This is a genomic window from Flavisolibacter nicotianae (assembly GCF_003628535.1).
GTDB classification, from domain to species: Bacteria; Bacteroidota; Bacteroidia; order Chitinophagales; family Chitinophagaceae; genus Flavisolibacter; species Flavisolibacter nicotianae.
Window position 1 is genome coordinate 686,949 of record NZ_RBCI01000002.1, and the last position, 57,671, is coordinate 744,619.

The following is a 57,671-nucleotide window of genomic DNA, read 5'->3' on the forward strand; positions in this document are numbered from 1 at the left end:
TCCGGCGAATGCGCACAACATCAACGGCGTGGTACTGGCCGAAGACAACAAGGGAAACTTTCTTCCCCTGTCCGGTGCCAGCATCCTCTGGGCCGGTACGCTGAAGGGAACAAAGACAGACATGCACGGCGTGTTTTCCCTTCCGCACGAAGAACCGGGAAGTAAACTGGTAGTGAGTTATGCGGGTTACCGCGCCGATACCATTGTGGTGGAAAACAAGCGTGACCTGCAGATCGTGCTGGCGGCAAACGGCCAGCTGAACGAAGTGAAAGTGACCTCGCGGCGAAAGGGGGTTTACGTGGATCTGTACAACCCGTTCCGCATTGCCACCATCACGCCGAAGGAATTGCTGAAGGCTGCCTGTTGCAACCTGAGTGAAAGTTTCGAAACCAATCCGTCGGTGGATGTTTCGTACAACGACGCGGTGACGGGCTCCAAGCAAATCCAGCTTCTCGGCCTGTCCGGCATTTACACGCAACTGACGGTGGAAAATTTGCCCGGTCCCCGCGGCCTGGCCACACCGCTTGGGCTCAACAGCATTGCCGGGCCCTGGGTGGAAGGCATTCAGCTGAGCAAGGGCACCGGCTCCGTGGTGAACGGCTTTGAAAGCATTGCAGGCCAGATCAACGTGGAGCTGAAAAAGCCCGAAACGGCCGAGAAGCTTTATGCCAACGGCTACGTCAACAGCATGGGCACAACAGACCTGAACCTGAACCTGGCGCAAAAGCTTGGCGACAAATGGTCGATGGGGCTTTTGCTGCACGATGATTTTTTGTACAACAAAACCGATTTCAACAACGACGGCTTTCGCGACCTGCCAACCGGGAACCAGTTCAGCGCTGTTGGCCGCTGGAAATTCGACAACCAGAAAGGCTTTATGCTGCAATTTGGCGCAAAGGCGCTGCTGGACGACAAGACCGGTGGTGAACGGGCTTACAACAAAGAGCACCAGCCTTCATCACCGTTGTATGGTCTGGGTATTAAAACCGATCGCTATGAAGGATTTGCCAAGATCGGTTATGTCTTTCCCGAAAAAAAATACAAGAGCATCGGCTTGCAACTGTCGGCGTTCAGTCACCAGCAGGATGCCTACTTCGGCCAAACGCCGTACAATGCAGAACAAAAAACAGTGTATTCAAACCTGATCTACCAAAACATCATCGGTACAACGGATCACAAGTTCAGAACAGGGTTGAGTTTATCTGCCGACCGGTACAACGAGTTGTACAAAACGCAGGCCTTCAGGCGCAGGGAAGTGGTGCCGGGCGCTTTTTTTGAATACACGTTCACACACGGTGACCGGTTCAGCGCCGTTGCCGGTCTCCGGGCGGATCACAACAGCCTGTTTGGTTTTTTTGCCACCCCGCGACTGAACCTTCGTTACGAGCCGGTGAAAGGAACAACGGTGCGTCTCAATGCAGGACGCGGGCAACGCACCGCCAATATTTTTGCCGAAAACATCGGTGTGCTGGTCAGTGCAAGAACGGTGAACATCGCTACCAGTACCGGCGGCAAAGCCTATGGCCTTGATCCCGAAGTGGCCTGGAACAAAGGCATCAGTGTGGACCAGAAGCTGAAGCTTTTCAAGCGGGATGCCTTGCTGAGCGTTGATTTCTACCGTAATGATTTTACCAACCAGGTGATCGTTGACCTGGAAGATGCACGGCAGGTGAAGTTTTACAACCTCGACGGCAAGTCTTACTCCAACAGCCTGCAGGCCGAGTTCAACCTGGTGCCCACAAAAAATCTTGATGTTCGCCTGGCTTATCGCTGGTTTGATGTAAAAACAACCTACGGCGACAAGCTGTTGCAAAAACCGCTGACCGCTGAAAACAGGGCCTTCGCCAACCTGGCCTACGAACTGAAAGGATGGAAGCTGGATTATACGGCCAATTTTGTCGGAAGCAAACGCATTCCGTCTACGGACGCCAATCCGGAAATCTACCGCATGCCGGCGTACTCGCCCAGTTACGTGACCATGAATGCGCAGGTGAGCAAGACGGTGGGTAAAAGCAAAGCGTTTGAATGGTACGTTGGTGGCGAAAACCTGACCGACTATATTCAGCAGAAAGCCATCCTTGCTGCAGACCAGCCGTTTGGCAACTATTTCGATGCCTCGTTGATCTGGGGGCCTGTCATCGGCCGTATGCTGTACACGGGTTTCCGTTACAAGATCAAATAAGCGCAAGCGTTTTTTACAAAGAACCTGGCACAACTGCCGGGCTCTTTGTCTTTCCGGTAAACTATGCAGCAGTTCCAAAAGGATGTAACGATCACGGCAAGCTTGTGGCGGAGATTTGCAGACAATAAATGCAATGAAAATCTATCAATTCAAGACGAATATCAATTGCAGCGGCTGCATCAGCAACGTGACACCCTATCTGAATGCCAACAATCCGATCAAAAGCTGGAAGGTAGGCGCCGCCAGTCCCAGCAAGGTTTTAACCATTGAAACCGCTACACTTTCTTCCAAACGATCGAAGCGATCGTGAAGGGCGCCGGCTATGAAGCAGAGCCCCTTTCGCAGGGATAACGGTTTTGCCGTTTGTAGCTGGTGCAATGTTTGTAACCGCTAATGGAAAGCAGGCAGACTGCTTTCTGTAATGTCCTTTTGGGTCATGAAGAAACTGGTAGCTATCATAATGCTTCTTGTTTATTTTACTGCGACAACCGGTGCCACAGTAACCATGCACTATTGCATGGGCGAACTTCGGTCCTGGAAGTTGTGGCCTGCAGGCGGGAAGAAAGAAGTTTGTTCTATCTGTGGCATGGAGAAAAAAGGTGGCTGTTGCGAGGACAGGGTTATGATGGTCAGGCTGGATAAAAAACACCAGCTTCCTGCGACTCTTCAGAAGGATCTTCCCAGCTCTCCCGTTACTGTTATTCCCGGCTATGCGAAGTCTATTTTTGCTACTGTAAATGGGCTGACATGCAAAAAGCGACCGGCAACGTCGCCGCCCTTTTTTGATCCCATACCTCTCTTTGTCTCATACTGTGTTTACCGCATTTGATGGAATTGCAGCGCCTGCCAACGACGCGGCACATTCTGTACAAAATATTACGAGACCTAATCGAGCAAAAATGAAACGAATGATTTTGGTTGCCGCCGGCAGCGCCTTCCTAACCGTTACTGCGCTGGCACAACACGAACACCATCATCCTGCCCCCGCAAAGGATACGGCGGCAGGAATGAAAATGGAAATGAAGAAAGACACCGTCCCGCAACAGGCGCCGATGCACGACCATCATATGGAAAGCGGACAGCCAGGACATGACCACGCCGAAATGGAAGGCCACGACATGCACAGCATGCATATGTCGCATGCGTTCTCCCGCAACCTGCCCATGACCCGCAACGGTTCCGGTACAGCCTGGCTGCCGGACAACTCGCCGATGTATGGCTACATGTTTCACGCCGGCAAATGGATGTACATGCTGCACGGCGATGTGTATCTCCGCTACAACAAGCAGGACCTGCTGAACAAAGGCCAGCGCGGCGACAGCAAGTTTGATGCGCCCAACATGGTGATGCTGATGGGACAGCGGGCTGTGGGAAAGAAAGGCCTGTTTCATTTCAATACCATGTTGTCCCTCGATCCCCTGACGGTGGGCAACGGCGGCTATCCGCTCCTGTTCCAGACGGGTGAGAGCTACAAAGGCCAGCCGCTGGTCGACCGGCAGCACCCGCACGATGTTTTTGCCGAATTGTCGATGAGCTATGCACATGCCTTGTCGACCAAGTCGGATGTTTTTGTCTATGTGGGTTATCCCGGCGAACCGGCATTGGGGCCGGTGGCTTATGTACACCGTCCTTCCGGTTTCTTCAATCCCGATGCACCGCTTACGCACCACTGGGTTGATGCGACGCACATCACGTTCGGCGTGGCCACGCTGGGCTTCCGCTATGCCAACTGGAAGATTGAAGGATCGACCTTCACCGGCCGCGAACCCAACGAGAACCGCTACAATTTCGACAAGCCGCGGTTTGACAGCTGGAGCGGACGGTTATCGTTTAACCCGGGTGAGAAATGGGCCCTGCAGGCATCGCACGGCTTTATCAAACAACCGGAAGAACTGCATCCTGGCGAAGACGTGAATCGCACCACGGCGTCGGCTACATACAGCATCCGGGGCTTTGGCGAAACGTTCACCAACATCACGGCGCTATGGGGAATGAACAAGACAGCCGGCCATGATGCGGAACACGGCGTGCTGGTGGAAGGCTCCCGCTCGGTAAAGCGGAAAACCGTTTATGGTCGTTACGAGTGGGTACAGAAATCCCTCGAAGAATTGAATCTTAGCGAAGCCGAATTCGGTCACGATGCCATATTCCCGGTGCATGCGTTTACGGCCGGTGCGTCGTATGATCTTTTCAACATCGGCCAGACAAAAATTGCCCTCGGCGGCCAGTTGAGTTTTTACGATCCCGACAGGCGTCTCAGCAAACTCTATGGCGACAACCCGTTGGCCGGCCAGGTATACCTGCGCATTTATCCAAGGGCCATGGGAACAAAAGCAGGACCTTTTTACCTGCCTTACTAATTGATTTTTTATACAAAAACAGATCGGAATGAGTTATCGAAAATTTGCTGCAATGCTGGTGATTTCCTTTGTGGTGATGTACGGTGTCATGTTTTTGAATATGGACAGCCTTGCACACTATCATACCAGCACGACACGGATTTACATGGCCTTGCTCATGGTAGCCCCAATGGCGGTCATCATGCTGCTGCTAATGGGCAAGATGTATCCCAATAAACGGCTGAACGGCGTTATCATGGTATTGAGCGTGGTGTTGTTCGGCGTTGTTCTGGCCGCGTTGCGCACACAGACGCCCATCTCGGATGTGCAGTACATGAAAGCGATGATCCCGCACCATTCTTCTGCCATCATGGTGAGCAAACAGGCCAATCTCAAAGACCCGGAAGTAAAAAAGTTGTCGGAAGGAATTATTCAAAGCCAGGAAAAAGAGATCGCGGAAATGGAAGCGATGCTGCAACGGCTGGATAATTAAACAACCATTTTTTAACCAATAAAACCAGAATTTATGAAAGGGTACCACACGTACAGGGATTGCATCGAAACCTGTCTTCGCTGCGCCGCCATTTGCAACCATTGCGCTTCTTCGTGCACGCAGGAAGCGGATGTAAAAATGATGGCCCGTTGCATCCAGCTCGATATGGAATGTGCGGCCATTTGTTATGCGGCCGCACAGTTAATGAGCCTGGGAAGTGAAAGGGCCATGGAGGTTTGCCGGATCTGTGCCCAGCTCTGCGAAGAGTGCGGCAACGAATGTGCAAAGCACAAAACAGAGCATTGCCAGGAATGTGCCGAGATGTGTCACCGTTGTGCAGAAGAGTGCAGGCGGATGGCCGGTGTCGCCGCATAGAAGTTACAAGGCTCCTGCTCAGCAGGAGCCTTACCGTTTTATTTCCAGCAAAAGAAGGATGCCTTCATTGGACAGGGCTTTCAGTTCGATGCGGTCGGTGTTTCAGATTGCCAGTCCGCCGCGGGATTCGAGCAGCCGGTTCTCTACTTCAAACACACCGTGAATGACAAAGACCATCGCGGCGTCACACGTCGATGCCCAGGGCGGCCATAAAACCATTTTTCAAAAAGTCTTTTCGTTCCATAACTAATTTTTTTGCTGTTCGCGTTTTTGTTCTGGCGAAGAACGAAAATGTTCCTTTGCGTTTAGTGACCGTTTTCTTAATCTAGACGAACCAATCCGTTGTCTGGATGAACAGGGGCGCCGCCTAACCGGTGCGAAGCCAGCCGTGCGATCCATCCATTCTTTCGCAATGATGACCGAGACAAGGCTATTAAAGTCACACCCGATGGCGTACTTTGCCTCTATGAGTCGCAAGGTCAAAACAATCGGTTTGCATTTGCTGGGTTGGCTGCTTTTTGTCAGCCTCGTGATCGGGTTTGTGGAATCGTCGCCGGAGGCAGACCCGCTGGGCCGCGTTAGCGAACCGGCCTTCCTGCTTTTTGTTTTTATCTATGTGTCGCTCTTTTATCTCAACGGTTATGTGTTGATGCCGCGGCTCTACCTCAAACAGAAAACAGCACTTTACCTGATGCTCGCATTTGTTTTACTGGCTGTTGTTTTTTGGCTGAAGCCATACGATCACCTGGTGCGGATGCACATGCATCATTTTGGTGAGGACCGGCCGCCGCGGCCCGATCGCCTGCCTCCACCGCTGCATGACGAGCCGCTGTTTCAGGAGGGGCCGGGCATACGGGATCATGGCCCTGAGCGCCGTGGCCGGATGATGGACATCGTATCGGTTGTTCTTTTCCTGGCGGTATGGTCGGTGAGCATGGCCATGCAACTCTTTCGGCAATGGCGCAGTACGGAACGCCGCGCCTTGCAGGCGGAGGCCGACAGGGTGAACGCGGAACTATCGTTTCTAAAAGCGCAGATCAACCCGCATTTTCTTTTTAATACACTCAACAACATCTACTCGCTGGCCATTACCAACAGCGCTCAAACGCCCAGTGCCATCCTGAAGCTTTCGGAGATCCTGCACTACGTCACCGATGAAGTCGGAAACGACTTTGTGCCCCTGCGGCGGGAGGTGGATTGCGTAAAAAACTACATCGAATTGCAAAAGCTGCGGCTGACCGGGAAAGTGGATGTGCTGTGCGAAGTCAACGGCAATTTAGAGGGGAAAAAAATTGCGCCCCTGCTGTTCATGACCTTTATTGAAAACGCTTTCAAGTACGGCATCAGCAGTCACGAACCTTGCGTGATTACGATCGCGATTACGGCAGGTGAGGAATCGATTGATTTTTTTTGCCGCAACAAAATCATGGTACGGAATGCTACTGAAGAAAGAACTGGCGTTGGGATCGGCAATGTGAAAAAGCGGCTTGATTATTTGTACCCGGGAAAATATTTGCTGAACATTGATACGAAAGAAGTACAATTTTCCGTTCACCTGGCTATCCGTAATTAACAACGCATGCAATTGAAATGTGTGATCATCGACGATGAGCCGCTGGCTCTGGAAGTGCTGAAGCAACACATGGCGCAGATTTCTTTTTTGCAACTGGTGCAAAGCTTTACCGACGCTGTGGCAGGTGAAGCCTTTCTCGCAAATCAACCGGTCGACCTTTTATTTATCGATATCAATATGCCAGATAAAAAAGGCACGGATCTGGTGCAGAGCCTGGCTCAAAAGCCAATGATTGTTTTTACCACGGCCTATAAAAATTACGCGGTGGAAGGCTTTGAGCTGGATGCACTGGATTACCTGGTGAAGCCGATTTCTTTCGAACGCTTTGCCAGGGCCGCACAAAAAGCACTGGAACTTTCGCAGCTAAAACGATCGGTCAAACCGGTTGACGATTGCCTGTATGTGCGGTCGGAATACCAACTGGTGAAACTGCCCTTTGCCGACATCCTTTACATCGAAAGCGTGGAAGATTATTTGAAAATCCATTTAGCAACAGGCCGCCCGGTTATGACCCTCATGACAATGAAAGCAGCCCTGGATAAACTTCCTCCCGGCCAGTTTGAACGCATTCACCGCAGCTACATTGTCTCTCTCTCCAAGATCAAAAGCATCATCAACCGCAAGGTTGCGCTGGTCAACGGTGTTGAACTGCCTGTCAGCAATTCATATGTCGATGTGGTCAGGTCGTGGCGGCGGTAAGCCTGTTCAATCGTCGGGACATTTGTATCGTTCGTCGGCAGATTTTTTGTTTGGTTAAACCCCGCAACGTTTTTCTGTTCTACTGCTTACAAACACCGCCCGCTTATTGCCGACAACTCTACGCTTTTACTAAAAACCACTTACATGAAAATGAAGACCAATCCAGCGAAGGCAGTTGCGGCCTTGCTTTCCGCATCCTTTGTATTTGCCTCCTGTCAGAAAAGCGATCTGAGTGCTGGCACCACCGATTCGTCCACCGCTTCGCCAACCATTGCCGTTGCAGCCACCGGCACAAACAACACGGCCGGTACCGCCGACAGCGTGTATCTTTTGCAACCCTGTCAGCGCGGCGAAAGGCGTGATACCGTTGCTCAGTCGGCACTGCCATCATCCGTGTCGGCGTACATCGACGCCAACTACAGCGGCGCCAGTTTTGCCAAAGCCTTTGCGCTGAAAAACAGTTCGGCCGTCGTAACGGGCTACGTGGTTGTGATCTATTACGACAACAAGCCCGTGGGCCTGCAATTCGACAGCACCGGGGCATTTGTAAAAGTGTTGGAGCAGCGTGAAAAAGGAGACCTTGAAGGACCCGGACATCACCACGGCGGCCGCTTCGAGGACAGGGACGGCCAGCAACGCGATACCGTCGCCCTTGCTGCATTGCCGGCTGCTGTCACAACCTACTTCGCAGCGAATTATGCAACCGATACGCTGGTGAAAGCTTTCCGCAGCCGGGATAACGGCATCATCGTCCTGTCGAAGAACAACGGTTTGTTTGCCACTGTCTTTACAGCCGTTGGCGTGTTTGTCAAACGCGAAACATTACCGGCAAAGCCCGGCCAGATCCAGGGCATTGAACTGGTAGCACTTCCTTCTGTGGCCGCCAACTACCTTTCGCAAACCTACCCGAACTATGTCTTCAAAAAGGCATTTTCCATTTCGCAGGGCGGCGTTGTGAAAGGCTTCGTGGTGTTCATCGATGCCAACAATACCAAGTATGCCGTTGAATTTGATGCCAGCGGAAGTTTTGTGAGAGCAAAAACCATTCAATAACAAACAGCCGTCCGGCTTCGCACCGGGCGGCTGTTTTTCCTTTCAATCAGCATGAAGAAAGTCATTGTGTTTCTTACGGCCGTTGTCATGGCCCTCACGGCCTGTACAAAAAGCGGCGCCGATACGAGTTTTACGCCGGATTGCGCCACTCCCAAGTCTTATGCGGCGGATGTCAGCCCGATCCTGCAGGTCTCCTGCAACACAGTTGGCTGTCATGCATCGGGCAGCCACGAAGGCCCGGGTGCGCTGGTAACCTACCAGCAGGTGTACAACAACCGGTCTGGCATACGGAAATCGGTGGCCAACGGCAGCATGCCGGAAGGATCGACCTTAACGGCTGCCGAGAAGAACGCCATCATTTGCTGGATCGATAACGGTGCTGCAAACAACTAATGCAAGCACGACAAAACGGGAATTCTCAAAAAGCAGATGCGTTGGCAGGAAAGATGTGTCTGTCCTGAACCGTTGGTCGAGGACCGCTCTTCGGAGCGGTCTTTTTTTTATCAGGAATTTTTTTTGCCGGGCGGCAATCCGGTTGCTTTCATCACGGCGCCCTTGCCAAACTGGTCTTTGATGGTGTCGACGGCTTTGAACAATTGCAGTTTCTCCGCCGAATTATCGAACAAATTCATCTGCATCGACATCGGCACAAGGTGGCTGAATTTAACGCCAACCAGCCGCACCTTCCGGCCCCTTTGATACAGTTTCGTTAACAGGTCCTTCACTTTTGCCAGGAGCACGTTGTCGAGGGCCGTGTAGTCGATCACTTCCTGCTTCGACACGGTGGTGAAATCGTCGTACCGCAGTTTTACCGTTACACAGCCTGTAAATTTTTCTTCCTTGCGCAGGTCATAGGCGTTTTTCTCGGTAAGACGCACCAGCTCTTTGTGCAGGAACGGTACGTCACTGCTGTCTTCACCAAATGTATTTTCGTGTGAAAGGGATTTTTGCTCGCTGTAGGCCTCTACCGGAGAGTCGTACATGCCGTTTGCTTTTTCCCACAGCTTTCGCCCCCATTTGCCAAACACAAACTCCAGTTGCTGCACCGGCGTGGCGGCCAACTGGCCAATACGGTCGATGCCGATTGCTCGCAATTGTTCCTGCGTTTGTTTCCCCACCATGGGGATTTTATCTACCGTAAGCGGCCAGAGAAAATCCGTTTCTTTCCCGTGCGCCACTTCCAAAAAACCATTTGGCTTGGCTTCGTTGGTGGCCATTTTGCTTACCAGTTTGTTGGCCGACAAGCCATAGGAGATAGGCAGGCCGGTTTCGCGGATAATCTTTTCCCGCAATTCCCTTGTATAGCGGCTTACGCCGAAAAATTTTTCCATTCCGGTGAGGTCCACATAAAACTCATCGATCGATGCTTTTTCGTAAAGCGGAACCGCATCGGCAATGATCTGGGTGACAAGCCGGGAGTAGTGGCTGTACTCGTGGTAACTTCCTTTCAGGAAAACGGCCTGCGGGCACAAGCGCTTTGCCGTGAGCGAAGGCATGGCGCTTTGGATTCCAAACTTCCGGGCTTCGTAGCTGCAGGCGGCTACAATCCCCCGTTGGCCATCGCCGCCCACGATGAGCGGTTTGCCCCGGAGCGAAGGATTTTTCAGCACCTCCACCGACACGAAAAAGGCATCGAGGTCAAAATGAGCAATGGATCGTAGAGGAGTGTTCACATCTCAAAAGTACAGGAAGGCGCTAGTTTTGTCCTGCTGGGATGTGTTGCAAACAGGCATGGTTTTTTGTCCTAGCGATTTATTAACACGGATTAAACTTCGATTGGTGATTGTTATGAAAGCCTTTAAAAGAGCAAACGGGAAGCGGCTATTTTTTGTACCGGTGATCCTGCTTTTCAGCCTTTGCTGCGAAGCCCAAAAACCGGATACCCTGATCCGGAAACTGGACAGCCTAAGCCAGAAAACCGATAGCGCCGGGAAGCAACTCAATAACACCAACCCCAGGGCTTACAACGAAGCCACACAATTTACCCTTTCGTCATTTTTCATTTTGCAGGGTAGTAACCTGAAGCAGGCATTCACCAAGCCGTTTCACATGACAGGACGGGATTGGGGGAAGCTGGGAAAATTTGTGGTGCTTACCGGTGCGTTATCACTACTGGACGAACCTGTGCAGCGGAGGGCACTTGACCTGCGGGAACACAACAACGGGCTGCGGGCCATCAGCCGGCAGATCACCAATTTCGGCGGCATTTACGAAGGCTACACGCTGGGTGCCCTTGGCGCCTATGGCTTTTTGTTCAAGAACAAAAAAATGCAAACCACCACCCTGCTGGCCCTGCAGTCGTATATCACCGGGGCGGCGGTGGAAAGTGTTCTCAAATTCTTAAGCGGCCGGCAAAGGCCTTATGTCGTCAACCAGAAGCAGGTGGAGGCAGAGCCTGCGTTCCGCGGACCTTTTCATGTGATGCGGGATGCCGACGGCAACCGGCTTAACAGTTCCTTCCCTTCCGGACATACCACGGTGGCTTTTGCCGCTGCGACGGTTTATGCCCTCGAGTACAAAGACCGTCCCTGGGTGCCGGTGCTGGCCTATTCCGCCGCATCGCTGATTGGCCTGAGCCGCATCACAGAGAACAAGCACTGGCTGACCGATGTGGCGGTAGGCGCCACCCTAGGCTACCTGACCGGGCGGCAGGTGGTGAACAATTATCACCGGTATGCTAAACTGAAATCGCCAAAACAGACGCGAAATTCCGTTAGCTTTTCGATGGGCTACAGCAACGGGCAACTCCTGCCTGGAATGGTGTGGCGGTTTTGAAAACGTGGGATGCGAGACGACAAACGTGAAACGAGAGGATTGCATTCCCATTCCATGGTTTTATGGACAGTGTTCCACCTCACGGAAACAAAAAAGTCCTGCATCACTGCAGGACTTTTTTTATGCGAACGAGATACGATTAATATCTTTTTTTGTAACCGCCACCGCCGCCGCTGAAGCCGCCGCCGCCATTACCACCGCGGAAGCCGCCACCGCCACCCTGGCGAGAAGGCTTGTCTTCTTTGGGTTTCGCTTCCATCACGCGGATGGTGCGGTTGTCAACTGAAGCCTGGTCCAGTTCCGCAATTGCTTTTTTTGCTGCTTCGTCATCACTCATTTCTACAAAGCCAAAGCCGCGGCTTTTGCCTGTGAATTTGTCGGTGATCACTTTTGCAGATGTCACTTCACCATACTCGGCGAAAAATTCTCTCAAGTCTTCATCCTGAATGTTGAAGCTCAAGTTGGAAACGTAAATGTTCATACTTTCTTTTAGATAAAAATTAAAAATCTGAGGCGAGGCAAGAAAGCAAAGGTGAAACTAACAGCAGAGAAAAAACGTAGCAGATTAATTCAACACTTAACCTAATGCGATGCTCAATAACAGAACAAATGTACAGGAATGATACCATCATCGGAAATTTATCTTGTTAAGGAAAGGTTACCGAAAAATGCGCGGGTTCTTAACAACTTCTCTTAGGGCAATGGCGTATTTTCGCGTCGTTAATTTCTTCAGTCTTTCCGCGCATTTGGTCAAAGATTCGTAGATGAATGTTAATTCTTAATTCAATTGTTTCGTCGTGATTTTTGTTATCCTCTTTTTTGTACTGCACTGGTACCTGTCTCTTTTTTCCCAAACGTTTTTTCAACACCGCTACGCTGCTCACAAGTCGTTTGACATGAGCAGAGGTTGGGAAAAATTCTTCTTTTTCTTTGCCTGGCTGACGCAGGGTTCCTCTTACCTGAGCCCGAGAGCCTATGGCATCATGCACCGGATTCACCACGCTTATACCGATACGGAGCTAGATCCGCATTCGCCTTCGTACGATAAAAACCTGTTCGCCATGATGTGGCGCACCAAAAAGATTTATTCGGACATTTTGTACGAACGCACCGCCATTGAACCCCGCTTTACCAAGAACGTTCCGGCCTGGAAAAGCTTTGACCTGTTTGCCAGCAGCTGGGGCTCCCGTGTTTTCTGGATCGGCGTGTACGTGGCCCTGTACCTTCTTTTTGCGCCTTCGGCCTGGTTCCTCGTACTGGTTCCTGTCCATGCTGTGATGGGCCCGCTGCACGGTGTCATCATCAACTGGTATGCACACAAGTACGGCGACGTGAACTTTGAAACCGACAACACCTCCAAAAACCTGTTCAAGGTCGACTGGCTGATGTTTGGCGAAGGTTATCACAACAACCACCACGTTCACCCGAGCCGCAGCAACTTTGCCGCCCGGAAGGGAGAGTTTGATCCCTGTTACCCGCTGATCCTGCTGCTGAACAAGATCGGCGTGATCAAAGTGAACAACAGCCTGCAGCCGGCATAAGGTCTCCCCCGGTTATCAGCCCACTCAATCCCCCGAGGGGGACATGGCACACGCACAGAACCTGGCTTTTGCACGATACTGAAACGCCTCCATCATTTCTTTGATGGAGGCGTTTTTTATTCGATTGAAACAATACAACAGGAGAGAAGCTGCTACTTTTTCTTTCTAAGCAATTCCGGAAAGTAGCCGTGTGCTCTTCCACTTACGGACGCATTTGCCGCTACGGTTTTGTACACGATCAGCGAATTGTCACCGATGCCTCCTCCATTCGCCAGGGATCGGTTCTCAAAGGAAGAATGGCTGACCAGCACCGAGCCGCCCAGCTTGTAATCAGAGCCCATTGCCGTTTTTGCCGGCGCTTTTATCCTGACCTGTTCGAGGAGCAAATGCGCTTTTGCCGAACTGTGCCCGGTGGTGACAAAGGGCACCGGCGAGGCGTCCATCACGTTGTTGACGAGGGCAAATGCGTTACCGACAATCGTATAAAATTTCAGCGCTGCTGAGTGAATGTTCGAGAGCCGGTTGCCGTAAAAATTGAAGCTGCCCTTGACATTGGAAACGGCGCAATCCACGTTTTCAAACGAGCAATGAATCAGGGGGTTGGTCAGCACGTTAAAGCCCTCGGAAGCGTACGCTGCTCCTTCGCCTTTGGCTGTTTGTATGTTTTTGAAAACACAATCCACCAACATAAAGCCATCCCCCATCCGGTGGTTGCCAACGGCCATGCCGGTGCCACCATTTTCAAAGCGGCAGCGGTAAATCATGTTGGCCTGCAGCGCCGCACCGGTGTTGCCACGCTTTTTGTCCGGCGACTGGTTGTTGACCCAGTCAAAGTCCGTGGTCTTTGATTCGGCGCCCGGCTTGTTTTCAAAGCCCATGTCCACAAACGTGGAATAGCCGGCGCCATCAGAAACGATCGTGCCTTTTCCCGTTGTACTCACCAGGACCGACCGATCGGCGCCTTCTCCCCAAAAACCGCCGCCGGCCAGGTGATCGAGGAACAGGGGTTCGCTCAGTTCATATTTACCGGCCGGGAAAAACAGGGGTTCAGATATGCCGCCTTTCTCCGCGGCATCCAGGGCCCGCTGGATGGCGGCCCGGTCGTCCTTGCCGTCGTTGGGAACGGCGCCAAAATCCTTGACGTTCAGCATCAGTTCCGGGAGGTTGGCAATGCGGGGGCCGGCGGCCAGCTGGTAGGCGGAAAAATCGGGCAGCTGCACGGTCGCGGAATCGGCGGTCGAAAGAAACGACAGCCTTGGGGGAATGGCCTTGCCGGCGGCCTGCATAGCGGCTTTGGTGATTGGCTCATTGAAGGGTTTGTGGTAATCGCTTGTATTGGTCAGCATCCAGAGGTCACCCATGGATTGCACCGTTGTGCTGGCACCAATCACAAACGGTCCCGGTGCTGCATCATAACTCAGCCCGTACTTGTTGCCAAAGCTGATCACGGTTGAAGGCCCGGCGCTGTGTACTGTCACACCGACTGAGCTCTTGTCTTCAGGACCGGGGTAGTTGACATTTTCCAGCAGCAGCAGCGTTCCATTGGCGTTGTAGTCGGCGTAGTGAACCATGCTGCCCAGTGTGTTGGCCCGTAGCGCTACATTCACCACGGCTGTGGTCTGTGGCACTTTCAGCAGCATTTCGTTCGGGCTGCTGCCGTTGTTTCCTTCCGTGCGAATGCCCTCGACCAGGTGGTGGCCAAACGGCGAAGGCGACTGGATGACAATGTCTGCATCGCCCCTGGTACCCTGCATGCCAAAGGCCCGCCCTTCCAGGTGCCCCCGGACCAGCTGGATGTGAATGCGGTTGTATTGCAGGTTGCCACCGAACACCATTGCTTTCGCCTGCGGATGCGCAATCTGCAATCCTATATCACTGCTTTTTAAGTTGCATCCCTGGACCTGAAACTCACCCGGTGCCTGTAACCGAAGTGCCGTGCCGTCTTTTCCGGCCGATGCCAGGATGTTCATGAATGTCAGAAGGCAACGGCCGTAATCTGCCACATCCAGCACGGCCGCATCTTTGGCTGTGTTGTTGATGATGTTGAAATTACCAATCGTCAGGCTACGGCTTCCTTTGATGGTGATGGATCCCTGCAACTGGGTGCATAGTCGGCCGGCACCCCAGATCAACCCGCTTTGCCACCCGCTGATCTGAAGGTTGCCAATGTTGTAGACACCGGGTTTAAAGTAAAGGTTCTGCTTGCGGTTTAGCATTCCTTGTATTTCTGCAGACGTTGCATTGAGCGGCACCGGCGTCAGGCGAACCGCTTTACCCTGTGCGGCCCTGGGACCCGGTTGCGGCTGTGCGTTTACTGCGCAGGCAAGTGCGACAATCAAAAAGGCCAGGAGCGGAAGTGTTCTTTTTATCATGAAAGCGCTTTGTGAATAAGCTGCTATGAAGTTGCAACAGCTTTTACAAAGCATTTGTTATTTGTTGACAAGATGGGTTTGAATTTTTTCGGCCGCGATTCTTCACCACATTGCCCATTTTCTTTTTCTCCGCGGTGAAAACTTCTCTCCCTAATTTTATCCTTCTTAAAAAATCAACCGGTATGCAAACAGCATGGAAAGATTACCAGAAACAAAACGAGCAACGATTTTTAGATGAAATGCTGGAGCTCCTGCGCATTCCGTCCGTGAGTGCCAAAAGTGAGCACAAAGACGATATGCGCAGGTGTGCGGAACTGGTGCGTCAGCGCCTCCTTGATTCTGGCTGCGACAGGGCCGACGTCATGGAAACGGCCGGGCATCCGGTTGTCTATGGCGAAAAGATCATTGACCCGGCAAAACCCACTGTTTTGGTCTATGGCCATTACGATGTACAGCCGGCCGATCCGCTGGAGCTGTGGCACAGCGGGCCGTTTGAGCCGGTGATCAAAGACGGGAAGGTGTTTGCCCGCGGCAGCGCCGACGACAAAGGCCAGTTTTACATGCACGTAAAAGCGCTGGAAACAATGGTGAAAACAGGCAGCCTTGAAACCAACATCAAGTTTTTGATCGAAGGCGAAGAAGAAGTGGGCTCGCCCAACCTGGCGGATTTTGTCCGGCAGAATAAAGCACTGCTGAAAGCCGATGTGATCCTCATCAGCGACAGCTCCATGATCAGCATGGAAAACCCGTCGCTGGACATTGGTGTTCGTGGCCTGTCATACATCGAGGTGGAAGTAACGGGACCAAACCGTGACCTGCACAGCGGAACATACGGCGGTGCCGTGGCCAATCCGATCACCATACTTGCGAAAATGATCGCCTCCCTGCACGATCAAAACAATCACATTTCTATCCCCGGTTTTTACGATGACGTGGTGGAAGCCACGAAAGCGGAAAGAGAGCTAATGGGCCGTGCGCCATTTGACGAGGACGATTACAAGCAAGACCTTGGTGTAAACGAATTGTGGGGTGAAAACGGATTTACCACAAACGAACGGACCGGCATTCGCCCGACACTGGAAGTGAACGGCATTTGGGGAGGTTATACCGGCGAAGGTGCCAAAACCGTGTTGCCGTCAAAAGCCACGGCCAAGATTTCTGCACGGTTAGTTCCCAACCAGGACTCACGCAAAATAACGGACCTGCTGCTGGCGCATTTTAAAAAAATAGCACCCGCTTCCGTTACCGTTCATGCCTTTGAACACCATGGCGGTGAGCCTTACATGACACCGATCGACAGCAAAGGCTACCAGGCCGCGGCCAAGGCCATTCAAACAACGTTTGGCAAAGAACCCGTGCCAGTGCGTGGCGGTGGTTCCATTCCCATCTGTTCAATTTTGGAAAAAGAACTGGGGATCAAGATCGTGTTCATGGGCTTTGGACTGGACAACGACAACCTGCACTCGCCCAACGAAAAATACAACCTGGAGAATTACTACAAAGGCATCGAAACCATTCCCTACTTCCACAAGTTTTTTGCACAGAGCTAAAGCAAAGAAATGAAATCCGTTGACGGGAGTTCACAGGCCTTGCTTTCAAGCAAGCCTTGTGAACTTTTTTATTGGGTTAACGTTGTGTTGTTTTTGCTCTGAGAACATGGTTCACGACGGTTTCCAGCAAAGGATTTGTTCTTACTTTCGGAAACGAAATTTTTCACATGCAGGAGGAAAAACTAAGCGCCTATATCAGGAAACGGCTGGCCGAATTGGACAGCCAAAAAGACCTGAAGGAGATTGTATACAAAGGCCGGTTGTCGTTTGGCGTGGACTCCACCGTGTTTGGTCATTTGCCTGCGTGGAAAGCATTGGTGAAGCAAAAAAAGCATTTGGTGAAATGGATCTGGATATGCCTTCCTGGTGTCTTTCACCATCATCTTCATCACGGGTGATTATTACGAAAAGTTTGCGCAGAACTGGATGAAAGCCACCGCTGCACTGGTTTTGCTTTCCGGTTGCATCATGATCTTTTATGTCATCACGGCGTTTTATACCTTATTTTACAAGTTCCGGAAAACGGAAAGAGAAGTGAGAAAATTAATTTACCAGGACATTTTGCACCAATTAGAAAAAGAAAAGAGTAGCGTGTGAAAAAAGAAGCCAAAGAAAAATTACGGTTGGATAAATACCTCTGGTCGATCCGCCTGTTTAAAACAAGAACACTGGCGGCAGCAGCCTGCGATACCGGCAAGGTCAAACAGGCCGGTACATCGGTAAAAGCAGCCAAGAGCGTAAGCATCGGCGACGAGTATGAAGTGAAAACCGAAGCCAAAAAGTGGATCATCAAAGTGACGGGTTTGCTGCACAACCGCATGGCCTATTCCGAAGCCATCAATTACTACATAGACTTAACGCCGGCCGAGGAAATCGACCGTACGCAGTTCCAGGCCGCGTCCTTTTACACCGGCAAACGGCCAAGTAAAGTGGGGCGGCCCACCAAGAAATTGCGCAGGGAGCTGGATGAGTTTTTGGGGGAAGAAGAGGAGTAATGTGAAAATGTGCAGATGTGAAAATGAGAAAATGCTAATTGGATAATGTAAGAATGGGTTGTTTTGCCCGGCTGTGTTCCGAAGGATGAAGGGTGCGACGCAACAGGTGTTCAATCGACGTTCCATCGCTGGAAACATAAAAATATATCGGTCCACCGGAGCTTAAGCTTCCTTTCTTTTTCTATTAACGGGATGCCCCTCTGGGGCAAACAATACTGTTGGTGGGAACGCCAAGCGGCAATAAAAAGCCTCCATCAAAAAGGATGATGGAGGCTTTTTTATTTCGTGCAAAAGCAGGGGTCTGTGCATGTGCCAGGTCCCCTTGGGGATTGAGGGGGCTGATGGCCGGGTGAGGTTTACTTCCTGCTGTAATTCGGCGCTTCCCGTGTGATTTCCACGTCGTGGGTGTGGCTTTCCCGCATACCGGCGTTGGTGATCTTGACAAAGGTGGCCTGCTGCAGGTCGGCAATGCTTTTGGCACCGCAATATCCCATGCCTGCACGAAGACCACCGACGTACTGGTAAACGATCTCCTTCAGCATGCCTTTATAGGCCACACGGCCTTCGATGCCTTCGGGAACATATTTTTTTACATCGGCTTCGGGATCCTGGAAATAGCGGTCGCTGCTGCCGGTGGACATGGCGCCCAGCGAACCCATACCGCGGTATTCCTTGAACTTCCTTCCTTCGTAAATGATGGTATCGCCGGGGCTTTCTTCGGTACCCGCAAACACGCTTCCCATCATCACCACATCGGCACCTGCGGCGAGGGCTTTCACCATATCGCCGGTGTAGCGGATACCGCCATCGGCGATCAGCGGGATGCCCCGCTTTTGAAGGGCTGCATTGGCCTGCATAATGGCCGTGAGTTGCGGCACACCGGCACCGGCAACGATACGGGTAGTACAAATTGAGCCCGGGCCGATGCCCACTTTCACGGCGTCGGCGCCTGCATCGGCCAGCGCTTCGGCACCTTCGGTGGTAGCGATGTTGCCGGCAATGACGTTGATGTCTTTGAAATTCTTTTTGACGCTTTTCAGCGAATCGATGATTCCTTTGGAATGGCCGTGTGCACTATCGAGGCAAAGCACATCGACGCCCACATGCTGCAGGGCGGCCACACGGTCCAGCAAGTCCATCGTCACGCCAATGGCGGCACCAACACGCAGGCGGCCAAAGGCATCTTTGACAGCGTTGGGATAGGAGGTGACCTGCAAAATATCGCGGTAGGTAATCAGGCCAATTAATTTTCCGTCACCATCAACAACGGGTAGTTTTTCCACCTTGGTCTGGCGAAGGATCTTTTCGGCTGCTTTCAGGTCGGTTCCTTCGGGTGCGGTCACCAGGTTTTCCCTGGTCATCACTTCACTCACGGGCCGTTGCGGGTTTTCCTGGAAACGGAGGTCGCGGTTGGTGAGGATGCCGGCCAGCTTGCCTTTTTCATCGACAATGGGAATGCCGCCGATCTTGTTTTCCCGCATGATGCGCAGGGCATCGCCAACGATGGCGTTGTCTTTTAAGGTGATCGGGTCGACGATCAGGCCGCTTTCGCTGCGTTTTACTTTGCGTACCTGGTCGGCCTGCTTTTCAATGGTCATGTTCTTGTGCAGGATGCCCAATCCGCCTTCCCGTGCCAGGGCGATGGCGAGAGCGGCTTCCGTTACGGTATCCATAGCCGCGGAGAGCATGGGGATGTTTAGCGTGATGTCTTTGGTGAGACGGGTTTTGATGTCAACATCACGGGGTAAAATTTCAGAATAAGCCGGAACAAGAAGAACGTCGTCGAATGTTAAGCCTTCAATGAAAGTCTTTTGCGTGGAGTTTGTTGCCATAGGCAAAGATAGGGGAAGAGAACAGAAGATCAGTTGAACAGTAGACTAGACGAACAAGGACCAGGAGAAGAAGATTCCTTTGTTTATCTTCTGCTCGGAATATGCAGCCTGTCTTCATGCCGAGGAGAAGCATAAGCTGAAAGCACTTCATCGGTTCATCTGCTCTACACCAGCTTGTACATTTTTCCCGGCTGGGTTTGCACTACGCCTTGCAGTTCCAGGTTGAGGATGGCAGCGGCCACAGTGCTGCTGCTTAGTCCACTGGCGGCGTTGATCTCGTCGATATGAAGGGTTTCTTTGCCCTGTAAAAGCTGCAGGATGTTTTCTTCTTCCGGCGAAAGTTCGATGAACAGTTCCCGCTGCTTTTTGGCCTTTGCTTTTGTTTCCTTCCATCCCATGACGTCCAGCAGTTCGTCGGCATCGGTAAGTAGAATCGCTTTGTTGTATTTGATCAGGTGATTGCAACCCGAACTTGTCTTGTCGGTGGTTCGGCCGGGCACGGCAAACACGTCGCGGTTGTAGGCATCAGCCAGTTTGGCCGTAATCATGCTGCCGCCTTTGGTGGCTGTTTCTACCAGGATGGTCGCATCGCTCATCCCAGCCACAATGCGGTTGCGCAGCGGAAAGTTGTGTTTATCGGGTTGGGTGTTGTGAAAGAATTCCGTCAGGATGCCGCCACCGGCCGCGATCATTTCTTTGGCCAGGGCCGCGTGCTGTGAAGGATAGATCTTGTTCAGGCCATGGCCGACCACCCCGATTGTGGGCAGGTTGTTTTTCAGCGCCGCTTTGTGCGCAATGGCATCAATGCCAAACGCCAGCCCGCTGATCACGGTGATGTTTTGCGCGGCGAGATCGTGCACCAGTTTTTCCGTAAACTGTTTGCCGTAATCGGTGTTGCTACGTGTGCCCACAATGGCAAGGATTTTCGATGCATTCAGGTCGGCTGAGCCTTTGAAAAAAAGAAGGGTCGGCGAGTCGTAGCAATTGAGCAGGCGTTTCGGATAGGTTTCGTCGGTTAAAAAAAGCGGTGTGATCTTGTATTTCTCAATAAATCGCAGCTCCGTTTCCGCCAGGTGAAAATCATTGAAGCTTTTGATGCTTTTTGCACGCACTTCACCAATGCCTTCGATCTTTTCGAGCGACGATTGTTTGGCTTTGAAAATGGATGCGGCGTCGCCGAACTGCTGAACCAACACCTTTGCATGAACATCGCCGATGTTGGGAACAAGTGTCAGGGCTAATTGATAAAGCAGTTCGGAGTGCATGGGTTAGAAGACAGGGAGTGGTAAGATAGAAAAAAACTGTCATCCGTCATCTGGCATTTACTTTCCGGTTTCTGTCATTTTGGGGATTTCAAGTTGTTTGCAAATCAAATCACACAAGTTTTTATCCAATTGATTATGCCTTGGGACAGTTGTCTTTTTTTTGTTTGTTTGATTTTGCTAAACATCGTGCTTGCCGCCATGTCGGTGCAGAAAGCAGTTATTATTGGCAAGATGCTGAAGAAAACGATTTCTTTTTATCGACATCAGGCGATCGTTAAGTCTTCTTCCAAAACGATATTTTCAAGGCTCTTATCCTGCTGCATATCTTCAAGATAAAGCCGCAGTGCATCCAAAACGTTTTCCCTTGCTTCTTCGATTGTTTCCCCTTGAGTCAAAACTGCAGGGATTTCCTTTATTGTACCAATAAAATAGTCATCTCCTTTTACAATGGCGATCGTCAGTTTCATAAAACTAATTTACTATTTCTCCAGTACCCTTAGTTCTGTCCGCCGGTTCTGTGCCCGGCCGGCCTCCGTCTTGTTATCCGCTACCGGCTTGGTGGCGCCAAATCCTTTCGCAACCAGCCGTGTGCCTTTGATGCCTTTTGTGACCAGGTAATTCACCACGGCATAGGCCCGTGCCTGGGAAAGTTTTTGGTTATCGACGGCGCTGCCCACGTTGTCGGTATGGCCTTCCATCTGGATTTTCACCGTTGGGTTGTCCTGCAGGAACTGCACCACTTTGTCCAGCTCCACTTCTGATTCGGACTTGATGTCGAATTTATTGGTTTCGAAGAACAGGTTGCGCAACACGATGCCGGCCTGCACTTCGATCGGCTGCAGCGGGATGTCTTTCTGATAGGTGGAGTCGGCGGCTTTATTTTTCAGCGAATAGTTGTCGGAATAAAACAGGTAGCCTTTCCGGTTCACGTTGAAGGCGTAATCTTTCCCAACCGGAAGCGTGATCAGGTAATTGCCGGTTTCGTCGGTTTGCAGTTTGGAAATGGTTTGCTTCGAGGCAAGGTCAATCAATTCAACCGACGAAGGAAGACCGGCGTTGGTCTTGCTGTCGAAAACCTTTCCTTTCACCCAAAGCGTTTTTGCCGGACGTACATCTTCCCGTAATTCGAACGAGTAAATATCGAGCCCGCCCTTGCTGTCGCTGCGATCGCTGGCGTAGTAAGCGCTTTTGCCGTCGGCGGCGATGAACAAGGAGCCTTCGTGCTCAATGGTGTTGATCGGGTAACCAAGGTTTTCGGGTTTGCCCCATTTGCCGTCGGCGCCTTTCCGCACCACGAAAAGGTCTTCGCCGCCATAACCAGGCAGGCCGTTCGACGCAAAGAACATGGTCTGGTTATCGGCATGGATAAACGGCGTGGACTCATCCCCCGGGGTATTGATGCCGGGGCCCAGGTTTTCGGGTTCGCTCCAGCGTCCGCTCGAAAGCAAATGCGCCACGTAAATATCACTGCCACCCAATCCGCCGGGACGGCGGCTGGCAAAGTATAGATCGCGTTTATCCGGTGAAAGACAGGGCTGCGATTCCCAGTCTTCGGTATTGACCTTGTTCCCTAAATTGAAAGCCGGTGACCAGCCATCGGGTGTTTTGTACGAAATATAAATGTCGCAGCTCCCCTGGCCGTCGGGGCGGTTACAACCGGTGAACACCAGCCAGTTGCCATCCTGCGAAATGTTTTGGGCCCCTTCGTTTTGCTGCGTGTTGATGGCGCCGGGCAGTCGTACTGCTTTGTTCCAGGTATTGCCCTGTTTTTCGCTGGCAAAAAAGTCTTCGTTGAAGCTGTTGACCCTGCGGGTGAATACCAGGAGCTTCCCATCAATCGGCATTGACGGGAAATATTCCAGCTCGGCCGAGTTGACGGCATCACCGAGGTTTTGCGGTGCAAAAACATAGTTCCGGACCGGGTGCGTTTTGGCATAATCGACGGCAAACTGGTAATTCTTTTGCCTGTATTCGGCGGATTTTTTCGTGGTGGGATGTAGGTTCGGTCTTGCCAGAACGGTGTTGATTACCTGGAGTGCTTTTTCAAAATCGCCCTTGCCGGCCAGGTTGATGGAATAAGGCAGGAGGTAGTCGACCGTATACGCCGCATCGAGGGCAATGGCCTTTTCGTAGGTGGACACACTTTGGTTATAATCTTTTAGCTGGCCATAGATACCGGCAAGAGAGAGATAGGCATCGATGTAGTGATCGTCACGACCGATGGCCTGCTGCAGCAAAGCGATCGCCTCCTGGTATTTGGCCGCATCTGCCAGTTCCAGTGATTTTTCGTAAAGTGCGACCGCTTTTTTGTCCACTTTGGTGAGGTCGTTTTGTGCGGAAGCGGCAAAGAACAAAAACAGGAAACAGGCAAAAAGGGTGACGCGGTTCTTCATGAAATGAAGATAGCCAAGTCTCGCTTTTTACAGGGGGAGAACGAAAGTTTTTTAACGTTTACCGCTACGGCACATGAATGTACTTGTGAATTTGCAGCGACAGTTGCCATTGCGGGTTGGCCTTGATGTAGTCTACAATCAGCGGCGTTACCTGGTCGGCTTTCGACCATTCGGGTTGGAGAAACAACCTGCACGACGGCGATACCTGTGCCGCCCATTTTTCGGCCCAGGCAAAATCGGATTTATGAAATATCACCACTTTTAGCTCGCTGGCATGCGGCACAACGTCGGGTAATGGCGCCTTGAATTTTTTGGGGGAAAGCGTGATCCAGTCCAGTTCACCCGAAAGGGGCGAAGAGCCGGAGGTTTCAATGTGGACCCGCAGGCCGGCCTGGTGCAGGGCATGCGTCAATGCCGCCAGGTCGTGAAGCAGGGGCTCGCCGCCGGTGATCACCACGATTTGTGCCGGTGTTGTCTTTACCATATCCACGAGGCTTTGCACGGCGTAGAGCGGGTGCCTGTCGGCCTCCCAGCTTTCCTTTACATCGCACCAGACACAGCCCACGTCGCAGCCGGCAAGGCGAATGAAATAGGCCGCCTTGCCCTGGTGCACGCCTTCTCCCTGGAGGGTATAAAAATGTTCCATCACCGGCAACAGGCCTTCGCTGCTGCCGGTGGATAATGTTGCTTTTTCCTGTATGCTCGCTTCCTTCATTGTCGTTGAATCAGTCTTCACTAGTGGATGCTCTCACCCTGGTCTTCGTAATGTTTGATGGCACAGGCGCGGAAGGTGTTTTTCATCAGGGCTGCGATGGTCATTGGTCCTACACCGCCGGGAACAGGCGTGATGTACGAACATTTCGGGGCCACGTTTTCGTAGTCCACGTCGCCGCTGATCCGGAAGCCACTTTTTTTGGAGGCATCCGGAACCCGGGTGATACCCACATCAATCACTACCGCGCCGTCTTTTACCATGTCAGCGGTTACAAAACCCGGTTTGCCCAGTGCCGCCACGAGGATGTCGGCCGTTTGGCAAATTTCTTTTAGGTTCACGGTGCTTGAATGGCAAATGGTCACGGTGCAGTTGCCGGGATAACCGGCGCCGCTGAGCAAAATGCTCATTGGCCGGCCCACGATATTGCTGCGGCCAATCACCACGGCATGCTTGCCCTTTGTTTCGATTTTATAATGCTCCAGCATCAGCATAATGCCGTGTGGAGTGGCCGGCACAAATGTGGGTTGTCCCAGCACCATGCGGCCGACATTGTTCGGGTGAAACCCATCCACGTCTTTCGCCGGGTCGATGGTGTTGATCACTTCGTCGTCGGAAATGTGTTTGGGCAGCGGCAGTTGCACCAAAATGCCGTCCACATCCGGGTCGGTATTCAACTCGCGGATCATTTCCAGCAATTTCAATTCGGTAATGTTTTCTTCCAGTCTGATGAGCGTTGATTTAAATCCTACTTCCTGGCAGGCTTTCACCTTGGAGGCAACATAGGTTTCGCTGGCGCCGTTGTTTCCTACCAAAACCGCCACCAGGTGCGGAACGGGATTACCCCGGGAGGAAAGCTGTGCGACCTCGATTTTCAGCGAATCCTTGATGGCCTGCGCGGTCTCTTTTCCATTCAAAACTTGCATGGCGCAAAGATAGGTGGATGCCATTTGCCGCCGGTGGTTCTAACATTCCTTTGAGAGGATACGAATTAAACATTTCTTTATTATATTAGAAGAACCAATTGCTTTGGGTGAAAAAACTACTGCTTCTTCCTCTACTTTTATCTGCTTCGATTGCCGGTGGACAAATGGCCCGCTTTCCCGCTCATTGGGGATTAGCAGGCCTTGCGGCTTACAGCAACCGGTTTGCCGATGTGTTTTCGGCTGTCTCCAACCAGGCGGCTTTGGCGGCTGTCAAAAAATTCTCGGCCGGTGTTTCCGGCGAGCGCCGGTTTCTGCTGAAGTCGCTGAATGTTTCTTCTGTGGCCCTTGCACTGCCTACCGGCTCCGGGAATTTTGGTTGGCGCGCCGATTACGCCGGCAACCAGGCCCTGAATGAAACGACGCTTGGTCTTGCTTACGCCAGGAATGCGGGCAGCAAGATAGCCCTGGGCGTTCAATTCAATTACACAGGCCTGAAAGCAAGTGGCTACGGGTCTGCGTCCGCTCTCACGTTCGATCTATCGGTCCTGTGCCATCTCGGCACACAGTGGAATGCCGGCTTTCACGTCTACAACCCGCTGGGCAATGGATTTGGAAAAGAAAGCACCGAACAACTGCCCTATGTTTACGCGGCCGGCCTGGGCTACGACATTTCGCCACAGGTTTTTTTGGGTGTCGAGGCGGAAAAAATGGAAGGATGGCCACCCGGCATCAACACGGTTATACAGTACCGTCCTGCCGATCAGTTGTTTGCCCGGCTGGGCCTGCGGTCGGCTACGGCTGTTTTTGCCTTCGGCTTCGGGGTGCAACTGAATCGTGTCAGGTTAGAAGCGTTGGCTTCCCTGCATCCTTACCTGGGAACCACTCCCGGGTTGTCCATTCTTTATGCTCCATTGGAATGAAAGGGGTTTTCGTCATACTATTCTTATTGGTAGCGGCAATGGGCTTTTCGCAGGACGTACCGCCTGTAACCGAGCAGCAACTGGAAAACCTGGGCGATGAAGCTCCCGAGGATGATGCCTTCCTGCAACAACTCGTTTTTTACCGGAACAACCCGCTCAACCTGAATACGGCAACTCCCGAAGACCTGTACGCCTTGCGGCTGCTGAACGAACTTCAGGTGCAAAGTCTGGTGCGCCACCGGCAGCTTTTCGGCAAACTGCTCTCCATTTATGAACTGCAGGCGGTGCAGGGCTTCGACCTTCAGACCATCCGGAAACTGCTCCCCTTTGTTTTTGTAGGAGAAGCACAATCGATAGGGGAGGCGCTGACTACCCGCCTGCGAAACGGCAGCCAGTCGGTACTTTTTCGCCTGGGCCGGGTACTTGAAAAGGCGAAAGGCTACGATACAACCCGAAAAACACATTATCTCGGCGATCCTTACCGGATGCAATTGCGCTATACCTACCAATATAAAAACCTACTCTATTACGGTGTAGTAGCAGACAAAGACGCCGGGGAGCAATTTTTTCGCGGAGCGCAACGATGGGGCTTTGACTTTTACTCGGTTCATCTTTTTGCCCGCAATCTTGGAAAGCTGAAGGCGGTTGCCCTTGGCGACTATGTTGTGAACCTTGGCCAGGGGCTTACGCAATGGCAGTCCATGGGATTTGGCAAAAGTTCGGAAGTACTGGCGGTGAAACGGCAGGCGCCTGTTCTGTTGCCCTACCGGTCGGCAGGTGAGTTCAATTTTAACCGTGGCGCTGCGGCAACGGCGCAATGGGGCGCCTGGGAGGCGACCACGTTCGTGTCGTATAAAAAGTTTAGCGGCAACCGGGTAGCCGATTCGGTGGAGCGCTTTACCTCGTTCGGAACGTCGGGCTATTACCGCACGCCATCCGAAGTCGAAGACCGGTACCGCCTTTCTGATTTTTCCGCAGGAGCGAACTTCTCTTACAACCGCACCAGCCTTAAAGTGGGTGCCAACGCAGTTTTTCACCGGTTTTCGCAGCCGCTGCAAAAAAGTGCTGAGCCCTATAACCTGTTTGCCTTTTCGGGAACGACCCTGCTTTTGGGGAGCGTGGATTATAGTTATACCTATAAGAATGTCCACTTTTTTGGCGAGGCTGCTGTCAACGGGGAACGCCGTATTGCCCTGGTGCAGGGCGCCCTGGTCAGCATGGATCCGAAACTTGATCTTTCTTTCCTGTTCCGTAAAATTCAAAAAGACTACAGTGCGCCGTTCGGAAATGCCTTTACAGAAAGCGCCCTGCCCGCCAACGAAACCGGTTTTTATGCAGGGATTCAACTCAGGCCTTCTGCCGCCTGGCTGGTATCGGCCTATGCCGATGTATACCATTTCTCCTTTCTCCGTTACCGGATTAGTTCCCCGGCAAGGGGCCGCGACTTCCTGGTCGGGCTGAGCTATGCGCCAAACAAAACTTTCGGCGCCTACCTGCGGTTTCGCGGCGAAAGCAAGCCGCTTGATCCGGCGGTTGGGGTCATCCGGACTCCAGAACTCCAGACACGAAAGAACCTGCGGCTGCATTTTTCCCTTGAACCCCATCGCGGCCCTTCTGTCAAAGGCAGGCTGGAAAAGACCTGGTTTCTGATGGACGGCAAACGGGAAGAGGGATTTTTGTCGTTTGCCGAGACGGCGATTCGACCCGGGACAAAATGGAGCGGCCAGCTACGCCTGCAATATTTTCAAACCAGCAGTTACGATACCCGTATTTATGCCTATGAAAGCGATGTGCTCTACAGTTTTTCCATCCCGGCTTTTTTCGACAAGGGACTTCGCTACTATATTAATATCAACTGGCACCCGGCAAAACGGTGGATCTTCTGGACACGTTTTGCCCAAACACTCTACGCGGGAAGAGGCACTGTCGGTTCAGGTTTGGACGAAACCGAGGGCCACCGCCGAACCGAGGTAAAAGCACAGGTTCAGTATCGCTTTTAGCCTGATAATCATGCATGTACTATATTTTTTATGCGACATAGAAAAGCAAATTTTTTTTGGCGGTGTTAAAAAAAACATAACTTGTCGCAGCAAAAATGGGAAAACTACTGTCTCTTATTCATTCTTTAACCCGCAGGACCTCACCCTGCATTTATGCATTTTAACTCAAAAAAAAAGTACATGAGAAAAGTTCAATTCTTGCTCTGCATGCTATTGCTGACTGCTGTAGCATTTGCCCAGCGCACCGTGACGGGCAGAGTTGCAGATGCACAAGGGAATGCCGTTCCCTTCGCGTCTGTAACGGTCAAAGGCACCAACACCGGGGTGGCTGCCGATGACAACGGCCGATTTAGCATCCAAGCCCCGGCAAACAGCACCCTGGTCATTACTGCCTCGGGTTTCCAGGCAACCGAATTCAAAGTCGGTAACCAGACAAACGTCAATATTACTATTGGCGGACAGACCAACCTGAGCGAAGTGGTGGTAACAACCGCCCTCGGTATCAAAAGAAGGCCGAAGGAACTGGGTTATTCTGCCACCAACGTAACTACGGAAGAACTGACCGTAGGCCGTTCGCCCCAGGTGGCGGCAGGTCTGTCGGGCAAGGTTTCCGGCCTGGCGATCTTCAACGTGGACAACAGTGTTGATCCCCAGACCAAGATCGTGTTGCGCGGTTACCGCTCACTGACAGGTAGCAACGACGCCCTGATCGTGATCGACGGAATTCCCAATACATCGCAAAGCGTACTCTCCCTCATCAACCCTAATGATATTGAAAGCGTTACCATCCTGAAAGGTGGTCAGGCTGCTACATTGTACGGTTCGCAAGGTGTAAACGGTGCCGTGGTCATCACAACGAAAAAAGGACAAGCCGGCAAAGGAAGAATTACGTTTTCTTCTTCGGCCAACTTCGACAAACTTTCCTGGTTGCCTTCGTTCCAGGATCAATACGGAAACGGTTCTGCTTATACAGCCGGTTACGGTACTGCGGGTTACCTGCCGAACTACCTGGACCGCATGAAAGACAACTGGCGTCCGTTTGAAAACCAGCAATTTGGTGATCCTTATAATGGCGAGCCCCGGATTCTTGGTCGTGTACTGGAAGATGGCTCCAAGCTGATCGTTCCGTATGCTGCGATCCCCGGCGAAAGAAGAAAGCAGTGGAACACGGGTTATACATTCAACAACCAGGCTGCTTATTCCGGTGGCGATGCCGGTAATACCTATTACCTGTCGATTGAAAACAACAACACCCATGGTATCGTTCCCCACGATAAGTCGAACAGGACAGGTGTGCGTTTTGCGGCCAGCAAGCAGGCCGACCGCCTCAGCATGAACTTCGCCGGAAACTACGTGCAGGCAAATTTCGACCGTACCACTTCCGACTTCTATTTTGATGTGCTGAACACAGCGGCACACGTTCCCCTGTCGACCCTGCGTGACTGGAAAACAAATAAGTTCGCCAACCCGAACGGTTACTACAACGACTATTACAACAACCCGTATTTCAACGCGGATAACAACCGCCAGGTGTATACTGACTATAACCTGAACGGTAGCTTCGATCTGAACTACAATTTTGCCAAATGGTTGTCTGCACACAACACGGTTGGTTTGATTAACAACAACCGTGTTCGTAAAAACTACACCGGCCAGTTTTTTTATACAGACTGGGCAAAAAACAGTGCCTATGTTCCGGCTCCCTGGGATTGGGCGAACGACTATGATGGTATCGACCGTGCATCCACTGACATCCAGGGCGGCGTATACGACAGAACCCTGACGGAGACTGTTATGACCAACAACTTCGCGGTAACAGCCAGCAAAGATTTTGGCGACTTCCGCAACAAGTTGATCCTGGGTCAGCAGCTCTACCAGCGCAAAACCAAGGACATCGCGGTTGGTTCTGGCTCGCTTGTACAGCCCGGCCTTTACAACGTGGGTAACCGCCGTGGCGAATTGAGCGGAGGTGAAGCCAACAGCCTGGAAAGAAAGTGGGGTTATTATGCCGACTTTACCACAGGTTGGAAAGAGCAATTGTTCGTGCACGCTTCATTGCGCTACGATGGTACTTCCCGCTTCTATGCTTCGGGCAGAACCGCCAGCCTCTACCAGTATCCTTATTATGGTGTTGACGTATCGTACATCCTGACAGACGCCATTCCCAGCCTGAAGAGCAGCACATTCAACTATGCCAAGCTGCGTGCAAGCTGGAACAAGAATGCCAACGATAACATTCCTGTTTATGGTTTGGATCTTCAGTTTAATCCAACCGGTGGTTTCCCCTTTGGCAACACAGTGGGCTACAGCGTGGGTGATGTATTGCCTGATCAAAACCTGAAGCCTGAATTCGTTTATACTTCTGAAGTGGGTGGTGAGTTCCAGTTCTGGAACAGCCGCGTGAACCTGGAAGCAACAGCTTACTGGCAGCGTTCGGTTGACCAGGTGCTTACGGTAAAAGTTTCTAACACTACCGGTTCTCCTTACCTGCGGTTGAACGTGGGTGAATCCAAGAACTGGGGTTATGAGACAGACCTGCGTGTTCAGATCATCAAGGCCCGTAACCTGAGTTGGGAAATGAGTGCCCGTTACTCGTACAACCAGAACAAGGTCACAGACCTTTACCAGGGTGTTGACCAGTTTGCCTATGGTGGTTATGCCTATGCGCAAACCTATGTGATCAAGAACCAGAGCTTCCCGCAAATGAAAGCGACAGCCTATGTTAGAGACCCGGCCACAAGCCGCGTGATCGTGGATAAAACAACGGGGTATCCCATCCTGTCTTCTGACCTCGTGCAGTTTGGCCGTACAACGCCTCCGCACATTGCCGGCCTGGGTACCCGCCTGCGTGTGCAAAACTTTACCCTGACTGCCAATGCCGAATACCGTGGCGGAAACGTGATCTTCCACCAACTGGGCCGCGACATGACCTTCACAGGTGCCGGTGGATGGACATCTGAGCGTACGCCGCACATTTTCCCCAACTCCGCTTATAACGATGGTACCGGAAAATATGTTCCAAACACCACTGTTAATGTTCGTGAGTCGGAATACGCTTTGTGGGTAAACTACTACCGCCTGATCGCTGAGAACTTCGTGACACCGGGTTGGTTCATCAAGCTGAGAGATGTGAATCTTTCGTACAACCTTCCGGGCAACCTTATCCGCGGTTCCAAGATCCTGCAAGGGGCATCGGTTGCTGTGTACGGACGTAACCTGTTCACGATCGTTGACAAGAAAAATGTCTTTACCGATCCTGAGTTCAGCTACACAACCGGTAACGGCCAGGGTATTAATAACTCCCTGAACACGCCGCCCGTGCGCCAGTACGGTATCAACTTAAATCTCACATTCTAATTGATAAAATAATTTGAAGTCCATGAAATTGAAAGTCGTATTATTTGCAGCAACCCTTGCGGGGGTCGTTGGGACCGGCTGTAAAAAGAGCTGGCTCGACGTGAACAAAGACCCGAACAACATAACCGGGCAAGCCAGTGTATCGCTGGTATTTACAAACGCTCTGGCCACTACCGTGGCCAATGAAGTCGATCAGAATGAACTGGGTTCTTACTGGTCGGGCCAGTGGACGCAATCGAGCTCCTATATCTTTAGTGCAACCACGTTTGCGTACCAGTTCACTAACTCCAACTTCAATTATTTCGACCCGATCTTCGACAACCTGGAAGACTACCAGTATGTGATCGACAAGTCGGAAGCCACCAGCCAGCCTTATTTCAAAGGCCCTGCCCAGGTGATGAAAGCCTACCTGTTTCAAAAGCTCGTTGACATGTATGGTGACGTGCCGTTCAACGAAGCCTTGAAGGGTACCGCGAAACTTTTCCCAAAGTATGACGACCAGAAGGCCGTTTACGAATCGCTGATCCCATTGTTGGATTCGGCTATTGCCAACCTGAAAGCCAACGCTTTTGCCAGCAGTAATACTGCGCCTGACATCAGCACGGCTGGCTCACTGGGAGCTGGCAGCCGTACCAAGTGGATCAAATTTGCCAATACGGTGAAACTGCGCATTTTGATCCGTCAAAGCCGCATTTCCGGTCGCGACGCTTACATTGTACCGCAGCTTCAGAAGATCATCCAGGAAGGAACCGGTTTTCTCGATGCAGGTCAGGATATGGCAGTTAACCCCGGTTATTTGCAAACAACCGGAAAGCAAAATCCCATGTTTGACAGATGGGGATATAACCCTGCGGGCTCAAAGCAATCCCTGGGTCGTTATCCAAGACCGACAAAGTATCTGTTCGATGTTCTGAAGGCAACGAACGATACGTTCCGCCTGAAACGCATTGCCTATGCAAAAGGTGGTGAAAGCGGTACATCGGGTGTCAGCACTGCTCCTGAGATCGTGGACAACTATGTTGGTGTTCCGTATGGTGCACCCAGTGGTTACACGGCTCCGTCCACTTCGTACATCGGGCCTTCTGTCATTGCCAAGGGCAAATACAACAATCCTTTGTACCTGATCACGGCTGCCGAGTCGCTTTTCCTGCAGGCCGAAGCGGCTTACCGCTATGGCGCTCAGGTTACGTTCCCGATGACGGCCAAGGACTATTATGAAGCTGGCGTACGTGAATCGTTCCGTTTGCTGGGCGTTCCCAGCGCTTCTGCCCGTGCAACTGAATTGCTGACCAGCGGTAAGGATAATGCCGACTGGACTGCATCAACGGACAAGTTGCATGCCATCTGGACACAAAAGTGGCTGGCCCTCGTGAACTTTGGCGGCATGGAAGCCTGGACGGAATACCGCCGGACGAACTATCCGCAAATTCCCGAATCGGCCGGTGCCGCTGCAGGTGCTGCTGTTCCTGTTCGTCTGTACTATCCCAACACGGAAGTAGGTGCCAACAGCAATACGCCAAAGCAAGCAACCGACGTTGTATTTAAAAACAGGCTTTTCTGGGACGTTGATTAATCGTTTCCATAACAAGTTAAAGGCTGTCCGTTTGGGCAGCCTTTTTTTATGCAAATACCGCCTGTCCGGTTTTGCTGGCCAGGCTGTTTTTTCCCAAAGGATTAGGGCAGAAGCTTTACATTTGAAGACAATTCTTTTATGCAACAGGAACAACAACCCCAGAACCAGATCAACATTGAAATAACAGAGGAAGTGGCCGAAGGAACCTATGCCAACCTGGCCATCATCACACACTCCCATGCTGAATTTGTAATTGACTTTGTAAACGTGATGCCCGGCACGCCAAAAAGTAAAGTCAAAAGCCGCATCATCTTTACTCCCCAACATGCCAAGCGCTTTATGAAAGCCCTGACCGAAAATATTCAGCGCTACGAAGCGGCGAACGGCACCATAAAAGACCTGGAAGAAATGCATATCCCGCTCACCTTTGGCGGACCGACCGCACAAGCGTAATGGTTTCTTGTTTTTGGTCTTTGGTATTTCGTCGTTGGCCTTCGGTGGCTTACCGTTAAGGATTTTCGTCTTTAAATTTTAGGCCTCTTACAACAGATTTATTGAGATAGGAAATTGTGCAGTGAGCATTTGCCGATTCCATTCATGATCTCAACTATGGATGAATTCGCCTGAGCTTTGCCGGCCCAATCCTTCAACGATATTGTCCCATCACTGATCCCGAGGATCGGTTTACCTGATCTTTTAAAGCAAAATCTTTCGCGAACCTGTTTTTGTGGCTTACATAAAAGAGTTGCTGGCAAAGTTCCCTTTGATTTTTGCCACACCTTTATTCAAATCAAGAGATGGCTGCAATAACAAAAGACTAACGACTAAAAGCCAGCAGCTATAGCAATCCCTCATCTGCAAAACTGTAATACCCGTCATCGCTAACGATCAGGTGGTCGAGAACTTTGATGTCGAAATACCTAGCGGCTTCCTTGATTTTATAGGTGAGTTCTTCGTCTGCCTTGCTGGGACGAAGGCTGCCCGAGGGGTGGTTATGACAGAGAATAAGGCTGACCGCGTCTTCTTCCAGCGCTTTTTTTAAGATGATCCGCGGATCGGCCACCGTGCCCGTTATGCCCCCTTCACTGATAATTTTAAAATGATTGATCTTGTTGGCGCGGTTGAGAAAGACAACAGCAAACACTTCGTGCCTGTAATCTCTTAGCGAGGTTTGCAGGTAGGTGGCCACATCGGCACTGCTGGTGACAACGGGTTTTTCGAGCGATGCGGCAGCCTGGCGCCTTCGGCCCAGTTCCAATGCGGCCACAATGCTGATGGCTTTGGCTTCGCCGATGCCCTTTATCCTCATGAGGTCTTTTACGGAAAGTTTGCCCAGTTCCAGCAGGTTGTTTTTACCGCTTTGCAACACTTCCTGCGCCAGTTCTACCGCACTTTTCTGGCGTGTGCCGTTGATGATCAAAATAGCAAGCAGCTCCGAATTGCTTAAAACCGCAGCGCCTTTGGCAAGTAGTTTTTCGCGTGGACGATCGTCTTTTGCCCATGCTTTAATTGGGTGGTTCTGCTCTTGCATCACCCAAGTTTAACATATAATTTTGGTATTGTCAATCATTCTATGAACCACTAAAGCCAACTCTTATGAAACGCAATTCTACCTCTTTAATGGGTGCTTTACATCCGGTATTCTTCATGCTGATGGTGTATGCCATCTCGGTTTTTATGGCCTTCTTTGTTTGCAATGTCGTGTACAACAGCCTGCACAAAGCTGACTCGCTGGCGGTGAAAGACGACAGCAATATTGCACACCTGACGGTTTTAAAGTAATTTTTCAATGGCTGAAAATTCTTGGTAGGCTTCTGCCTATCTTCGCCGCACATTTTCAGCCATGAATCCCAATGCGAAGATTTTTGCTGGGACCGGATCGCAAAATCTTGCTGAACAAATCTGCAGGAGCTACGGTTGCCAGCTTGGTAAAATCAATATCCAAAAGTTCAGCGACGGCGAAATCCAGCCGATTTTTCTTGAAAGCGTCCGCGGCGATTTTGTTTTCCTGGTGCAAAGTACCTATGCGCCGGCCGACAACCTGATGGAGCTCCTGCTCATGATCGATGCGGCCCGACGTGCCTCCGCCTATAAAATCATTGTCGTACTTCCGTACTACGGGTATGCCCGCCAGGATCGGAAGGATCGTCCCCGCGTAGCCATCGGTGCCAAACTGGTGGCCAATATGCTCACCGCTGCCGGTGCTGACCGGGTGATCACCATGGACCTGCACGCCCCGCAGATCCAAGGGTACTTCGACATCCCGGTGGACCACCTCGACTCCTCAGCCGTTTTTATACCTTATATAACACAATTGCGCCTCGAAAACCTTACTTTTGCGGCCCCTGACGTAGGCGCTACCAACCGCATTCGTGAGATTGCCAATTATTTCGAAGCCGAAATGGTGATTTGCGACAAACACCGCAAGCGGGCCAACGAGATTGCCAGCATGGTGGTGATTGGTGACGTAACCGACAAGGATATTGTGATCATCGACGATATCTGCGACACGGCAGGAACGCTGAAGAAAGCGGCCGCTCTTTTAAAGGAAAAAGGTGCACGTAGTGTGCGGGCCCTCATCACCCACGCGGTGTTAAGCGGCAAGGCTTACGAAAATATCGAGGAAAGTGTGCTGGAAGAATTGGTGGTCTGTGACACCATTCCGCTGAAGAAACCTTCGTCCAAGGTCAAGTGCATCACGACGGCCGAACTTTTTGCAGTCGCCATCCGCAATGCGTACGAGAACAAGAGCATCAACAACCTGTTCTTTCACTCGCAGCGGAGGGACAAATAAGCTGACAGCTAACCGCTATCGGCTACAAGAATTTTTTTTAAACAAACACTCATACAATGAAGACAATTACAATCGAAGGACAACTGAGGACCGAACATGGCAAGTCAGCCACCCGCCAGCTTCGCTCTCAGGAACTCGTGCCTGGTGTAATTTACGGGGGTGCACAGGAAATTAATTTTTCTGCTCCGGCCAAGGCTTTCAAGCCATTGGTGTATACACCGAACTTCCAGTTGGCAAACGTAACCGTAGACGGCAAAACCTACCGTTGCATTCTGAAAGACCTTCAATTCGACAAGGTCAGCGATCAGCTGATCCACGTTGACCTGCTGGAACTGGTAGAAGACAAAAAAGTGATCGCTACCATTCCCCTGAAGTTTACAGGTACAGCTGCAGGTGTAAGAGCCGGTGGTCGCCTGGTGCCCAAAATGAAATCACTGAAGGTGAAAACGTACCCGAAGCACCTGAGGGAGCAAATCGAAGTGCCGGTAGATGCGTTGGAAATCGGCGAAAACCTGCGTGTACAAGACGTAAAAGATCCGAATTACGAGATCATAAACTCTCCACGGATTCCTATCGTTTCTGTTGTCACAACACGTGCCCTGCGTCAGGAAGAAGCGGCTGCCGCTCCTGCAAAAGGTGCCAAAAAATAACCACGGATTCCCTGGTTTTTAAATGGATTAACAGGATTGTTTCGAAAGAAACAGTCCTGTTTTCATTTTAGCCGGGTACGAAACGACTTTAATGTCCTAAGAGAGGGTTCAGGAAAGCACGATGCGTTACTTCCTTTCTCAAAAAGATTGGGCGTTTGCAATACTGCGAATGCAGCAGAATTAAAATCTGTTTCCTCTCTCCCGAAACCTGCACATCAGCGGCTATTTTTGCAGTCATGAAATTTTTGATTGCAGGCTTGGGCAATGTCGGGAATGAGTATGCGCATACGCGTCACAACATTGGTTTCGACGTGGTGATGGCCTTTGTGCAAAAGCACGGCGGCACATTCCGGACGGACCGTTTAGCCTATGTGGCCGAAGTGAAATGGAAGGCACGTATTTTTATCTGTATTTGTCCCACCACCTACATGAACCTAAGCGGCAAGGCGGTGAAGTACTGGATGGACAAAGAAAAAATTGCGCTGGAAAACCTGCTGGTTGTCGTAGACGACGTGGCCTTGCCGCTGGAAAAGATGCGCATCCGCGCCGGTGGCAGCGATGGTGGACACAACGGTTTGAAAAGCCTGCAGGAAGTGCTGGGCACAACGGCATACCCCAAACTGCGGTTTGGCGTTGGGAACAATTACCCCAAAGGAGCGCAGGTGGATTTTGTGCTGGGAAAATGGCGAAAGGAAGAAGAACCGGTGGTGCAAAAAAAAATCGAAGCCAGTGTGGAAGCAATCGAAACCTTTGCCACCGCGGGCATCAACACGAGTATGAACAAATACAACAATCTGACCATTGCATTATGAGGATAATAATTAATTTATTTACTTTGAACGACCAACACTGATTGGTAGCCTGCCCAAAATCCAATTTCCTTTGACGAATCGGCTCTAAATAGAAAGGATCAACAGCCCGCATTGGTGTGAGTATCCTTTTTTATTTAAACTTAAACCACAGTTATTATGAAAATTTTTTGCGTAGGAAGGAATTATGCTGACCATGCCAAGGAACTGAAGAACGAAATACCGGATGAGCCGGTGATTTTCATGAAGCCAAAAAGTGCTTTGTTGCAGCCGCACACCCCGTTTTACTACCCGGAATTTACCAACGAGCTTCACTACGAATGCGAACTGGTGCTGCGCATTGCCAAAAACGGGAAATACATCCAGGAGAAATTTGCCAACAAATACTACGATGCCGTTTCTGTCGGAATCGATTTCACTGCCCGTGACATTCAAACCGAGTTGAAACAAAAAGGGCTTCCCTGGGAAAAGGCAAAAGCTTGGGATAATTCGGCCGTTGTGGGGAAATGGATCCCGATCACCGGGCTGAAAAACAAAAATGCGGTGAACTTTGCTTTGTACAAAAACAAGGAACTGGTGCAGCAGGGCAATTCCGAAGACATGCTTTTTTCTTTCGATTACATCGTATCATATATCTCCAACTTTTTTTCCATCAACATCGGCGATTTGATTTTTACCGGAACACCGGCTGGTGTGGGCGAAGCTGTGGTAGGGGATGAACTGGAAGGGTTCATGGACGACCAGAGCCTGTTTGCCCTGGAAGTGAAATAAGTCCCCTTAAAAGGAGACTTTTGTTTTCGCAACTATTTCTTTTCGGCAACTTCGATATTGCAGAAAGCAATTCCATTTTGATGGAATTGCTTTCTTTATTTTGTGCCTGAATTTTATTTGCTTGCTTGACAGAAAACCAAGGTAAACGCATGGCTGAAGACAGAAATGAACGTTTTGATCCGGGTCTCTCTTTTCGGAAGACTGGGGGGATGGATCGAAACTTATTACTACAGGCCTACCGCCTGATGTACAGTGCGAAAGTGATGGCCGAAACCTACGAGGCCAACCGTGCCATTACAAAATATGTTCACTCCACCTCCCGTGGGCACGAAGCCATTCAGTTGGCAACGGCCTTTCAATTAAAACCACAGGATTGGGTGAGCCCGTATTATCGCGATGAGAGCATGTTGCTGGGTATGGGCTGGACGCCGTACGAACTGATGCTGCAACTCCTGACCAAGGGAGACGATCCGTTTACCGGCGGCAGAAGTTATTATTCGCACCCGAATTCGCTGGCGGAAAACAAGCCAAAAATCATGCATCAAAGCAGTGCCACAGGTATGCAGGTCATTCCAACAACCGGCGTGGCGCAGGGTATTCAATACAAGGAAAAAATCGGCCATGGGCAATCAGCAACCAGCAATGAGGAGAGGCCAGTCGTGGTGTGTTCACTGGGCGATGCAAGCGTAACAGAAGGCGAAGTGGCGGAGGCCTTACAATTTGCTGTGTTAAAGCAATTGCCGATCATTTACCTGGTGCAGGACAACGACTGGGGCATTAGCGTAAGTGCCGAAGAAGGACGTGCAATGGATGCTTTTGAATATGCAGCCGGCTTCAAGGGATTGCAACGGCGAAGAGTTGACGGAACCGATTTTTTTGAAAGCTTCGAGGCCATGCAGGAAGTCATTGCCGACGTGCGGGAACACCGCAGGCCCTGGCTGGTGCATGCAAAGGTTTGCCTCCTCAATCACCACACAAGTGGTGTACGCAAAGAGTTTTACCGGACCGACGAAGACTTGGCCCGACATGCCAGTCTCGATCCCTACCTGAAGCTCCGGCACTACATGACCGGCGATTTTGGTGAGGACTATATCCGGCAGATGGAAGCGGAAGTGGATGCCCATATTCAAGCAGATTTTGACAGTGCTGTTGCGGCGCCGGATCCCGATCCGTCGGCAGTGGCAATGCATGTTTTCGCTCCCACACCTGTGCAGGAGGAGAGAGGGGAACGAGCTCCCTCCGGTGGCGCCAAAGTGCTCATGGTGGATGCAGCTTTGTTTGCCATCCGTGAGCTGATGGAAGAAGACGAGAATTGTCTTTTGTATGGCCAGGATGTGGGTCGTCGACTCGGTGGAGTTTTCCGCGAAGCAGCGACACTGGGTGAGCAATTTGGCGATCACCGCGTATTCAACACAGCCATCCAGGAAGCCTACATCATTGGTTCAACCGTCGGCATGAGCGCCGTGGGCCTGAAGCCAATCGTGGAAGTGCAGTTTGCCGATTATATCTATCCCGGCTTCAATCAACTGGTGACGGAGATTTCCAAGTCCTGCTACCTTTCGTGCGGCCGGTTTCCGGTGTCCACCATCATTCGTGTGCCCATCGGTGCCTACGGCGGCGGCGGTCCTTACCACAGTGGCTGCGTGGAAACGACGTTGCTCAGCATCAAAGGAATTAAAGTGGCCTACCCAAGCAATGCTGCCGATATGAAGGGATTGATGAAGGCGGCTTACCACGACCCCAACCCGGTAGTGATGCTCGAACACAAAGGTCTTTACTGGAGCAAAGTGCCAGGAACCGACGATGCGAGGACCATTGAGCCGGCAGCCGACTACGTGCTGCCATTTGGCAAAGGTGCGGTCGTGCTGAAAGCAAGCGACGACGCTATTTTTAGCGGCGAGTCGGCCTGTGTCATCACGTATGGCATGGGAGTGTACTGGGCCAAAGCGGCCGCCAAAAGCCTTCCGGGCCAAATTGAAATCATTGACTTGCGAACGCTCTTTCCGCTGGATGAAGAACTGGTTTTTTCCACGGTAAAAAAACACGGGAAATGCCTGGTGTTGACCGAAGAGCAGCAGTCTAATTCATTTGCCGAAGCCCTGGCGGGCCGCATCGCCAAAGAGTGTTTCAGGTGGCTCGATTCTCCCGTAGAAGTGTTGGGCGCTTTGAACCTGCCCGCTGTGCCGCTGAACACCGGACTTGAAGCCGCTATGCTTCCCAACGCGGAAAAACTGCAGCAGCGCCTAACGGACTTGTTGGGCGGATGACGCTACGACAAACACACAAATCATTTATCGGGAAAAGCAGGCAACACCGCCGGCTTTTTTATTTTCCGGCAACACAAGGTGCAGAAAGAAATGCTGTCAGGTTGCGCCAGCCTGCTATGTAATGCCGGAAAGGTTTCTTTCCGTTTCCCGAAAAATAAATCGACCCTTAAGCTGGAAAAACGGCATTTACAAATGAAAACGGATAGCCCGCGACCAGAGTGCATTGGCCTGCTTCTTCATTGGCAGGTGAAATTGCGGGTAAGCAAAATTTCGAATCGTTTTGCGAAGAGCCGGCCTGTATTTTTTCACCTGGATATACAAACGGGCTGTGAACAAACCTGAATAGACCAGGAGCAACAGCGGTGAAATGATGAACATAACCACCGGGTAAATGAGTGAGCCTGTAAACAAGAGAAGGGTGCGCATAATGGTATTTTTTGTTAGCGGCTTCCCAGGACGGATTCTGTTGGTTTCAATATGGGGTTTGTTCAGAGGAGTGACTGGAGGAAAGACAAGAAAACGTACGGTTACGTTGCACGATAAACGAAGAACTTTCCGGGAGCTAAGGTAGAAAATACGGTGACAGATGAAAGAGGGGAAATACGCAAAAATGAATGGGGGCCTGTATTGCCAACGATTGAAGTCATCGGGTTATTTCAGAAAAATAAAGACGGTGCCAATTAGTGTGAGCGCAATCACCACCTTACGGTAGCTCTCATCGCGGATGCGGGAAACAATTCGAAGACCGCCGAAAAAACCAAGCACCAGTGCCGGCAGCAACAGCAGGTCGATCCACAGCGTAGCCGGTGTAATGTTTTTCCACGAAAAAACCTGGAAAGGAACCTTGAACAGGTTGATGACCAGGAAAAGCCAGGCGGCCGTGCCGATGAAATCATTTTTTTCCATGCGCAAGGCAAGAAAATAGAGGTTGGACAAAGCGCCGGCCAAATTGCCGATCATCGTGGTGAAACCAGAGGTGATTCCCATGACAGCAGCAAAGGTCTTGTTGTGGGGGATGGAAATGCGTTTGCTGAATTCGAGCACCAGCATAATCACAATGATGCAAATGATGATCAGGGCCATGACGCGACGGAAAACAGTTTCGTTCAGATCCTTTCCAATGTACACGCCAACGAGGATGCCCACCACCATCCAGGGCATCAGCTTCCGGAAATGTTCCCATTGTGCATGTCGATGGTAATACCGCACAGCCATCATGTCGGCAAGACAAAGAAGCGGCAGCACCACACCAGTTGAAGCTTTGCCGCCAAACACAATGGCCATCAGGGCCACGTTCATCATATCGAGCCCTTTTACACCAGCCTTGGAAAGTCCGATGATAAAGGCCGCCAGCGCCACGAGAAACCAATTGAGAAACGAGCCTTCGAAAAGTGCATCCATGGCCGACGAATGTAATACATCCCTGCACGATGCAGACAATTCGTTTTTACGAATAAGACTGAAAGTAGCCTTTGGACAATGAGATAGTTTTGTTTCATCCGCATCGTGCGAAGGGATGAAGCGGAATACGAGCCATCCTTGTAAAATGAAATCACTTGCCGTATATCGGCCTGCAGTTTTCGGCTTTAAAAAGGCGGGTGCCCGGGAACCGTTTTTTGGCGCTGCCATTCCAGTACTTCGCCATCATCTTCATCGAGCACGGTGCCGATGCAGTCAAAGCCATTCTTCTGCAGGATCCGCATCGAAGCATGGCCGTCTTTCAGGGTTCGTGCGGCAACAATGACGGAAGGATCGGTTTGCAGGGCCAGCAAAACCAGTTGCCGGCAAATTTCCGTACCGATTCCTTTGCCTTCGAATTTTTCAAACGTGCCGTAGGCGATTTCTACGCGACCGTCTTTTGGTGCGCCTTTAAAGCCACCCACACCGATCATTTCTTCTCCGTCGTAGGAGACGAAATAACCGATCCAGGGCGGGTGGTAGCCAACCCGCTGGTAAAAGGCCGGGTACACGCCTAAAACATCGAGGCACTCTTTGCTCTGCAAAAACCTGGCATTTTTCGTTTCGTCGATATCGATCGGAAGGAACTTCATATGCTTATTGTTCAATTGCTGCAAACAGGCAGGGATCCATAAAGGTGGGCAGTAGAATCTGCCTGTACGCCCCGCAGTCATAAAGAATATGAAGTTGAAAATACAAATCAATGCCGGTGGAATATTTGTTTTCTTCCCGGCAGCTTTTTTTAAATAAAAGCGGCCCAGGCTTTTTGGGGGGAAGTCAAATCGCCAAAAGATGTCGTTGCCTAATCCTTTACGATAACCGGCGGAGTGAATTTTACATTCTCCCTCTTTTTTGCCGCACCGCTCTTATACGTAACAGTGTGCGTTCGGCTTGTTCCTTTATCTTTCCAGATAACGGGAGGTGTAAACTTTGTGACACTTGCCGGCTTATTCTTTTTAATGATGGGCGGGGTAAATTTCACATCTTCTTTTTTCGCAGTTGTTTGCGCATGGCAAAAGTTGGCTAGTGCGAATGCAAAAAGGCCCAATGCAACTTTTTTCATAACAATGTTTTCATAGAGATGGTCGAACAGGCCGTTTCCACACAAAAAAACAAAAGAAGTTTCAGTGCTGACTTCGGATGGACTGCAGAACAGTGAAACTGGTTGGGCTCATTGGGCATGCAGACAAATTCAATTATAGGAGAGAATACCCGAACCTTCACGGTGATCAATAACTGCAGTTTAGAGCCATTACTCTTTTTTTGTTTCCTGCCATGTACCAGCCTGCGAGCTTTCTTGAATAGACTGGCTCGTTCAAAAGCGGGCATTCCATAAAAAAATAGGTTCGCGGGGGCGCAAACCTATTTTACAAAAAGGAAAAATCTATTTGTTCACTAGAACGGGTACCCGATCGCCAGGTTGTAAACCACATTTTGACTCCGCCATTCGGGTTGGCCAAACTGGATCTGGTTGATCACCCACCGGTTGCCCTTGTCGAGCCAGGGCTTGCGAATGGGAAAGGCTACGTCAAAGCGGATCACGAACAACGTGATGTCGAGCCGGATACCGGCACCGGCACCCATTGCCAGTTCACTCAAAAAGTCGCTGTTGAAGGTGGCCCCGGGCTTCAGCGGATTGTCGTTGGCCAGCCAGATATTGCCGGCATCTATAAACAGGGCGCCGTACAGCGGTCCGGAAATGCGTGGCCGCAGCTCGGTGTTCATCTCCAGCTTGATGTCGCCGGTTTGATCGGGAATAAAGCCCTGCGAAGTGGGCACTGCCTGGTAGGTGCCGGGCCCTACCGACCTGCTGCGGAAGGCGCGGATACTGTTGTTGCCACCGGTGAAGAATTGCTTGATGTAGGGAAGCTCCTGCGAATTGCCGTACGGCTTTCCATACCCGATTACCAGCCGGTTGGCCCAGGTGGTATTCAGGCCCAGGCGCCGATACCACCGGCCGTCGAGTTCTACCTTTAGGTATTGGGCGAACGGAAGACCGAACATCCGTTTGCTGTTCACCCCTGTTCTGCTGGTGAGCAGGCCGGCCAGGTTGCCCGAGGCATCGGCCAGGCCATTCAGGTAAAATGTATTTCGTTTCTGCAAGCCAAGCGCCTGCTGGTTGAGCGTGTATTGATACGTAGAACCCAGGATGAATTGCGTATCGGTAATGTGGCGCAGGGTGGGGTTGTTGATGATCTCGCGACTGTATTTGTCAGAAATATTCTGCGGCTTTGTGTAGGTAATGGCAATGGGATAGAACTCATGCGAAAGCTCCGGCGACTCTCGCCAGATGTAACCCAGACCGCCGTGGAAAGAATTGAGCGTGTAAAGTCCTTTGCGGTCCAGTGCTTCATAACCCAACTGGATGTTGGTTCGCGGGATAAAGCTGCTCTTGGGTTTGAACCGGAAGAAGGGGACCACGAACCGCGGAATCGAAAAATTGATTTCGCCACCCATGCGGAAAGTAGTGGTGTTCTGGAAGGTGCCGCTAAACTGCACATCGGTGCCCACGTAGGCCCGGATGTCCATTTGCTCCGCCGCCCGGAAGGTGTTGCGGTGCTTGAAGCCGATGCTCACTTCACTTCCATTCAGGTTATTGCTTCGCGTTTCGGTGCCGATTTCTGCACGAAGCGCTTTTTCCGGCATGGGAGTTAAGTAGTAGTACACATCCAGTTTCGGGCTGTCCACGGCGGCCCGCTGAAAGCGGTTTTTGGTGAACTTGAACACGTTCAGGTCCATCAGGCGCTGCAGCGACTTGTTGTGGTCTGTGCGGTTGTACACCTGCCCGGTCGTAAACGCCATGGTGTTGACAAAAAGCTTTGGCTTGAACTTGTGAACCGGATCCGTGATGTAATACCCTTTGTAAAACTCCCGGTTTGCCTGTGCCGTGTCAAAGCGAGCCCTGTTCAGACTGTAGTTGGGATAGATGTAAACATTGTTGATGAAATACACCTCCTTGGCTTCCGGAGGAGTTTCCGGTTTCAACACCAGCCGCATGTTCACCTGGTGGTCGCCTTCCGTGCTGTCGACCTGCACCAAAATGTCTTCGGGGTTGAAATAATAAAAGCCTCTTTCCTTCAGCAGGGCATCGATGCGGGTGCGTTCGCCCCTGATCAGGTCAAGGTCGTAGGGCTCGCCTTTTTTCAAAAGGGTTTTCTGGCCGATTTGCGCAATGGCAGTGGAAAGGGTGCTGCTGTCGGCGGGGAACGTTACGGAATTGATTTTGTATTGGGGCCCGGCGTTGGCCGTGTAGGTCACGCTGGCCTTTTTCTTTTTCCATGTCGAATCGGCGGTTACGCCGCTGCGGAAAAAGCCTTTGTTCTCCAGGTAATTCTGCAACAGCTTTATATTGGCGTCCAGGTCAACACTGCTGGCCAGCACGGGTGGTTGCCCCAGCTTTCGTTGCAGGTTGGCCCGCAGGCCTTTTTCTTTTTTGGTGTAAAACAGGTTCCACAACAAAAGTTTGAACGGGATGCCCAAAAAACGGCTGTTCGGCCGTGGTCTTGTGAGGCCTTCAAGATCTGCCTGTAATACCTTTCGCTGCTGTGTGCTCACGTTCTCGGCCGTAAGCTTTACCGTAGCCCCGGTGTACAGGGCATCATTGGCCGGGATGTGCTTCGTAGCGCTGCAGGCCGAAAGGATGATGCATCCTGTAAAAATCAATTTACGCCATTGGTTGATCATTGGTCTGGCTGGTTTTGTTTTTCCTTGTTTTCTACGCGTAGTTTTCTTCGTCTGAGTATGTCGATAAACCGATCGTAATCGAGAGTGATGATAAAGCGAAGACCTGTTTCCACCACGTAGCCATCCACCACGCCAAAGTACTCGTTGCGCCGGTAGGCCCTGAGCATGTACCGGCCGTCGCGGCTCAGTTGGTAGTTGACGGCGATGTTGCCGGCAATGTTGTTGCCACCCTGGGCGCTTTGCTGTTGGGGACCCTGCAATTCAAAATTGCTGCCAACGGTTACTGACAGCCGGTTGTTCAAGAGACTTTTTGAAAGACCCACATTGAGGTCCGTGCGCTGTCGGCGCGAGCCGGTGGTATAGTCATCGCTCGACGTAACGTCGAAGTTCAGGTCCACACCGGAGATGAGGTCCTGTGTCAGGTTGTTGAGCTGTTCGGTGAGCAATTTGCTGGCGCTCTGCATGGCATAGGCCGAGGCGCTGAACCCGCCGCCACTTGACTGGAAGGGATTTTCGCCCACGAACCGTCCCAGGAGCAGGAGCGAAAACACCTGCTTGTTCAACTCCGAAGGTTCCTGCCGCAGTTGGGTCAACCGCGTGTCCACATTGGTGATGATGTCGGAAGAAACGCCGTAGTTTTTATCTGTGGGCAAAATAATATCGAAGGAGATTTGCGGCTGCATCAATTGTCCTTGCAGGTTCAGCCACACCTGGAAGGGAAGCTTCTGCAAATACGTGTTCCGGATCGCTGTGCTGGAAGCTGAAATATAATTCGACACCAGGTCGAGTGGCGCTGTGTTGGCAACATAGACGGCTTTCACATTCAACTGGGCCGCTGTCGGCTCGCCCAGCCATTCGATGCGGCTGCCCTTTTGAATGTCGAATTTTCGCTGGATAAAATTGTAGCTGAGTTGATACGAGCCCTGCTCAATTTCATACGATCCGGTGAGGTTGATCTTGCCACTGGGATCAATACCCGCAGAAAGCAATGCTTCGCCCTGGAGGTTCACGAAATCACCGTTGGCTTCATCGATTACGATGCTGAACTTGGCTTCTTTCTTCACTTCGATATTCGTCGTGATGTCATAGCCGGTGAGTACCGAACGGTTCAGGGAATCGTAAGTGGCCAGGAACAGCGAATCAATCCCGGGATTGCTGAAATCCACAAACTGCACCACGCCTTCCCGCGACACAATGCCGGGATCCCGTTGCGGCACAACCACGGTGAAGTCCGTTTCATCGTCCACCGTCAGGTTGCCGTCAACTACGGGTGCGCTTTCGGTTCCACCCACATGCACGTTGCTGGTGAGATAAAGCTTGCCGTAGTAAATGCTGTTTTGTTTTTTGGTGGTATTCACCGCCCTGAAATGCCGTGCCCGGATGTCAAGATCAAAGTCATAATTGACAAAATTGGTTGTGCCCACCAGGCCGTTGATGGTTAGCGCATTGTTGGCTGAGTCGCGGATGCTGAACCGGTTAAATTCCAGTCCCTTGTTGCTCACCACAACCAGCGATTCCTTGTCCACGTTAAAGGGCCCGCCAATGGCCTGCGTTACAACCGACACATTGTCGAAGTTGATGCGGCCATCGACCTTCGGCGCCGCCGTGGTGCCCCGCAGCGATACCGATCCGTTGACCGCTCCATTTGCGGAGGTGATAAAATCTTTCAGAGCGCCTTCAAATGTGTTCAACTGGAATTGCCGTATGGCAAGATCCAGGTTCATGGCAATTTCGTTGCCGCTTGGTTCCATGTAGCCGGTGATGGCCAGGTCGTTTCCTTTGCCGGTCAGTGTGACGTTGGCATTGTAGCGGGTGCCCGTGGAGCTTACCTGCGCATTCAGATTGCCCACCGTGTCTTGCCGGAACATCAGGTCCGTAACGGTGAGGTTCGAGGTGAACAGGGGCTGCTGGGTAAGGTTGGTGAAAGTAGCGGTGCCGTTCATCACGCCGTCTACCAGGGTTGTGTCGGGTTTTAAAAACGCGGTGAGGGTACCGATCCGGAAATTGGTGAAGCGAACTTCCAGCGGTGAAGATGGCGCCGTGCCCAGGCTTTGGATGCGCAACTGCTGGCCGGCCTGCGACAGGGTGAAGTCGTTGGCCGTAACGCCTTTACCGACAACGATGCTGTTGTTTGGCGACACCGTCCAGCGATCGTAATTCAACAGCAGGCTGTCGGGGTTCAGGTGCAGGGTCATGTTGCCGTCGGGTGCCAGCGAAACCAGTCCGCCAAGGATGTATTTGTTCCGCTTGTTCCTGTCGTCTATACCTACCGAAAAGTTGATGTTATTGTGCAGGGCTGTGGCATTGAGGCGGGTGGCATAAACATCCAATCCTGCGGCCTTCAGCCGGTCCATGGTGGCATTCACATGCAGACCGCTGTCGTTCGTATGGATCCGTGCCTGCAGGTTGTTGACGACGTTTGTTTGGTACACAATCTTTGGCGCGGTGAGCAGTGCATTGAGTCCCTGCCCGGTGGCCAGGCTTCCTTCCGCATGCACATTGTCGGCCTCTTTCAGGTCGGGAACAAAACCCTGCAGCGCGGGAGAGAAATACAGGTCGGCCCGGAACCGGATATCGTACGGTGCCACAGCCGGCAGGCGGGTCGTGGCGCCGGCCGCGGTAAAGTAAGGCGAAAGATTGCTTTGAATAATGTTGCCCAGGTCCATGAGGCGATACTGTCCGCGCAGTTCCGCCGAGGCAATATCGCTGCGCAGCGTGATGAAATTTTCATTGTCCCTGCCGGCAATGATCTGCAACGAATCCAGGGGCAGGCGGTTGGTTCCCGAAACAACCAGCGCCTGCGTAAGCAATACGTCGGCCGCGGGTGAGTCGGAGTTTAAGCCCGAAGCCGTTCCGTTGATCTTTCCATGAAAAGTCAGCGGTTCTGTACTGAAGCCAAGGTTCTGGGCTTTCACGCTGTCGATGTCGGCGTTGATTTTGAACGGACCATAGGCAGCATAGTCGCCGCTGGCGGTCAGGGTCATATCGGCGTTTGGATCGGCCACGTCGGCATTGACCTTAAAAAATGTTTTTTGCAGTGAGCCATTCAGCCTGATGTTCCGGTAGGCGTAGTGGTTATAGCCCACGTGGTTGATGGCCGCTTTAAACGTTGTATTGATGGAACCCGGCGTTATGCCACGGCCATTTGCGGTGAAGGTGCCCGTTAGAGAGCCGATCTGTCCCTGCTGCTTTAGGATTTTTCCGAGTTGCAAACCGGAGGCCCGTGCTGTGGCGTTGTAGCTGAGCGAAGATGGATTCATCAAGTTGGCAAAGCTTCCGTTCAGGTCTATATCGCCGTCGGTCGTGTTCAGGTTCAGGCGTGTATTCAGCCGGCCGGCATTGCCATTGACCATCCCCGAAAGATCGAAAGACTGTGGCAGGTCGAGCCCCGCCTGTTTCAAACTGTTGCCGGCGAATAGGGCAATGTCGGACTGCGTGGTATGAAAGCGGTAAATGGTAAAATTGCCACCGGCGTTGGCCGGGTTGGCAAGCCCCAGGAGCGTACCCGAGGCATTGAGATGGGTGTTTTGCAGGCCGTCGAACTGCAGCTTTGCTATGTTCAGGCGGTCCATGGTGCCATGTCCCTCCAGGTTCATGCGCCACACAGCATTGGGGTTGCGCAGCGCGGGCTGGGAGCGAAGCTGCGGCGCAAAGGTCAAAATATCTTTCACCTGTACATAGCTGTTTTCAATATCCAGGTCAATCACAGCCCGTTCAAAATGTTTTTGCAGTTCGGCAAGCGAGGCATAATGAAGGGCCGCGTTGCGCTTGATTTCCGAGCCGGGTGATTTGATGAAGAGGTCTTTCAGGTAAGCCTGGCTGGCACCGTAAAAAAGTTCGCCCCTCGCCTCGTTCAGCACAAAACCGCTTTTTTCTTTGAACGAAGCTTTAACCAGGGTTAGCCCGGTTGAATCAGGCTTCACAAACACATTGTCCGCATGCAACACAACGTCATCGGCCTTGAGATGGGAATAATCCATTCCGTATGCAAGGCGCGGCTGGTTGTCGTCATCGTAACGGATATCGGCGTTGTCAAACTGCATCTTGTCCACGCGGAGATCCCAGGGCACCGTTGTTTGCGCCACGGCTTCCTGTTTGGCCTGTTGCTTCACCACTTCGGCGCCGGGGCTTTTCCCAAGGCGAATGGCTGCAACGGTGTTGGCCAGGGAAAGTTCGTCCAGGTAAATGCGGTTCTTCTGCAGGTCCAGCAACTTGCCATCAACTTTTGCCTTGCCGATCGAGAGGGTTGAATAGAGCGCTGAAACATCGTTGTCGTATTGCACCGAAACCTTGGTCAGGTCGATGACATCAAAATTGAGCTTCATCGGCGTTGGCGTCTGGGCTTCTTTGATGTCAACCGCCAGGGGCTTTGGTTCCAGCAGCGGTTTTACCTGTTTCATTTTCACCGTCGTGTTGCGAACAATGAGCGAGGGAAAATCGAAGGTTTGCGTGTATGGATCGAGGGTGTCGATGGTGGTGGTGGCGTAGCCAATACGGCTGAACATGTCAACACCGGTAATTGCGTCGCGGTAGGAGAGCACAACGTTGTCCAGCGTCACATCGCTCACGTTCAGTTTCATCGGCGCCGTTTGGGCCGTGTCGGGTTTTTTTGTCTGTTCGCTGGTAAAGGCGTCCACCACAAACTGGTAGTTGAATGCTGTATCCGGCAAAACACGTTTTACCTTGGCCACGATGTTTTGCAGTTCAATATCTTTTACTTCCACTTCGTTGGAAAAAAGCTTGAGAAAGTTCAGGTGCGCTTTGATGGCCCCACCCGAAACGAGGGTGTCTTTCGTGCGGTCTTCGATGTAGACGTTCTGCAATAAAATGTTCCCTGAAAGGCCAAAGCCAATACGGCCGATGGAAACCCTGGTTTGCAGCTTTTTCCCGAGGTAGTTCTCCACGCGGCCTGTCAGGAATCGCTGAGCCGGCGGGGTAAGGAGCAGCAAAAAGACCAGTATGATGAAAAGGAAAAGGAACAACAGGGATTTCAAGAAGATCCTGCCAACACGGCGAGGCCACGAGGGTTTTCTCAGTTCAGTTTTTGTTTCTTCCTGCATGTGTATCGGTTAAGGCGATAGGATAATCTATCTTCACAAAGACTATTCCCCTTGACAGGCTCGGCTTATTTCAGGATGAATGCACTGTATTTCCGGTTCAAATGGCTGATGAAGAAATGCTTGTAGAACAATTTCTACAGGGCTACCGACAATAAAAAAAGCTGCCCGGGTGGGCAGCTTTTTTCGTATCAGAACCGTTGCAATTAGAAATTGTAACGTAACCCGAGCTGAATACCCCAGGTGCTGAATATGGAGTAGTCGGTTTGATAAGCCTGTGTGGGGCCATCAGGGTTGAAGGTAAACTTGGGCGTATTGCGGTTGAAAGTTTCTGCGCCGGTATTGTTGGTGGCAGAAGGCGTGCCCAGGATCCCCAGGTCGCTGAAGGAACCGAAGGTGTACGCATAGCGGGTGCCCCATTTGTTATTCAGGAGGTTCAGGAAGTTCACCACATCCACGCTGAACTGGAAGGCATGCCGGTGGTTCAGGGCATTGAAGGAAAAGTCCTGCAGCAGGCGCAGATCCAGGTTGTTTACCCAGGGCAGCAAGGCACCGTAACGCTCAACATACTGGCCCTTGTGTGAACGCAGGTAAGAGTTATTCTCCACAAAACGGAAGAAGGCATCTTTCTGCTCCTGTGCCGTATAAGTCTTTGAGCCCACTTTGAAACCTTCCACAAACGTGATCTGCGACGGATCGGCCGGGATGTAGATCATGTCGTTTGTTTGCGCATCGCCGTTGATGTCGTTTCCGTAGCGGAAATGATAGCGCTCCTGCGAAGAGCCGCTGTAATACAAGCCAACGGTTGTTGCCAGTGCATTGTTGGCATAGTTGAAGCGGTATGATCCGCTGGCCACAACGCGGTGCGGAATGGCGAAATTGGAAAAGCCCAGTTCCGGGTTGTTCGCGTTGGCAACGATATTATTGGTTGACCAGCTACTGGAGGCACGGTCGCTTGTACCAATGTTGATGTCTTTGGAAGCTGTGAATGTATAGGCAACAAAACCTTCCCAGTTCTTGGCAAAGCTGCGCTGCAACTGTGCTGTCAGCGAGGTGCTATAGCCTTTGTTGGTGTTGTCCATCACAATGAGCGAGGTGATGTTGCTGTTCAACCTGGCATTGTAATACGGACGGTTGTCGCCGGCGATGGCCACCGTGCCGTTTTGTGCACCCAGGTTGGCATTGCGGAAGAACACGTTGTTGAAGGATTTGGTGAAGACACCTTCCAGGGTAAACGTATAGTTCTGTGCAAAGCGCTTGTCGACAGCAACGTTGGAACGCCAAACCTGCGGCATTTTGAAATCGGAAGCTGTAGCCGAGTAGGAGGGGCTGCCAGATGGAATCGAGGTTCCGGGCTGCACGTCCGGTACCAGGTTGCTGTAGGCGGTACGATCCGGGTTGTAGCGGATATCAGCTAATTGTGCCGCGGTCGCGGTATAAATGCTACGGAGCACACCGTTATCAGCCACCTGGTTTACCAGCCAGATAAATGGAATACGGCCGGTAAAGATGCCCGTACCACCACGAACGACCAGGTTCTTGTCGCCTTTCACGTCGTAGTTAACACCAACGCGGGGAGAGAAAAGCAAACGCGATTTTGGCCACTTGCTCACATCGAACTGTTCGTTGTTGCCGTTTTCGTCTTTGAACACAACGGCTGCAAGCGCGGGATTTTGCGGGGCATCATAGGGGTACAATGGCTTGTCTACACGCAGACCGTACGTCAGCCGGAGTTTTTCGGACGGTGCCCATGCATCCTGCGCATAGAAACCCAACTGTGCAAATTTGGCCGCAGCCGGGGGGATGTCGCTCTTGTTTTTGCCATAGCTGTATGTAACGGCAAAAACAGTCGGTGCTTTATTGTCAAGGAAATCCTGCAACGAAGCAAAACGATAGTAAGAAGGGCCACCGTAATCGGAGAAGGCATTTTCAAACGAAAGACGGTCGTAGCTGATACCGGCAGTTACCACGTGTTTTGCCAGGTTGATGGTGGTGTTGTTGGCAAAGTTCAGCGCCTTGTCATCAATCCGGTTGTCGTAGGAAAACAGGTCTGTGCCGAAGGAAGTGTAAACGTTTGCCCCGGACATGATGTCTACGAAAGAAGCGGTGCTGTTTGGAACACGCTTCGGCTCTACGTGGGTAAAGGAGCCAATCAGCTGGTTGGAAATCTTGTTGCTAAAATTGGAGTTCAATTCACCCACAATGGAATTCACCTTCGTGTTGTTTTGGAAGTTGGCACCATTAAATGCCAGGCCACCTGTTTTGGTACCGCGACGGCTGTTGCTGAAACGCGGATTCGGGCCGCTGTTTGCATTCACCTGGTCGTCGTCATCTGTATTGGAATAGTTGTAACGGGCCGTAAAGCGGTGCTTGGATGTAATGTTCCAGTCGAAGCGGGTTACAAACTTTACGTTGTCGGTCAGGAAGTCGTAACCTTCGTATTTGCCCGGATCGTAGTTGTATTTCTGTTTCAGGTAGGCCGACAGCGCATCCAGGTCTGAGGCCAGAACGCCGGTCGCATTGGGGTCGCTATCATTTACGCCAGGGCGCTTGGCGGTCCAGGTTTGGCCCGGAGCCGTTCTTTTTTCGCGTTCGCCGTTTACAAAGAAAAACAGTTTGTTTTTGATGATAGGGCCACCCACGCTGGCGCCATAGATGTTGGTCGAGCGTTTTGCATTTGCCACTTCAACGCCTTTTACTTTTTTGCCGTTGAAATCCTGGTTGCGGTAATAGCCATAGAGCGTACCGGTGTAGGTGTTGGTGCCCCTGCGGGTCACGGCGTTGATACCGGCGCCAACAAAACCTGCCTGGCGCACATCGTAGGGGGCGATGTTTACCTGGATCTGGTCGAGGGCATCGATAGAGATGGCCGATGTACCGCCACCGGGAATTTGTCCGTCACCGGAGCGGCCAAAGTTGTTGTTGAACAGGGCGCCGTCAATCGTGATGTTGTTATAGCGGTAGTTCATACCGGCGAAACTGTTGCCGTTGGCTTGCGGTGTCGTTCTTGTAATGGCGGTAATGCTGCGGCTGATATTAGGAAGGTTCTGGAGCTGGCGACGCGAAAAATTGGTCGCAGCACCGGTTCTTTCCGTTCTTGCGCCGCGGGTTGATACCACTACTTCCTGCATTTGCTGGTTGGCAGCACTCAGGTCTGCGGTAATGTCAAACCGTTCACCCAGCGGAATATTAATATCGGTACGGGTAAATTCGCCAAAACCAACATAGGATACCTTGATGGTATAGGGCCCGCCGGGTGCTACGTTCTGAATGTCAAAGCGTCCGCCTGCGCGGCTCGCGGCTGTATAAACCGTTCCGGTCGGAACATGTGTTGCAGTCACCGTGGCACCCACAAGGGCCTCGCCGCCGGCTCCCCTTACCATTCCCGAAATGCTACTGGTTGTTACCTGCGCATGGGAATACTGCACAATTGCGAGGGCAATTGTCAGCAAGAGTAGAATTCTTCTCATCATGTGTTTGAAATTTGCCGCAAAGGTGTGAATTGATCGGCAAAAAATAACATTTTACTTGCATTAATTAATTGACATCTAGGTTTTTGGAGTGTTTAAACAGTCCCTGCAGGAACGGAGAATATCCTGAAAGCTCACCCTTGGTGTCGCCTATTTGGCTGAAACTTAGTTGAAAACCATTCGGTTTTGGAGGACCCGAGACAAGCCCGAACCGAGGCAGAAAGCGGTTTTTCCGACCGATTTGAATCCCCATTGTTAATAAAAATTTAATGCTGGGAACGGTAAATCCCTACACCTTTGCGGCAAATTTCTAACACATGAGAATAAAACGTCTGCTTTTGGTTACTCTGGCTGCGTTGTTCTCTTTTGTATCCGCCTTTTCCCAGGAAACGACCTCTGAAATTCAGGGCGTTGTTACCGGTGAAAATGGGCAGGGATTACAGGGAGCAACCATTGCCGCAATCCATTTACCTACCGGAACACGGTATTCTACCTCTACCCGTGCCGATGGCCGCTACAACCTTCCTAACGTGAGAGTCGGCGGTCCCTATGAAATTACCGTTACCTATGTTGGTTACCAGGCTTCTACCCAGAAAGATATTACCCTTTCCCTGGGCACGGCCTACAAAGCCGACTTTAAACTGACAGCGAACACCGGCAACCTGACTGAAGTGACCGTTTCTACTACCCGGTCCGACAGGGTTTTCAGCCGTAGCCGCACTGGCGCCTCCGAGGTGATCAACCGCTCGCAGCTCGATCGCCTGCCGACCGTCAGCCGCAGCCTGCAGGATTTTACCCGCTTGGCGCCGACCGCCAACGGACTTTCCTTCGGTGGACGCAGTTCATCTTATAACAACCTTACGGTCAATGGCGCTTCGTTCAACAACACCTTTGGTCTTTCCGGTACACTGGGTGGCCAAACGAACAGCCAGCCCATTTCGCTGGATGCCCTCGACCAGGTGCAGGTGAACATCGCTCCGTACGATGTGACCCTGGGTTCTTTTACCGGTGCCGGTATCAACTCTGTTACCCGCAGCGGTACCAATAACTACCGTGGTTCGGTTTATTATTATTGGAGAAACCCCTACCTGACAGGCACACACGTAGGAACCGCTTCCCTGCCATCGCAGGACTTTAATTACTACAGCACCGGTGCCAACCTCGGTGGCTACCTCGTTAAAAACAAGCTGTTCTACTTCGTGAGCTATGAAAGAGAGCGCCTGGCGCAACCTGCTACCAGCTTTATGGCCAGCCGCACCGGCAAGCCGGCTGTTCCTGGAGTGATTTCCCAGGCCAATGGCGATACGCTGGATGCCCTGCGTAGTTTCCTGGTTTCAAAATACGGCTACGATCCCGGACCGTACGAGAACTACAACTACAACACCAACGCCGACCGTGCAACGGTTCGTCTTGATTACAACATCAACGCAAAGAACACCTTTACGATTAACTACTTCTACCTGAAGAGCAACCGTAACGTTGTGCCCAGCACCAGCGGCTCGCTGCAGGGTGGCCGTACCGCCAGCAACACAGGCATGCCGTTCTTCGCCTCTTCGTATGTCATCAACAACAACTTCAACATTGTGATTGCTGAATTGAACAGCCGTATCTCCAGCACACTTTCCAATAAGTTGCAGGTTGGTTACAACCGCCTCCGCGATTTCCGTTCTTCTCCTGGTGGCATTTTCCCTATGGTTGATATCGGTAATGGTAGCGGCAGCACGTACACATCGTTTGGTTACGAGCCTTTCACGGCCAATAACCTGTTGAACACAGACACTTACCAGTTCAACGATATCGTTTCCCTGTTCCATGGTAAGCACAACTTCACGTTTGGTACGCAGAATACATACAATAAGTTCCGCAACGGTTTTGCGCCGAACTATTACGGCGCTTACCAGTTCCCGACCCTGGCTGCGTTTTATGATGCTGCCATCAACGGTGCACAAACTGCTACCCGTTACGAGCTTCGTTACTCTGCCCGGAAAGGTGGAGAGTTCCCCTTTGCGGATGTGAATGCGCTGCAATTGGGCTTCTTTGCCCAGGATCGCTGGAACGCTACCGACAACCTGGTGGTTACCGCCGGCCTGCGTGCCGACCTGCCGATCTTCGGCAATAGCTTTGGCGACAATGTCAATGCCGATGCCCTTGTCTACCGCAACGGTGTTCGCATCAATACGGGCCGCAAGCCGAAAACGGCTGTCCTGTGGAGCCCACGCCTTGGTTTCAACTGGGATGCAAAAGGCGACAAAACCGTGCAGGTTCGCGGTGGCCTGGGTGTGTTTGCCGGAGCGCCGCCGTTTGTGTGGATCACCAACCAGGCGAGCAACAACGGTGTTGACTTTGGCTCTTTCGTGAAAACATCGGGCATTGCATTCAGCAACGATGTGAATGCAAACCGTCCTGCCAACGCCACGGCCAATACATCGTACAACCTGGCTGTTACGGACGAGAACTTCAAGTTCCCGCAGATTTTCCGTTCTAACCTTGCTGTTGACAAACGCATCTTCTGGGATATCACAGCAACGCTGGAAGGTATCTATACAAAAGATGTCAACGCTGTTTACCACCAGAACGTGAACCTGCCATCCACCGGTGCGCCGCTGCTGGGTGCCGACAACCGTATCCGTTATACTTCGTCGCAGATCTATAACGGTGCCGGTGGTGCAACTGCCACCAACCCGAATATCTCCGACGCGATCCTGATGACCAACACGTCGAAGGGTTATTCGTACAACCTTACCGGCCAACTGCAACGCAATGTGAACAACCTGTACACAATGATTGCGTACACGTACGGTAAAAGCAAGTCTGTTAACGATGGTGGTTCTATCGCTCAATCCATCTGGCGTGACCGCCCTGTAAGTGGCGATCCGAACCTGCCGGAACTGGGTTATTCCAACTACAACCAGCCACACCGTGTTGTGGCGGCCGCCTACTACCGCAAGGAGTACCTGAAGCATTTCGCTACCTCAGTGGGCTTCACGTTTGAAGCCGCCAATGGCGGAACGGCCAGCTACACCTACAACGGTGACCTGAACAACGATGGGTTGACGGGTAACGACCTGGTTTATGTTCCCAGAAGCCAGAGCGAAATCGTGCTGGTAGCCGACGGCGCAACCGACACCCGTTCTACAAACGTGATCTGGAACCAGCTGAATGCGTACATCAACCAGGATCCTTACCTGTATAAGAAAAGAGGTGAGTATGTAGAGAGAAACGGTTTGATGCTGCCTTTCTACAAGCGTTTGGATCTGAACTTCACGCAGGACTTCCTGATCCGTGTAAACAAGAAGACCAATACGTTCCGTTTCACAGCCGATATCTACAACTTCGGTAACCTGATTAACAAGAACTGGGGTATTTTCCGTACCACCAGCAAATCGCTTGGTTCCGGTAACAACTTTGCCCTGCTGACGTATAAGGGTATCGTAGCATCGGGTGCTGATGCCGGTAAGCCTTCGTTCTCGTTCCCTTACCTGGATGCCGCCAGCCAAACACCGCTGGTGAATACCTTCCAGAACAGCACGAGCCAGGCTTCCCGCTTCCAGGTGCAACTGGGTATCCGCTATATCTTCCAATAAGAGCGAGTAGTGAACAGCAAGTAGCAAGTAGCCGCTTGGTTCATTTTGCTCTCCAAATAAAAAAACCTCCTGAATGTTCAGGAGGTTTTTTTATTGTTGGCCCTAAAACCAGGAGCATCAATTCGCTTCCTTAAATGCCATAAAAAAAGCTGCACCACAATGGTGCAGCTTGATAAAATAAACAAACATGCAGTAAACGGCT

At 51.5% G+C, this 57,671-nt stretch carries 45 protein-coding genes (1 of these 45 only partly in view); 28 read left to right on the plus strand and 17 right to left on the minus strand.

The features are described 5' to 3' along the window. The 10 genes from D6024_RS08045 to D6024_RS08085 form a co-directional block, all read left to right on the plus strand. Positions 1–2,182 carry the 3' portion of a TonB-dependent receptor domain-containing protein gene (locus D6024_RS08045; protein ID WP_121354053.1) on the plus strand. Its footprint begins 380 nt before the window's first position, so 2,182 of the gene's 2,562 nt are visible here — the last part of the coding sequence; the start codon falls outside the window, past its left edge; the stop codon is at positions 2,180–2,182. A 133-nt stretch (positions 2,183–2,315) separates the two neighbouring features. Beyond that, a complete protein-coding gene (locus D6024_RS26610; protein WP_162944625.1) occupies positions 2,316–2,492 on the plus strand; it encodes a hypothetical protein in 177 nt (58 codons plus the stop codon). A gap of 126 nt (positions 2,493–2,618) precedes the next feature. After that, the gene (locus tag D6024_RS27705; RefSeq protein ID WP_449401681.1) at positions 2,619–3,011 is read left to right on the plus strand and encodes an HYC_CC_PP family protein; all 393 of its coding nucleotides are present in this window, start codon (positions 2,619–2,621) and stop codon (positions 3,009–3,011) included. 70 nt (positions 3,012–3,081) lie between these two features. After that, entirely contained in the window at positions 3,082–4,542 is a 1,461-nt protein-coding gene (locus tag D6024_RS08055; RefSeq protein WP_121354055.1) for a hypothetical protein, read from the plus strand. A 28-nt stretch (positions 4,543–4,570) separates the two neighbouring features. Beyond that, entirely contained in the window at positions 4,571–5,014 is a 444-nt protein-coding gene (locus tag D6024_RS08060; protein WP_121354056.1) for a DUF305 domain-containing protein, read from the plus strand. 33 nt (positions 5,015–5,047) lie between these two features. After that, complete coding sequence (locus tag D6024_RS08065) at positions 5,048–5,389, plus strand: four-helix bundle copper-binding protein (protein ID WP_121354057.1); 342 nt, start codon at positions 5,048–5,050, stop codon at positions 5,387–5,389. A 448-nt stretch (positions 5,390–5,837) separates the two neighbouring features. Beyond that, the gene (locus tag D6024_RS08070) at positions 5,838–6,962 is read left to right on the plus strand and encodes a sensor histidine kinase (protein WP_162944626.1); all 1,125 of its coding nucleotides are present in this window, start codon (positions 5,838–5,840) and stop codon (positions 6,960–6,962) included. A 6-nt stretch (positions 6,963–6,968) separates the two neighbouring features. Next, positions 6,969–7,661, plus strand: a complete 693-nt coding sequence (locus tag D6024_RS08075; protein ID WP_121354059.1) for a LytR/AlgR family response regulator transcription factor — start codon at positions 6,969–6,971, stop codon at positions 7,659–7,661. Between the two features lie 144 nt (positions 7,662–7,805). Continuing rightward, positions 7,806–8,714, plus strand: coding sequence for a PepSY-like domain-containing protein (locus tag D6024_RS08080; protein ID WP_121354060.1), 909 nt, complete (start codon positions 7,806–7,808; stop codon positions 8,712–8,714). 51 nt (positions 8,715–8,765) lie between these two features. Beyond that, positions 8,766–9,107 carry a hypothetical protein gene (locus D6024_RS08085; protein WP_121354061.1) on the plus strand — a complete coding sequence of 114 codons (342 nt, stop codon included), beginning with the start codon at positions 8,766–8,768 and terminating at the stop codon, positions 9,105–9,107. Between the two features lie 110 nt (positions 9,108–9,217). On the opposite strand, the gene dinB is transcribed toward D6024_RS08085, so the two are convergent. Next, positions 9,218–10,387 (minus strand): DNA polymerase IV, encoded by a 1,170-nt coding sequence (gene dinB, locus D6024_RS08090; RefSeq protein WP_121354062.1) that lies wholly within the window; start codon positions 10,385–10,387, stop codon positions 9,218–9,220. 115 nt (positions 10,388–10,502) lie between these two features. Here dinB and D6024_RS08095 point away from each other — a divergent pair, with 115 nt between their 5' ends. Then, positions 10,503–11,489: a phosphatase PAP2 family protein gene (locus D6024_RS08095; RefSeq protein WP_162944627.1), complete on the plus strand. Its 987-nt coding sequence runs from the start codon at positions 10,503–10,505 to the stop codon at positions 11,487–11,489. A 139-nt stretch (positions 11,490–11,628) separates the two neighbouring features. Here D6024_RS08095 and D6024_RS08100 read toward each other — a convergent pair whose 3' ends face one another. Further along, complete coding sequence (locus D6024_RS08100) at positions 11,629–11,970, minus strand: RNA recognition motif domain-containing protein (protein ID WP_121354063.1); 342 nt, start codon at positions 11,968–11,970, stop codon at positions 11,629–11,631. 316 nt (positions 11,971–12,286) lie between these two features. Between D6024_RS08100 and D6024_RS08105 the strand changes: the two genes are divergently transcribed. Continuing rightward, positions 12,287–13,030 carry an acyl-CoA desaturase gene (locus D6024_RS08105; RefSeq protein WP_240409985.1) on the plus strand — a complete coding sequence of 248 codons (744 nt, stop codon included), beginning with the start codon at positions 12,287–12,289 and terminating at the stop codon, positions 13,028–13,030. Between the two features lie 152 nt (positions 13,031–13,182). Here the strand turns inward: D6024_RS08105 and D6024_RS08110 are convergent, their stop codons facing one another. Further along, on the minus strand, positions 13,183–15,402 hold the full coding sequence (locus tag D6024_RS08110; RefSeq protein ID WP_162944628.1) for a glycosyl hydrolase family 28-related protein: 2,220 nt from the start codon (positions 15,400–15,402) through the stop codon (positions 13,183–13,185). 182 nt (positions 15,403–15,584) lie between these two features. On the opposite strand from D6024_RS08110, the gene D6024_RS08115 reads away from it, so the two are divergent. From D6024_RS08115 to D6024_RS08130, 4 genes are all read left to right on the plus strand, one after another. Then, a complete protein-coding gene (locus D6024_RS08115) occupies positions 15,585–16,952 on the plus strand; it encodes a dipeptidase (protein WP_121354065.1) in 1,368 nt (455 codons plus the stop codon). Positions 16,953–17,119: 167 nt separating this feature from the next. Then, on the plus strand, positions 17,120–17,350 hold the full coding sequence (locus tag D6024_RS08120) for a hypothetical protein (RefSeq protein WP_121354066.1): 231 nt from the start codon (positions 17,120–17,122) through the stop codon (positions 17,348–17,350). Further along, complete coding sequence (locus tag D6024_RS08125) at positions 17,319–17,549, plus strand: hypothetical protein (RefSeq protein ID WP_121354067.1); 231 nt, start codon at positions 17,319–17,321, stop codon at positions 17,547–17,549. Before D6024_RS08120 ends, D6024_RS08125 begins: the two co-directional genes overlap by 32 nt. Further along, positions 17,546–17,947: an RNA-binding S4 domain-containing protein gene (locus D6024_RS08130; RefSeq protein ID WP_121354068.1), complete on the plus strand. Its 402-nt coding sequence runs from the start codon at positions 17,546–17,548 to the stop codon at positions 17,945–17,947. The genes D6024_RS08125 and D6024_RS08130 overlap by 4 nt, the downstream gene beginning before the upstream one ends. Before the next feature lie 356 nt (positions 17,948–18,303). Here the strand turns inward: D6024_RS08130 and guaB are convergent, their stop codons facing one another. The 6 genes from guaB to folD form a co-directional block, all read right to left on the minus strand. Next, positions 18,304–19,779, minus strand: coding sequence for an IMP dehydrogenase (guaB, locus tag D6024_RS08135; RefSeq protein WP_121354069.1), 1,476 nt, complete (start codon positions 19,777–19,779; stop codon positions 18,304–18,306). A 164-nt stretch (positions 19,780–19,943) separates the two neighbouring features. Beyond that, the gene (gene dprA, locus D6024_RS08140) at positions 19,944–21,044 is read right to left on the minus strand and encodes a DNA-processing protein DprA (protein ID WP_121354070.1); all 1,101 of its coding nucleotides are present in this window, start codon (positions 21,042–21,044) and stop codon (positions 19,944–19,946) included. A 263-nt stretch (positions 21,045–21,307) separates the two neighbouring features. Further along, positions 21,308–21,511 carry a type II toxin-antitoxin system HicB family antitoxin gene (locus D6024_RS08150; protein ID WP_121354071.1) on the minus strand — a complete coding sequence of 68 codons (204 nt, stop codon included), beginning with the start codon at positions 21,509–21,511 and terminating at the stop codon, positions 21,308–21,310. Positions 21,512–21,523: 12 nt separating this feature from the next. Then, positions 21,524–23,437 carry an OmpA family protein gene (locus D6024_RS08155; RefSeq protein ID WP_121354072.1) on the minus strand — a complete coding sequence of 638 codons (1,914 nt, stop codon included), beginning with the start codon at positions 23,435–23,437 and terminating at the stop codon, positions 21,524–21,526. Between the two features lie 64 nt (positions 23,438–23,501). Beyond that, on the minus strand, positions 23,502–24,152 hold the full coding sequence (locus tag D6024_RS08160) for a 7-carboxy-7-deazaguanine synthase QueE (protein ID WP_240409986.1): 651 nt from the start codon (positions 24,150–24,152) through the stop codon (positions 23,502–23,504). 20 nt (positions 24,153–24,172) lie between these two features. Continuing rightward, the gene (folD, locus tag D6024_RS08165) at positions 24,173–25,099 is read right to left on the minus strand and encodes a bifunctional methylenetetrahydrofolate dehydrogenase/methenyltetrahydrofolate cyclohydrolase FolD (protein WP_317125265.1); all 927 of its coding nucleotides are present in this window, start codon (positions 25,097–25,099) and stop codon (positions 24,173–24,175) included. Positions 25,100–25,182: 83 nt separating this feature from the next. On the opposite strand from folD, the gene D6024_RS26615 reads away from it, so the two are divergent. From D6024_RS26615 to D6024_RS08190, 5 genes are all read left to right on the plus strand, one after another. Further along, positions 25,183–25,995 (plus strand): hypothetical protein, encoded by an 813-nt coding sequence (locus D6024_RS26615; protein WP_162944629.1) that lies wholly within the window; start codon positions 25,183–25,185, stop codon positions 25,993–25,995. Then, positions 25,992–27,995, plus strand: coding sequence for a ComEA family DNA-binding protein (locus D6024_RS08175; RefSeq protein WP_162944630.1), 2,004 nt, complete (start codon positions 25,992–25,994; stop codon positions 27,993–27,995). The genes D6024_RS26615 and D6024_RS08175 overlap by 4 nt, the downstream gene beginning before the upstream one ends. Positions 27,996–28,175: 180 nt before the next feature. Next, a complete protein-coding gene (locus tag D6024_RS08180; protein WP_121354076.1) occupies positions 28,176–31,352 on the plus strand; it encodes a SusC/RagA family TonB-linked outer membrane protein in 3,177 nt (1,058 codons plus the stop codon). 22 nt (positions 31,353–31,374) lie between these two features. Continuing rightward, a complete protein-coding gene (locus D6024_RS08185) occupies positions 31,375–32,925 on the plus strand; it encodes a SusD/RagB family nutrient-binding outer membrane lipoprotein (protein ID WP_121354077.1) in 1,551 nt (516 codons plus the stop codon). A gap of 138 nt (positions 32,926–33,063) precedes the next feature. Continuing rightward, a complete protein-coding gene (locus D6024_RS08190; RefSeq protein ID WP_121354078.1) occupies positions 33,064–33,378 on the plus strand; it encodes a DUF3467 domain-containing protein in 315 nt (104 codons plus the stop codon). A 385-nt stretch (positions 33,379–33,763) separates the two neighbouring features. On the opposite strand, the gene radC is transcribed toward D6024_RS08190, so the two are convergent. Further along, positions 33,764–34,456 (minus strand): RadC family protein, encoded by a 693-nt coding sequence (radC, locus tag D6024_RS08195; protein ID WP_121354079.1) that lies wholly within the window; start codon positions 34,454–34,456, stop codon positions 33,764–33,766. Positions 34,457–34,521: 65 nt separating this feature from the next. Here radC and D6024_RS26620 point away from each other — a divergent pair, with 65 nt between their 5' ends. The 6 genes from D6024_RS26620 to D6024_RS08220 all read left to right on the plus strand — a co-directional run bounded on the left by D6024_RS26620 (position 34,522) and on the right by D6024_RS08220 (position 40,216). Next, positions 34,522–34,707, plus strand: a complete 186-nt coding sequence (locus D6024_RS26620; RefSeq protein ID WP_162944631.1) for a hypothetical protein — start codon at positions 34,522–34,524, stop codon at positions 34,705–34,707. Between the two features lie 61 nt (positions 34,708–34,768). Next, on the plus strand, positions 34,769–35,719 hold the full coding sequence (locus D6024_RS08200; protein ID WP_121354080.1) for a ribose-phosphate pyrophosphokinase: 951 nt from the start codon (positions 34,769–34,771) through the stop codon (positions 35,717–35,719). A 56-nt stretch (positions 35,720–35,775) separates the two neighbouring features. Further along, on the plus strand, positions 35,776–36,369 hold the full coding sequence (locus D6024_RS08205) for a 50S ribosomal protein L25 (protein WP_121354081.1): 594 nt from the start codon (positions 35,776–35,778) through the stop codon (positions 36,367–36,369). A 236-nt stretch (positions 36,370–36,605) separates the two neighbouring features. Continuing rightward, positions 36,606–37,181 (plus strand): aminoacyl-tRNA hydrolase, encoded by a 576-nt coding sequence (pth, locus tag D6024_RS08210; RefSeq protein WP_121354082.1) that lies wholly within the window; start codon positions 36,606–36,608, stop codon positions 37,179–37,181. Positions 37,182–37,337: 156 nt separating this feature from the next. Beyond that, positions 37,338–37,949, plus strand: a complete 612-nt coding sequence (locus D6024_RS08215) for a fumarylacetoacetate hydrolase family protein (protein ID WP_121354083.1) — start codon at positions 37,338–37,340, stop codon at positions 37,947–37,949. 209 nt (positions 37,950–38,158) lie between these two features. Continuing rightward, the gene (locus D6024_RS08220) at positions 38,159–40,216 is read left to right on the plus strand and encodes an alpha-ketoacid dehydrogenase subunit alpha/beta (RefSeq protein WP_121354084.1); all 2,058 of its coding nucleotides are present in this window, start codon (positions 38,159–38,161) and stop codon (positions 40,214–40,216) included. Between the two features lie 186 nt (positions 40,217–40,402). Here the strand turns inward: D6024_RS08220 and D6024_RS08225 are convergent, their stop codons facing one another. The 7 genes from D6024_RS08225 to D6024_RS08255 all read right to left on the minus strand — a co-directional run bounded on the left by D6024_RS08225 (position 40,403) and on the right by D6024_RS08255 (position 53,888). Continuing rightward, a complete protein-coding gene (locus D6024_RS08225; protein WP_121354085.1) occupies positions 40,403–40,642 on the minus strand; it encodes a hypothetical protein in 240 nt (79 codons plus the stop codon). Between the two features lie 225 nt (positions 40,643–40,867). Continuing rightward, positions 40,868–41,617, minus strand: a complete 750-nt coding sequence (locus tag D6024_RS08230) for a sulfite exporter TauE/SafE family protein (RefSeq protein WP_121354172.1) — start codon at positions 41,615–41,617, stop codon at positions 40,868–40,870. Positions 41,618–41,802: 185 nt separating this feature from the next. Next, the gene (locus D6024_RS08235) at positions 41,803–42,267 is read right to left on the minus strand and encodes a GNAT family N-acetyltransferase (protein WP_121354086.1); all 465 of its coding nucleotides are present in this window, start codon (positions 42,265–42,267) and stop codon (positions 41,803–41,805) included. A 209-nt stretch (positions 42,268–42,476) separates the two neighbouring features. After that, entirely contained in the window at positions 42,477–42,737 is a 261-nt protein-coding gene (locus tag D6024_RS08240; protein WP_162944632.1) for a hypothetical protein, read from the minus strand. A 332-nt stretch (positions 42,738–43,069) separates the two neighbouring features. Next, positions 43,070–45,358 (minus strand): translocation and assembly module lipoprotein TamL, encoded by a 2,289-nt coding sequence (tamL, locus tag D6024_RS08245; protein WP_121354088.1) that lies wholly within the window; start codon positions 45,356–45,358, stop codon positions 43,070–43,072. After that, positions 45,355–50,418 (minus strand): translocation/assembly module TamB domain-containing protein, encoded by a 5,064-nt coding sequence (locus D6024_RS08250; protein ID WP_121354089.1) that lies wholly within the window; start codon positions 50,416–50,418, stop codon positions 45,355–45,357. Before D6024_RS08250 ends, tamL begins: the two co-directional genes overlap by 4 nt. Positions 50,419–50,621: 203 nt before the next feature. After that, positions 50,622–53,888 (minus strand): TonB-dependent receptor, encoded by a 3,267-nt coding sequence (locus tag D6024_RS08255; protein WP_121354090.1) that lies wholly within the window; start codon positions 53,886–53,888, stop codon positions 50,622–50,624. 314 nt (positions 53,889–54,202) lie between these two features. Between D6024_RS08255 and D6024_RS08260 the strand changes: the two genes are divergently transcribed. Next, positions 54,203–57,469 carry a TonB-dependent receptor gene (locus D6024_RS08260; protein ID WP_121354091.1) on the plus strand — a complete coding sequence of 1,089 codons (3,267 nt, stop codon included), beginning with the start codon at positions 54,203–54,205 and terminating at the stop codon, positions 57,467–57,469. Positions 57,470–57,671: the final 202 nt, after the last annotated feature.

Coding starts and splice junctions, on each gene's coding strand:
- D6024_RS08155 (WP_121354072.1), bottom strand. CDS start 23,437: ATGAAGAACCGCGTCACCCTTTTTGCCTGTTTCCTGTTTTTGTTCTTT.
- radC (WP_121354079.1), bottom strand. CDS start 34,456: ATGCAAGAGCAGAACCACCCAATTAAAGCATGGGCAAAAGACGATCGT.
- D6024_RS08175 (WP_162944630.1), top strand. CDS start 25,992: ATGAAAGGGGTTTTCGTCATACTATTCTTATTGGTAGCGGCAATGGGC.
- D6024_RS08260 (WP_121354091.1), top strand. CDS start 54,203: ATGAGAATAAAACGTCTGCTTTTGGTTACTCTGGCTGCGTTGTTCTCT.
- D6024_RS08255 (WP_121354090.1), bottom strand. CDS start 53,888: ATGATGAGAAGAATTCTACTCTTGCTGACAATTGCCCTCGCAATTGTG.
- D6024_RS27705 (WP_449401681.1), top strand. CDS start 2,619: ATGAAGAAACTGGTAGCTATCATAATGCTTCTTGTTTATTTTACTGCG.
- D6024_RS08235 (WP_121354086.1), bottom strand. CDS start 42,267: ATGAAGTTCCTTCCGATCGATATCGACGAAACGAAAAATGCCAGGTTT.
- D6024_RS08095 (WP_162944627.1), top strand. CDS start 10,503: ATGAAAGCCTTTAAAAGAGCAAACGGGAAGCGGCTATTTTTTGTACCG.
- D6024_RS08215 (WP_121354083.1), top strand. CDS start 37,338: ATGAAAATTTTTTGCGTAGGAAGGAATTATGCTGACCATGCCAAGGAA.
- D6024_RS08200 (WP_121354080.1), top strand. CDS start 34,769: ATGAATCCCAATGCGAAGATTTTTGCTGGGACCGGATCGCAAAATCTT.
- D6024_RS08250 (WP_121354089.1), bottom strand. CDS start 50,418: ATGCAGGAAGAAACAAAAACTGAACTGAGAAAACCCTCGTGGCCTCGC.
- D6024_RS08190 (WP_121354078.1), top strand. CDS start 33,064: ATGCAACAGGAACAACAACCCCAGAACCAGATCAACATTGAAATAACA.
- D6024_RS08070 (WP_162944626.1), top strand. CDS start 5,838: ATGGCGTACTTTGCCTCTATGAGTCGCAAGGTCAAAACAATCGGTTTG.
- D6024_RS08120 (WP_121354066.1), top strand. CDS start 17,120: ATGCAGGAGGAAAAACTAAGCGCCTATATCAGGAAACGGCTGGCCGAA.
- D6024_RS08055 (WP_121354055.1), top strand. CDS start 3,082: ATGAAACGAATGATTTTGGTTGCCGCCGGCAGCGCCTTCCTAACCGTT.
- D6024_RS08160 (WP_240409986.1), bottom strand. CDS start 24,152: ATGAAGGAAGCGAGCATACAGGAAAAAGCAACATTATCCACCGGCAGC.
- dprA (WP_121354070.1), bottom strand. CDS start 21,044: ATGCACTCCGAACTGCTTTATCAATTAGCCCTGACACTTGTTCCCAAC.
- D6024_RS08110 (WP_162944628.1), bottom strand. CDS start 15,402: ATGATAAAAAGAACACTTCCGCTCCTGGCCTTTTTGATTGTCGCACTT.
- D6024_RS08080 (WP_121354060.1), top strand. CDS start 7,806: ATGAAAATGAAGACCAATCCAGCGAAGGCAGTTGCGGCCTTGCTTTCC.
- D6024_RS08205 (WP_121354081.1), top strand. CDS start 35,776: ATGAAGACAATTACAATCGAAGGACAACTGAGGACCGAACATGGCAAG.
- folD (WP_317125265.1), bottom strand. CDS start 25,099: ATGGCATCCACCTATCTTTGCGCCATGCAAGTTTTGAATGGAAAAGAG.
- D6024_RS08150 (WP_121354071.1), bottom strand. CDS start 21,511: ATGAAACTGACGATCGCCATTGTAAAAGGAGATGACTATTTTATTGGT.
- D6024_RS08180 (WP_121354076.1), top strand. CDS start 28,176: ATGAGAAAAGTTCAATTCTTGCTCTGCATGCTATTGCTGACTGCTGTA.
- D6024_RS26610 (WP_162944625.1), top strand. CDS start 2,316: ATGAAAATCTATCAATTCAAGACGAATATCAATTGCAGCGGCTGCATC.
- D6024_RS08060 (WP_121354056.1), top strand. CDS start 4,571: ATGAGTTATCGAAAATTTGCTGCAATGCTGGTGATTTCCTTTGTGGTG.
- tamL (WP_121354088.1), bottom strand. CDS start 45,358: ATGATCAACCAATGGCGTAAATTGATTTTTACAGGATGCATCATCCTT.
- D6024_RS08230 (WP_121354172.1), bottom strand. CDS start 41,617: ATGGATGCACTTTTCGAAGGCTCGTTTCTCAATTGGTTTCTCGTGGCG.
- D6024_RS08075 (WP_121354059.1), top strand. CDS start 6,969: ATGCAATTGAAATGTGTGATCATCGACGATGAGCCGCTGGCTCTGGAA.
- D6024_RS08220 (WP_121354084.1), top strand. CDS start 38,159: ATGGATCGAAACTTATTACTACAGGCCTACCGCCTGATGTACAGTGCG.
- D6024_RS08065 (WP_121354057.1), top strand. CDS start 5,048: ATGAAAGGGTACCACACGTACAGGGATTGCATCGAAACCTGTCTTCGC.
- D6024_RS26620 (WP_162944631.1), top strand. CDS start 34,522: ATGAAACGCAATTCTACCTCTTTAATGGGTGCTTTACATCCGGTATTC.
- D6024_RS08225 (WP_121354085.1), bottom strand. CDS start 40,642: ATGCGCACCCTTCTCTTGTTTACAGGCTCACTCATTTACCCGGTGGTT.
- pth (WP_121354082.1), top strand. CDS start 36,606: ATGAAATTTTTGATTGCAGGCTTGGGCAATGTCGGGAATGAGTATGCG.
- D6024_RS08100 (WP_121354063.1), bottom strand. CDS start 11,970: ATGAACATTTACGTTTCCAACTTGAGCTTCAACATTCAGGATGAAGAC.
- guaB (WP_121354069.1), bottom strand. CDS start 19,779: ATGGCAACAAACTCCACGCAAAAGACTTTCATTGAAGGCTTAACATTC.
- D6024_RS08185 (WP_121354077.1), top strand. CDS start 31,375: ATGAAATTGAAAGTCGTATTATTTGCAGCAACCCTTGCGGGGGTCGTT.
- D6024_RS08240 (WP_162944632.1), bottom strand. CDS start 42,737: ATGAAAAAAGTTGCATTGGGCCTTTTTGCATTCGCACTAGCCAACTTT.
- D6024_RS08085 (WP_121354061.1), top strand. CDS start 8,766: ATGAAGAAAGTCATTGTGTTTCTTACGGCCGTTGTCATGGCCCTCACG.
- D6024_RS08115 (WP_121354065.1), top strand. CDS start 15,585: ATGCAAACAGCATGGAAAGATTACCAGAAACAAAACGAGCAACGATTT.